Source organism: Burkholderia sp. WAC0059, assembly GCF_002870125.1.
GTDB lineage: Bacteria > Pseudomonadota > Gammaproteobacteria > Burkholderiales > Burkholderiaceae > Paraburkholderia.
The window spans coordinates 115,344-172,556 of record NZ_PNEO01000007.1; the positions used below are offsets into that span (position 1 = coordinate 115,344).

Below are 57,213 nucleotides of genomic sequence, written 5' to 3' on the forward strand. Positions count from 1 at the left end.
CCGAAGACGGCGCGCCGCCCGGGTAGCCCGCGCGCGGACCTGGCGGTCCGGGCGCGGATGCGGCGGTTCCGAAGGCGCGACCCCAGGCCGGCGCGGGCGACGGCGTGAATGCAGCGCGTGCAGCACGCGCGGAGTTTGCCCCTTGAAACCTTTCTCGCGCAGGCCACCTGAAGCGCCGCGCGTCGTCCGCCTGTTTCCCGCCTGTTTCGGATGGCGCCTTCCGGAATCCCCCGTTGGGTGCCGTGGGCCGAAAGGAAAAAACGCCGCTCGTCGCATGCGCCGCTCATGACGGCCGCTTGTAACAGCCGCCTGTAACGACCACTCGTGACAGCAAAAAAGCAGACTGGGCAAACGTATAACCATACCCGATCGGACTGAAAATCACAAGCAAGCCGCCGCGCTTCGTAGGGCAAAAACGCTTTCGCGCCAAGGATTTGGCGCCCCGTCGGAGCGCCCCCATCCAGGCAATCGGGTACGCACGGCAACACGGCATTCAGGCGATCAGCAGATCCGCGCGCCATTCGATGCGCCGCCAGCGCGCCGCGCCGGCCACCTCCGCCCGCCCGTCGTCTCCCCGGTCCGCCGCCAGGGCCGCGCGATTCAGGCCGATCCGGGGCACGAACAGCAGCGCGTCGCCGCTGAACAGCAGCGGCACGTCCCGCTCCCAGGCCGGCACGCCGAACGTCTGAAACAGATTCTTGAGCGTATGGCTTCCCCCCGCCGTCGCGTTGCGCATCCGCTCGCCGCCCGTTCGCGTCCGCGCGACGAGCGGCGCGCGCATCAGGAGCGCCTCGGGCACGGCATCGGGATCGTCGGCGTTCGACGGCGCGAACACGAACGTACCGCGCCATTGCGGCAACCGCCAGACGGCCTCCCCTCGCCAGTCGAGCGTCGCCGATTCGCGCGCGGCCGGCACATCGGCTTCGCGGTCCTCGTCGTCGCGACGCGCGCCCGCCGTCTGCCAGAACACGCGACCGCGATAGCAACGCAGCCGGCGTCCCGCATGATCGACGCGCAGCCGGTGATCGCCGTTTGCATCGCCGACGTCGCGCAACTGGCGCAGCGCATCGTTGAGCCGCGCGGCGGACGCGGCCGGCAACCCGAGCGCACGCATCCAGTAGCGCATCAGGTTCAGCGCGCGCGCCTCGTCGAGCGCGAGAAGCGCGTCGCGTTCGAGCGCCTCGCCGTCGTCGTCGCACGCCGCCTCGCGCAAATCGAGCTGCGCCAGCGCGTCGAGCAGTTGCTGCGCCGAGGCCGCGTGCGCGGCCGCGCGCGCGAGCGCGTCGCGATAGCCCGGAAAATGCGCGGCCAGCGTCGGCATCACGTTCTGCCGCAGCGCGTTGCGCGCATAGCGGGTGTCGGCGTTCGATTCGTCGTCGACCCAGTGCAGCGCGCGTGCCACCGCATAGCGTTCGAGTTGCGCGCGCAGCAGATGCAGAAACGGCCGCACGCGCAGCACGCCGCCGGGCCGGCCGTGCACCGGCGCCATGGCCGCGAGGCCGGCCATGCCCGCGCCGCGCAGCAGTTGCAGCAGCACCGTCTCGGCCTGATCGTCCGCGTGCTGCGCAAGCCACAGCGAGCGCACGCCGTATTCGGCGCACAGCGCGTCGAGCGCCCGATAACGGGCATCGCGCGCCGCCGCTTCCACGCCGAGGCCGCTGTTCTGTGCCACGGCCACGCGGCGCGCGCCGAACGACACGCCGAGCGCATCCGCCGCGGCCTCGCAATGCGCGAGCCAGCGGTCGGCGTTCGGGCTCAATCCATGGTGAACGTGCAGCACGACGCAGCGCGCGGGGCCCGCCACGCGCACGGCGGCGTCGAGCAGCACGCTCGAATCGAGTCCGCCGCTACAGGCCAGCGCGATGTGTCCGTCGGAAGGCAGCGCGAAAAGCGCAGCGGCGAGCGCATCGAGAACGATGCGCTCGCCGGTGGAATCTGCGGGGGAAGTCACGGGAGGATGGCGCGGAAAGCGCCCGGAAGAGGAAAGCGCGGCGACGCCGGATTCATGAGCCCGGCGTCGTCTCCTTGTACTTGCCGTAGGCCATCAGGCGTTCGAAGCGGCGTTGGCGCAGGTCCGCGATGCTCATGCCCTGGAACTGGCGCAGCGAGTCGGCCAGCGCCCGGCGCAGCAGCGCCGCCATGCCCTTCGGATCGCGATGCGCGCCGCCGAGCGGCTCGTTGACGATCTTGTCGATGAGCCCGAGCGCCTTCAGTCGGTGCGCGGTGAGGCCGAGCGCTTCGGCCGCTTCGGGCGCCCTGGCCGCGCTCTTCCAGAGAATCGACGCGCAGCCTTCGGGCGAGATCACCGAGTAGGTCGAGAACTGCAGCATCATCAGCGTGTCGGCCACCGCGATCGCGAGTGCGCCGCCCGAGCCGCCCTCGCCGATCACCGTCGCGATGATCGGCGTCTTCAGCTCGGCCATCACGTAGAGGTTGTGGCCGATCGCCTCGGACTGGCCGCGCTCCTCGGCGCCGATGCCCGGGTACGCGCCCGGCGTGTCGATGAACGTGAAGATCGGCAGGCCGAACTTTTCCGCGAGGCGCATCAGCCGTTCGGCCTTGCGATAGCCCTCGGGGCGCGGCATGCCGAAGTTGCGCGCCGCGCGCTCCTTCGTGTCGCGGCCCTTCTGCTGGCCGATCACCATGCAGGGCTGGCCGTTGAAACGCGCGAGCCCGCCGACGATCGAGAGGTCGTCCGCGAACGCGCGGTCGCCGTGCAACTCGTGAAAGTCGGTGAACAGCTCGTTCACGTAGTCGAGCGTGTAGGGACGCTGCGGGTGGCGCGCGATCTGCGAGACCTGCCACGGCGTCAGGTTCGCGTACAGATCCTTCGTGAGCTGCTGGCTCTTCTTCGACAGCCGCTCGATCTCTTCCGAAATGTCGACGGCCGAGTCGTCCTGAACGAAGCGCAGTTCTTCGATCTTCGCCTCCAGTTCGGCGATCGGCTGTTCGAAATCCAGAAAGGTGGTCTTCATGAGTTGGAATCCTTGCACTTACCGGCAGCGCGTATTCTAACCGCGCCGGACGGCATCAAAATCGCGTCCAAACTATCGACACCAGGAAGCGATAGGGGCGAGTCCGGATGGATCGCGGGCCGCGCGGACCGGATTGCCGGCGCGGGCGGTCCGGCCGCCGGCTCACGCCTGCGCCGGCTCGAGGCTGCGCCACATGTACCAGGTCGCCACGGTTCGCCACGGCTCCCAGTTGGCCGCCACTTCGCGCGCCTCGCTGCGCGTCACGGGCTCGCCGCTGAAGTAGTTGACGCTGATCGCGCGGATCAGGCCGAGGTCGTCGAGCGGCAGCACGTTCGGCCGCGAGAGATTGAAAATCAGGAACATTTCGGCCGTCCAGCGGCCGATGCCGCGAATCTGCGTCAGCTCGGCGATCACGTCCTCGTCGTCCATCGAGGTCCATTTGCCGACGTGCAGCGCGCCCGACACGAAATGCTGCGCGAGGTCGAGGATGTATTCGGTCTTGCGCTTCGAGAGCCCGCAGGCCATCAGCTTCTCGTGGCCGAGCTTCAGGAATTGCTGCGGCAAGAGCTTCGGGCACGTGAGCTCGACGCGCTGCCAGACCGCCTGCGCCGCCGCGACCGAAATCTGCTGGCCGACCACCGAGCGCGCGAGCGTGACGAACGGATCGCCGCGGCTCAGCAGATGGACGGGACCGAACTTCGGAATCAACTTCTTCAGGATCCGGTCGCGTTTGACGAGATCGGCGCAGGCGCGGTCCCAATAGGCCGGGCGCAGCATCTCGGGCTCGACGCCGCCGAGCTGGACCGGCACGGCCGCCTCGGCGACGGGCAGCGTCTCGACGATCCGGAGCTCGTCCGCGCGCGTCCCCGCCTCGGCCGTCGCCGCGCCGTTGCCTTTCGCCCGGGGCGCTTTCGTCCGGGTCGTTTTCGCCTTCAGCGCCGATGCGGCCGGCGCGCCGGCCGAACCGTTCGCGCCGTTGAGCCCGCGTTTCCTCGCGGGCGCGGCCGGCTTGCCGGCCTTCGCGGTTTTCGCTGCGCCTCTGCCGCGCGCCGCCTTCGCAGCCGCTGCGCCCGTCGGGGACGCAGACCGTTTCGTCTGCGCCTTCGTGGCCGTTGCCATCCTGCCTCCTGCCTCGCGAATCGATCAGTGGAAACGGGATAGCCGGCTCATATGCGCCGCCACTCGGTCAATCCGCCCGGTTTGTCCTCCAGCGCCACGCCGGCCTCGAGCAATCCGGCCCGAATCCGGTCCGCCTCGGCGTACTGCTTCGCCTCCTTGGCGGCCTTGCGCGCGGCGATCTTCGCCTCGATCGCGGCGGCATCGAGCGCGTCGGCCTGCGCCGCGCCGGCGGCTTGCTGCCGGAACGCGCGCGGCTCGCGGCCCAGCAGGCCGATCACGCGCGCGAGACGCTGCAGTTGCCGCGCGAGCGCGGGGTCGCGCGTGCGGTTCACTTCGCCGGCGAGATCGAACAGCACGGCGACCGCGACGGGCGTGTTGAAGTCGTCGTTCATCGCCGCCCGGAAACGCTGCGCATGCGCCTCGCTCCAGTCGAGCTCGCCCGCGTCGGGCGTCACGTCCTTGAGCGCCGTGTAGAGGCGCGTAAGCGCGTTGCGCGCGTCGTCGATGTGCACGTCGCTGTAGTTGAGCGGCGAACGGTAATGCGCGCGCGCGATGAAGAACCGCACCACTTCGGCATCGTAACGCGCGAGCACCTCGCGGATCGTGAAGAAGTTGCCGAGCGACTTCGACATCTTCTCGTTGTCGATCTGCACGTAGCCGTTGTGCATCCAGTAATTCACAAACGTTTTCCCGCTCGCCCCTTCGCTTTGCGCGATCTCGTTCTCGTGGTGCGGGAATTGCAGGTCCTGGCCGCCGCCGTGAATGTCGAACTGCTCGCCGAGCAGCGCGCAGCTCATCGCCGAACATTCGATGTGCCAGCCCGGACGGCCGCGTCCGTACTGCGAGTCCCAACCCGTGTCGGCGGGCTCGTCCGGCTTCGCCCGCTTCCAGAGCGCGAAGTCGAGCGGATCTTCCTTCGCGTCGTTCGCGGCCACGCGCTCGCCCGCGCGCAGGTCCCCGATCGACTTGCCCGAAAGCCGGCCGTAGCTCGCGAACTTGCGCACCGCGTAGTTCACGTCGCCGTCCGCGCCCCGATAGGCGTAACCGTTCGCTTCCAGCCGGCCGATCATGTCGAGCATCCGCGGAATGAATTCGGTGGCGCGCGGCTCGTGGTCCGGACGCTCGACGCCGAGCGCGTCCGCGTCCGCGTGCAGCGCCGCGATGAAGCGGTCAGTCAGCGCGCGGATCGTCTCGCCGTTCTCGACGGCGCGACGGATGATCTTGTCGTCGATGTCGGTGATGTTGCGTACGTAAGTCACTTCGTAGCCGAGCGTGCGCAGCCAGCGCTGCACGATGTCGAACACCACCATCACGCGCGCATGCCCGACATGACAATAGTCGTACACCGTCATGCCGCAGACGTACATCCGGACGACGCCGGATTGCAACGGCACGAAAGCTTGCTTGTCACGCGCGAGCGTGTTGTAGATACGCAGTGATTCCATAGAGAAGACGAGGCTACGTAGGCCGCGGGCGATCCGCGTGGCGTTGCCGGTGTGCCGGGACGAACGGCGCCGCCCCTCAAGCCGGCACGCATTGGGCGCTTCGGTCTGCGATCGGGACGAAAGACGGCTACGGGTGGCGAAAGACAGTCTGCGGTTCGACGAAAACGCGCAGACCTTTTGTTAGAATGGGTCGGAGTATAACACCGCGACCCTACCCTATGAAACCTACCAGCGGCCGTGCGCCTCGCGTGGCGACCCTTGCCGCAACGGCGCTCGCCTGTGTCGCGTTCACGCTCGGCACCCCTTGCGTTTCCCTCGCGGCTCCCCCCGCCGTCGCCGACAACACGCCCGACGCCGATGCCGCGATCGGGCAGCACGACTGGGCGCGCGCGCTCACCGAACTCGATGCGCGCATCGCGTCGAACCCGCGCGACGTGCAGGCCCGCTTCAAGCGCGCGACCGTGCTCGCGCGACTCGGTCGCGACAACGAGGCCATCACGGCGTTCACCGAACTCACGCAGCTCTACCCCGAACTGCCCGAGCCGTACAACAATCTCGCGGCGCTCTACGCGAAGCAGGGTCGCTACGACGACGCGCGCGTCGCGCTCGAGACGGCCGTGAAGGCCAACCCCTCGTACGGCCTCGCCTACGAAAATCTGGGCGACCTCTACCTGCATCTCGCGGACGCCTCGTACCGCCGCGCCGCCTCGCTCGGCCAGGTCGGCGCCGGCACGCGCCAGCGCCTCGCCGACCTGCAGAAGATCGTCGCGCCCGCCGCCTCCGCGCCGAAGGCCGAGGCGCCGGTCGCCGCGGCCTCGACCACGGCCCCGCTCAACCGCTCGATCGACAACCCGTCGATCCAGTTCGGCGGACCGACCGGCTCGCTCGCCATGCCGCCCTACATGGCGCCGTCGCCCACGCACTAGACGCCCGACGCGGGCCACCTTCCCGTATTCGCTTTTTTTACCCGCTCTTCTTCGAGGACTCTCATGAAATGGTTGATGTTGGCGCTCGGCAGCGCCGCCCTGATCGCGGCCGCGCCCGCCGCCTTCGCGCAAACCGCGCAGTCCGGCGCGGACCCGGTCGTGCTGCTGCACACGAGCGACGGCGACATCCGCGTCGAACTCGATCCGCAGCACGCGCCCAAGACCGTCGCGAACTTTCTCCAGTACGTTCGCGCCGGGCAGTACACCGGCACGATTTTTCACCGCGTGATTCCCGGCTTCATGATCCAGGGCGGCGGCTTCACGACGAGCTACGACGAGAAGCCGACGCGCGCGCCGATTCCGCTCGAAAGCCGCAACGGCCTGAAGAACGCCGTGGGCACGATCGCGATGGCACGCACGAGCGACCCGAACTCGGCGACGGCGCAGTTCTTCATCAACACCGTCGACAACCCCGGGCTCGACTATCCGAATCCCGACGGCAACGGCTATGCCGTGTTCGGCAAGGTCGTCTCGGGCATGGACGTCGTGCGGAAGATCGAATCGACGCCCACCACCACGCGCGGCGCGATGGCCGACGTGCCGCAGACGCCCATCGTGATCGAATCGGCCACGATCGTCAGCCAGTAAATCGCGCGGGCGGGCACGGGCGCTGCTCGCGCGCAGCCATTCATTCACCCTGCTTCCATAAAGGATTCCATCATGGTCGAACTGCATACGAATCACGGCGTCATCAAGCTCGAGCTCGACGCCGAAAAGGCCCCCAAAACGGTCGAGAACTTCCTGAACTACGTGAAGAAAGGCCACTACGACAACACGGTGTTCCATCGCGTGATCGACGGCTTCATGATCCAGGGCGGCGGCTTCGAGCCCGGCATGAAGCAGAAGCCGACCGACGAGCCCATCGAGAACGAGGCGAACAACGGCCTGAAGAACGTGGAGGGCTCGATCGCGATGGCCCGCACGGGCGACCCGCACTCGGCGACGGCGCAGTTCTTCATCAACGTGAACGACAACGACTTCCTCAACCACTCGTCGCCGTCGCCGCAGGGCTGGGGCTACGCCGTGTTCGGCAAGGTCGCCGGGGGCCTCGACGTCGTGAAGAAGATTAAGCAGGTCAAGACCGGCTCGAAGGGCTTCCATCAGGACGTGCCCGTCGACGACGTCGTGATCGAGAAAGCCGTCGTCGTCGAATAAGCGACGCGCGCCCGCACCGATGCTGCAGGACAAGGCACTGCGACACACCGCTGCGGGCGTCCCCGGCGAGGGCAAGCGCCCGCACGCGGCGCGCCCGTTCCTGTTCATCTCGGACCTGCACCTGAACGAGTCGATTCCTCGCACGGTCGAGGCATTCGAGCACTTCGTCCGCGTCACGGCCGACCAGGCCGACTCGGTGTTCATCCTCGGCGACCTGTTCGAGTACTGGATCGGCGACGACATGCTCGCCGATCCCTTCGTCGCGCGCATGACGGCGCTGCTGCGCACGCTCGCCGAGCGCGGCGTCGCGCTCTACGTCATGCACGGCAATCGCGACTTCCTGCTCGGCAAGCGGTTCATGAAGGCCGCGGGCGCGATCTGGCTGCCCGACCCCATCGCGATCACGGCGTTCGGCACGCGCATCGCGCTCGCCCACGGCGACGCGCTGTGCACCGACGACCGCGGCTATCAGTTGTTCCGCCGCTTCGCGCGCGCCCGGCCCATGCAATGGCTCTTTCTCGCCTGGCCGTACCGCTGGCGGCGCGCGCTCGCCGAGCGCATGCGGACCGCCAGCGAAGCGGGTCGCGCACGCCCGCCGCTACCGCGCTACGACGTGACGGCGAGAGGCGTCGCGGCGCTGTTCCGGCACAGCCGCGCGGCCACGATCATCCACGGACACACGCACCGCCCGGCGCAGCATCTCGAGCCCGGCGGCACGCGCTGGGTCTTGCCCGACTGGGACCTGGACCACGGCGAGGCGCGCGGCGGCTATCTGCGAATCGATTCGGAAGGGTTCAGGGCCCTGCCGCTCGATTGAGGCGCCCCGCCCCACGAAGAACGACGCGCGCGGTCTTCAGTCGGACCGCTTCGCGCCGCCGCCCTTCCCCTTGAGCAGCAGAATGTGCTTCGCGATGCCGCGCACGATGTTGACCTCCTCGTATTCGAGGCCCGAGCGCGCGAAAAGCCGGCGCAAGCGCGACATCAGTTTTTTCGGATTCGCCGGATCGAGGAATTCGAGGGCGATCAGCGCGTGCTCGAGATGCGCGAACATCCGCTCGACGTCTTCGCTCGCCGCGAGCGGCGCGCCCGTCGATCCGCCGTCGTCGGGCTGCCCGCCGCCAACCGGGACGGGCATGCCCAGATACGCAAGCCGCAACTCGTAGGACAGCACCTGCACGGCCTGCGCGAGATTGAGCGAGCTGTAGACCGGATTGGCCGGAATGTGCGCCAGCGCACTGCAGCGCTCCACGTCGTCGTTCGAGAGCCCCGTGCGTTCGTTGCCGAACACGAGCGCGACGTCGCCGTGCGGGACCTGCCGGCACGCGTCGACGACCGCCTCGCGCGGCGCGCGCGGCGGCGGCCCGTATTCGCGCGTGCGCGCCGTCAGCGCGAGCGACCAGCGAACGCCGGCCAGCGCGTCGGCCAGCGTCGGCACGATCTGCGCACTCGCCAGCACGTCGTCCGCGCCGCTCGCCATCGCGATCGCCTCCGGATCGTCCTGCACCTGCGCGACGCGCGGCGCGACGAGCACCAACCGCGAGAAGCCCATCGTCTTCAACGCCCGGGCGGCAGCGCCGACGTTGCCCGGATGACTGGGTTCGACGAGCACGAAGCGCGTCGACGCGAAGCCGCCGCGCAGCGGCTCGCGCGCAGCGGCAGGGGAAACGGAAACGGCGGGAACGGCGGAAGCGGCAGGTTCGACCACGGCGAATCTCGATAGACAGCGAAGGAAAACGAGGGGGCAATCCGCTATGGTAGCGCGCCGGCCACCCGCCCCGCGCGGCGCGGGCGCTCGCGCCTGCAAGGGCTGCCCGGACTCGGGTAAAATGACGCCGTTCGCGCGGCCTGCCCGAGCACGCCGGTTTCGGCGAGCTTACGGGGCCGCGCCCTGCTCTTGCCCAATTCGCCTTCCGTGGGCTGGACCGGTGCGCCGACGCACCGCCCAGTCGTCGATCGCGCTTACCGCTTACTGCTGACATGCCCGGCAGGCCGCCCGCGCGGCGCCGGCACAAGGACCCGGACTCATGCATCCCATGCTCAACATCGCTGTCAAGGCCGCCCGCCGCGCCGGACAGATCATCAACCGCGCCTCGCTCGACCTCGATCTCGTGCAGGTCTCGAAGAAGCAGCACAACGATTTCGTCACGGAAGTCGACAAGGCTGCGGAAGCCGCCATCATCGACGCGCTGAAGACGGCCTACCCCGACCACGCCATCCTCGCCGAGGAATCGGGCCGCTCGGAGAACGAATCCGAATACCAGTGGGTCATCGACCCGCTCGACGGCACCACGAACTTCATCCACGGCTTCCAGTATTACTGCGTGTCGATCGCGCTCGTTCACAAGGGCATCGTCACGCAGGCCGTCGTCTACGACCCGACGCGCAACGACCTCTTCACGGCATCGCGCGGCCGCGGCGCGTTCCTGAACGACCGGCGCATCCGCGTCGGCCGGCGCGACCGCCTCGCCGATGGCCTCATCGGCACCGGCTTTCCGTTCCGCGAAAAGGACGGCATCGAAAGCTACCAGTCGCTCTTCGCCGAGATGACCAACGCCTGCGCCGGCCTGCGCCGGCCCGGCGCCGCCGCGCTCGACCTCGCGAACGTCGCCGCGGGCCGCATGGACGGCTTCTTCGAGCAGGGTCTCCATCCGTGGGACGTCGCCGCCGGCGGCCTGCTCGTCACCGAGGCCGGCGGGCTCGTCGGCAACTACACGGGCGACTCCGACTTCCTCCACGTCGGCGAAATCGTCGCGGGCAACCCGAAGCTCTATGCGCAGATGGTGCCGATCCTCACGAAGTACAGCCACGTCAAGCGCGCCTGAACGCCCCGCCGGGCTCTCGCCCATGGACGCCACGCGATCGTCCCGCCACCGACAAAGCGGCTTCGGCCGCTTTTTTGTTAGTGCGCAGGCCCAGCCGTTCCGGATGGTGCGGATCGCGCGAGTTTCGCGGGTCGAGTGGGTTGCATGCCCGGGGCGCCGTCTGCCATGAAAAAAGGTTTCTACACGATCATCGCCGCGCAGTTCGTGTCGTCGCTCGCCGACAACGCGCTCCTCATCGCGGCGATCGCGCAGCTCTCGGCGATCGGCTCGGCCGCCTGGATCACGCCGATGCTGCAGATCTTCTTCACCATCTCGTACGTGGTGCTCGCGCCGTTCGTCGGCGCCTTCGCCGACGCGCTGCAAAAGCGCCACGTCATGTTCGTCTCGAACGCGTTGAAGGCGGTCGGCTGCCTCATGATGATCGCGGGCGTCCATCCGATGATCGCCTACGGCGTGGTCGGCTTCGGCGCCGCCGCCTACTCGCCGGCCAAGTATGGCATCCTGACCGAGCTGCTGCCGGCCGAGCGGCTGATCGCCGCGAACGCCTGGCTCGAATCGGCGACGGTGATCTCGACGATCGCGGGCACGATGCTCGGCGGCGCGCTGATCAGCGCCTACGCGAGCCGCTTCGTCGCGCACGCACACCTGCCGTTGATCCGCTCGTCGGCCGGCCTCGCGATGTTCGCGGTAATGACCACCTACGGCATAGCGGCGGCCATCAACGTCGGCATTCCCGACACGGGCGCGCGCTACGCGAACCGGCTCAGGAAGCCCGGCGTGCTCGTCAGCGATTTCGTCTATTGCTTCAAGGTGCTCTGGACCGACCGGCTGGCGCAGATCGCGCTCTGGGTCACGACGCTGATGTGGGGCGCGGCCGTGACGCTGCAGTTGCTCGTGCTCAAGTGGGCCGACGCGAACCTCGGGCTGTCGCTCTCGAAGGCCGCCGTGATGCAGGGCGTGACCGGCCTCGGCATCGCGCTCGGCGCGAGCGCCGCGGCCACGCGCGTGTCGTTGCGCGCATCGCTGCGCGTGCTGCCCGTCGGCGTCCTCGCCGGCGTGGTCGCGATCGCGATGGCGTTCTACAACCGGAACCTTTTCCCCGCGGGCATGGGCCTCAGGATCGGCGCGTACACGCTGCCGCTCTACCTGCTGCTCGCCTATCCGATGATGGTGCTGCTCGGCACGCTGGCCGGCTTCTTCATCGTGCCGATGAACGCGCTGCTCCAGCATCGCGGCGCGACGCTGCTGTCCGCCGGTCACTCGATCGCCGTGCAGAACTTCAACCAGAACGTCGCCGTGCTGCTGATGCTGGGCGCCTACGCGCTGCTGCTGACCGCCGCGATGCCCGTGCAATGGATCATCGTCGTGTTCGGCACCTTCATCGCCGCGATGATCGCGCTGGCCATGCGCCGCCACGCCACCAACGCGCGCGAAGTCGACCTGCGCGCGATGGTGGACGAATGAGCCCGCGCGCGCCGGCCGTCCGGCCGGCTTTACAGGCGCGCCGCGCGGGTTAAACTCTCGCCCTGAACAACCTGGCTCACGCACCGAGGATGGCTACATACACCGCCGGCGACATCGCGCAGCACACGCCCATGATGCAGCAATACCTGCGCATCAAGGCCGACCACCCGGGCACGCTCGTGTTCTACCGGATGGGCGACTTCTACGAGCTCTTCTTCGAAGACGCCGAGAAGGCCGCGCGCCTGATCGATCTGACACTCACGCAACGCGGCGCGTCGGCGGGCACGCCGATCCGGATGGCGGGCGTGCCGCACCATGCCGTCGAACAGTATCTGGCGAAGCTCGTGAAGCTCGGCGAATCGGTGGCGATCTGCGAGCAGATCGGCGACCCGGCCAGCTCGAAAGGGCCCGTCGAACGCAAGGTGGTGCGCGTCGTCACGCCCGGCACGCTGACCGACGCGGCCCTGCTCGCCGACAAGAACGACGTCTACCTGATGGCCGTCTGCGTCGGGCACAACCGGCGCGGCGTCGCAGTCGACGTGGGCCTCGCCTGGCTGAACCTCGCCAGCGGCGCGCTGCGGCTCGCGCAGGTCGCGCCCGGGCAGGTCGCGGCCACGCTCGAGCGCATTCGCCCGGCCGAGATTCTCGTCGCCGACCGGCCCGCCGGGGAGGAGAACCCGTCGGGCTGGAGCCTGCCCGCCAGCGACGGCGCACTGACCCGCGTGCCCGGCTGGCATTTCGACACCGCCTCGGGCGCCGCGCGGCTCTGCGAGCAGCTAGGCGTGGCCAGTCTCGGCGGCTTCGGCGCGCAGACGCTGCCGAGCGCCTGCGGCGCGGCCGGCGCGCTGCTGCTCTACGCGGCCGCCACCCAAGGCCAGCAGTTGCGCCACGTGCGCAGCCTCAAGGTCGAATCCGAATCCGAATACATCGGCCTCGATCCGGCCACGCGACGCAACCTCGAACTGACCGAGACGCTGCGCGGCACCGAGGCGCCGACGCTGTGCTCGCTGCTCGACACCTGCAGCACCACGATGGGCAGCCGCCTGCTGCGGCACTGGCTCCACCATCCGCCGCGCGACGCCGCCGTCGCGCAAACGCGCCAGCAGGCGATCGGCGCGCTCCTCGACGCGCCGCCGCCCGCGAGCGTCGACACGTTGCGCGGCGCGCTGCGGCAGATCGCCGACATCGAGCGCATCACCGGCCGGCTCGCGCTGCTCTCCGCGCGGCCGCGCGACCTGTCGAGCCTGCGCGACACCTTCGTCGCGCTGCCGGCGCTGCGCGACCAGGTGAGCGCGATGAACGGCGCCTCCGCCTCGCTCGCCCGAATCGGCGACGCGCTCGAACCGCCGGCGGCCTGCGTCGAGTTGCTTCAGCGCGCCGTCGCGCCCGAGCCAGCCGCGATGGTGCGCGACGGCGGCGTAATCGCGCGCGGCTACGACGCCGAGCTCGACGAGCTGCGCGACCTGTCGGAGAACTGCGGCCAGTTCCTGCTCGACCTCGAAACGCGCGAGCGCGCGCGGACCGGGATCGGCAATCTACGCGTCGAGTACAACAAGGTGCACGGCTTCTACATCGAGGTCACGCGCGGCCAGACCGACAAGGTGCCGGACGACTACCGGCGGCGCCAGACGCTGAAGAACGCGGAGCGCTACATCACGCCCGAGCTCAAGACTTTCGAGGACAAGGCGCTGTCCGCCCAGGAGCGCGCGCTCGCGCGCGAACGCGCGCTCTACGAGGCGCTGCTGCAGGCGCTGCTGCCGTTCATCCCGGACTGCCAGCGCGTCGCCGCGGCGCTTGCCGAGCTCGACCTGCTCGCGGCGTTCGCCGAGCGGGCCCGCGCGCTCGACTGGAGCGCGCCGGAATTTTCCGATGCGGCAGGCATCGAAATCGAACAAGGGCGGCACCCCGTCGTCGAAGCCCAGGTCGAACAGTTCATCGCGAACGACTGCATGCTGAATGCCGACCGCAAGCTGCTGCTGATCACCGGGCCGAACATGGGCGGCAAGTCCACGTTCATGCGTCAGACCGCGCTGATCGCCCTGCTCGCCTACGTCGGCAGCTACGTGCCGGCGAGGCGCGCGCGCTTCGGCCCGATCGACCGCATCTTCACGCGCATCGGCGCGGCCGACGATCTCGCGGGCGGCCGTTCCACGTTCATGGTCGAGATGACCGAAGCCGCCGCGATTCTCAACGACGCCACGCCGCAAAGCCTCGTACTGATGGACGAAATCGGCCGCGGCACGTCCACGTTCGACGGCCTCGCGCTCGCCTGGGCCATTGCCCGGCACATGCTTGCGAGCAACGGCTGCCATACGCTGTTCGCCACGCATTACTTCGAGCTCACACAACTGCCGGCGGAGTTCCCGCAGGCCGCCAACGTGCATCTGTCCGCGGTCGAGCACGATCACGGCATCGTGTTCCTGCACGCGGTCGAAGAAGGACCGGCGAACCAGAGCTACGGCCTGCAGGTCGCGCAGCTCGCCGGCGTGCCGGCAACCGTCATCCGCGCGGCACGCAAGCATCTCGCGCATCTCGAACAGCAGTCGGCAGGACAGAACGCGCCGCAGCTCGACCTGTTCGCGGCGCCTCGCGCCGAAACGACGACGGACGAATTCGAAGTCAACGACGCGCAGCCGGACCCGGCTGCCACGGCGCTCGCCGAGCGCCTGCGCGCACTGGACCCCAACGAGTTGCGTCCGCGCGACGCGCTCGATCTGCTCTATGAACTGCACGAGCTGGCCACCGCGCCGGACGGGAAACGCTGAGCCCCGTCCCCACGCTTCCCGGGCGCCGCTGCAGGACAGCGGCCGCGCAACGCTGCCTATCGCCCGTTGCGCGCGTTACCTGTATGCCGCGCTGGCCGGCCTCGGCCTCCTGTTCGCCGTTCACGCCGATGCGCATACCGTGGGATCGCGTTATGCCTTCGCCGTCGTCGCCGACGTCATGCGGCAACCGGCCGACGAAGCCGCCGCGCAACGGCTGGTCGACGCGCTGAGCCGCGATCCCTCGCTCTCGTTCGTCGTCTATGACGGCAACATCAAGGGCGTCGACGAGCCCTGCAACGACACGCTCTATGCTCGGCGCCAAACCTTGCTGGACGCCGCCCGTCCCGCGCTGATCTTCGTGCCGGGCGAATACGACTGGGTCAGCTGCGGATCGACGCCGGACGGCAGTTACGACCCGGACGAGCGGCTCGATCTGCTGCGCCAGACGATCTTCGCCGACACGTCGTCGCTGGGCCAGAATCCGCTGCCGTTCATGCGCGAAAGCGAAGTGCCACGCTTCCGGCCGTACCGGGAAAACGTGCGCTGGCAGCTCGGCGACACCCTCTTCATTGCGCTGAATCTGCCGGGCGGCAACAATCATTATCTGGACGCCGGCGGACGCAACGGCGAATTCGACGACCGCACGATCGCCAATGCGTTCTGGCTCGAACACGCGGCCGAGTATGCGAAGCGGCGCAACGCGCGGGCCATCGTGATCTTCGTCCAGGCCGATCCGTTCGTCGAGCGCAATGCGCGCCGCGACCGCTTCGACTGGCTGCATTTCGGCCGCCGGCCGCCGCGCGACGGATACGAGGAATTCCGGCGCAGCCTCGTCACGCTGGCCCAGATATTCCACGGGCCCGTCCTCATCGTCCACGGCGACGGCGGCCGGCTCGCGCACGGCGTCCTGATCGACCAGCCGTTGCGCAACGAACGGGGCGCGAAGGTTGGAAACGTCACGGGCATCGCCATTGCGCTGCGCGATCCGTCCGCGCAATGGCTGCAAGTCGACGTCGATCCGGGACGGCGCCCGCAGTTGCAGGTCAGCGTGCGCGACGTGCCGAAGAACCTGCCGCCGCTGCCGCCGCCCCCGCCGAAGCCGATACCGCCGTACGATGCCGAAGCCACCGAGGTGCCCGAGATCACCTCGGCATCCGGCGCCTCCGCCGTCCCGGAGGCGCAGCCGGGCACGCCGGACGTGCCGCAGAATGCGTCGGCCGCCCAGCCGTCGGGACAGGCGTCGTCCCCGGCAGGTCAGATGTCGTCGGAATTGGCGCCTGACACGGCGCCGGGAATATTGCAAATGCCGCAGCCTGCGGCGGGCAGCCCGAGCACGCTGCCGCGGCCGACGCTCATCGAGCCGCCGGCCAGCGGCGCCGCGCGGAACTCAATGCAGCGTGGGTTTTGAATCTTCCTCGTCGTCGTCATCTTCGTCGACGACTTCGATGCCATCGGCACCGTGCGCGTGTTCGTGCTCGATCTCGTCCTCGGTGGCGTGACGCACTTCCTTGACGGTCAGCGCGAAGCGCAGCGCCATGCCGGCCAGCGGATGGTTGCCGTCCAGCACGACCTTGTCTTCCGCGACGTCGGTCACCGTATAGACGAGCGCGTCGAGATCCTCGTCGCCCTCCTCCGGCGTCCCCTCGAACTGCATGCCGACTTCGAGCGGTTCGGGAAAACGGTCGCGCGGCTCGACCTTCACGAGTTCGGGATCGTACTCGCCGAACGCATCCTGCGGCTCGAGTTGAACCTGGGTTTCGAAACCCGGCTCCTGGCCGTCCAGCACTTCCTCGATCTTGGGGAACGTGCCATCATAGCCGCCGTGCAGATAGATCATCGGCTCGTCGCTTTCCTCGATCAGATTGCCCTGCGCATCCGACAGCCTGTAAGCGACCGACACGACCGTGTCTTTTGCAATCTTCATTCGTTCCTCCAGAATACAGACCTCATTATACGATGCCCGGACGGTCCCCTAACCAACCGTCGAGGTTGCACGCAGACCGCCGGCGCAAGCCGGCAGGCACGGCACCGCAAGCCGTTTCGAAACCGGTTTCGCCGCTATCCGCGTGCCCGGCGCCGGACGTGCCGACGCCGCTACTCGGCAATCTCAGCCCGGCGCAATTCATGCGCCGCTACTGGCAGAAAAAACCGCTGCTGATCCGCAACGCCATTCCCGGCATCGTCGCGCCACTTTCGCGCGACGAACTGTTCGCACTGGCCGACGACGACGAGGTCGAATCGCGCCTCGTCACGCATTTCCGCCAGCGCTGGACGCTCGAGCACGGACCGTTTTCGGGCGACGCTCTGCCGTCCACGCGCCGGCGCGCCTGGACGCTGCTCGTTCAGGGCGTGGACTTGCACAACGACAACGCACGGGCCTTGCTGGAGCGTTTTCGTTTCGTTCCCGACGCGCGGCTCGACGACCTGATGATCTCGTACGCGACCGATGGCGGCGGCGTCGGCCCGCATTTCGACTCCTACGACGTGTTTTTGCTGCAGGTGCACGGCAAGCGGCGCTGGCGGTTCGGTGCCCAGCGCGACCTGACGCTGCGCGGGGGACTGCCGCTCAAGGTGCTCGAACATTTCGAGCCCGAGGAGGAATGGGTGCTCGAGCCGGGCGACATGCTGTACCTGCCGCCGCACATCGCGCACGACGGCGTGGCCGAAGGCGAATGCATGACCTGTTCGATCGGCTTTCGCGCGCCGTCGGCTTCCGAATTGACCCGGCAATTCCTCTATTACCTGGCCGAGCGCGGCACCGAAGGCGCCCCCGCGGACGACACGCGCTATCGCGATCCGCAGCAGCCCGCGGTCGCCCACCCCGCGGCGCTGCCGCCGGCGCTCGTGGAACGCGTCGCCGGCATGCTCTCGAAGATGCGCTGGCGCGAAGCCGACGTCGCCTCGTTCCTGGGCACGTATCTGAGCGAACCGAAGCCCGCGGTCGTGTTCGATCCGCCGGCGCGTCCGCTCGACGAGGCCCGTTTTGCGGCACGCGCGGCACGCGCCGGCTTGCGGCTCGATCGCAAAACCATCCTGCTTTACGATGCGTGCCGATATTTCCTGAATGGGGAACAGTATGTGCTGGCGAAAGCAAAAAAATGGCTGCCGTCGTTCGCCGATCAGCGCCGTTTGAGTGGGAAACGCTTTGTAACACTCTCACACGATTCGTCGGTGACAGCATTGCTGCACGAGTGGTATTGTGCGGGCTGGATACGGTTGGGGGAGCTTGCCTAAGGCCTCCAGGCTGCTATACCGTACTAATATGGTTGTTGTATGAGAAAGACAACGTATTGGCCCCGGATTTATCGACGGTCGATGCGAAAGTGCCTATAATTTCCGCCCAGGCCGTAGGGAAGATCCGCGCTGTTGCAGTGCATTTCCACCAGCGGCCCAGGTCGGTGTTGGAGCACATTACCGGTATTATTTGCGCTGTTGCTTACCTTTAACCATAAAAGGACGTGATCATGAAGAAATCCCTCCTCGTAGCATCCCTGTTGGCAGCCGTGGCCCTGGCGGCGTGCAGCAAGAGCAGCGATCAAGCCGCTGCGCCGGCTAGCGACGCAACCGCCGCCTCGGCTCCGGCTGCGGCTGCTTCGGACGCCACGACTGCTGCGAGCGACGCCACGGCTGCGGCTTCGGACGCTACGGCCGCGAGCGACTCCTCGGCCGCTTCGGACAGCGCCGCTGCTTCGGACGCTTCCGCTTCGGACGCCGCTCCGGCTTCGGGCGCCAGCCAGTAAGCTGCCGACACGCGGCGCCTGCCACCGCGCAGACGCCGCGACGGAGCATCGGGTTGCCGCCCGGCAACCCGGCAGGAAAGCAAAAAAGCCACGAATATCGAGTTCGTGGCTTTTTTGTTACCGATCCTGCATTTTTCTTTCCCGGCGCGGCGTCCTGTCGCCCTCTCGTCCGGGCACCGGCAATTATGAAGCCGCGTCGGTGCCGAAGAACGCCTGCACCGCGCCAATTTCGCGCGTCCGCCTGAACGGCGGCAGGCTTTGCCAGATGCGACGGCCGTACGGCTTGTCGACGATACGCGTATCGCAGATCATCAGCACGCCGCGATCGGTCTCCGCACGGATCAACCGACCCGCGCCCTGCTTGAGCGTGATGACGGCCTGCGGCAACTGGTGAACCGCGAACGGGCTCAAACCTTTCTTCGTCAGCGCGTCGAGCCGTGCAGACAACACCGGGTCGTCGGGCGGCGCGAACGGCAGTTTGTCGATAACGACCAGCGACAAAGCGTCGCCGCGCACGTCGACGCCCTCCCAGAAGCTCTGGCTCCCGACCAGGATCGCGTTCCCGTACGAACGGAACCGCTCCAGCAACTCGGTGCGGCTCGCATCGCCCTGCACGAGAAGCGGCATGTTCCAGCCGCGCGCGGCGATCGTGTCGCGCAACTTCGTCGCAATACGGTCGACGGCACGCAGCGTCGTGCACAGCATGAATACGCCGCCACCCGATGCCTCGATGGCCGGCAGCGCGGCGTCGAATACCGCATCGGTAAACTGCGGCGAGGACGGCTGCGGCAAATTGCGCGGAACGTAAAGCAGTCCTTGAGACGGATAGTCGAACGGGCTCGGCAGGCTCATCGAGCGCCGCGCGTTCAATCCCATCTGCGCAGCATAGTGCGTGAAATCGCCGCGCACCGAAAGCGTCGCCGACGTGAAAATCCAGGTGCGCGGCACCCCCGCGCGCTGCTTCGCGAAGATCGGCGCGACCGAGAGCGGGGTTTCGTGCAGTTGGACCGTGTGCGAGAACACCTCGACCCAGCGCACTTTTTCGTTCGGATCGCCGGCCTCGCCCGCTTCCCCATTCGCCGGTCGCTGCTCGTCCGCACCCGACCCGGCAACCGCAGGCGCAGTCCAGCCCGCAAGCGCGCCCTGCAACTCCCGGGCTCGGCGCAGGCATGCCCCGAGCGACTCCGCGCGCTCGGCCTGGCCGGCCAGCGCCGTCGCGAGCGTGCCGAGTTCAGCATCGAGCGCATCGAGCGCATCGAACAGCGGATGATCGCCGGGCAACTGCGCGACCGAAAGACGCAACGTGTCCTCGCGGAACGCGAGCCGGACGTCGCGTGCCGCGCGTTCGAGCGCCGCACCCAGCTTGACCCACTCCACTGCATCGCGCGCATGCCCCAGCCCTTCGGCTACGCTGTCGCGCGCCAGTTCGAGAAACTGCGTGGTCGACAGCGTCTCGCCGAAGAACAGCGTCGCCGTTTCGGGCAGTTGGTGCGCCTCGTCGAAGATGATCGTGTTCGCGCTCGGCAGCAGTTCCGCCATGCCGGTATCGCGCAGCATGATGTCCGCGAAGAACAGGTGGTGATTGACGACCACGATGTCGGCCTGCTGCGCCTCGCGGCGCGCCTGCATCACGAAACAGTCCTTGTAGTGCGGGCATTCCTGACCGAGGCAGTTGTCGCGCGTCGACGTCACCATCGGCCACACGGCCGCCGTTTCGGGCACGCTCGCCAACTCGGCCTTGTCGCCCGAGCGCGTGATCTTCGAGAAGCGGACGATCTCCTGAAGCCAGGCCGTCTCCTGCCGCGACGGCAGCCGGCCGTTGTCGGCGGCCCGCTGCAGATAGTAGTGGCAGAGATAATTCGCGCGCCCCTTGAGCATCGCGACGGTCACGGGCACGGCCAGCGCGTCGCGCACGGTCGGGAGGTCGCGCTGAAAGAGCTGGTCCTGGAGATGCTTCGTGCCCGTGGAAACGATGACCTTGCCGCCCCAGAGCATGGCGGGCACGAGATACGCGTAGGTCTTGCCGGTGCCCGTGCCGGCCTCGACGATCAGGGTGTTGCCGCCGTCACCGGTGGAGGCGTCGGCACCTGCATCGCGCGGCGGCTCGCCGGCCTGCCCCGCCGCGGTCTGCAAACGCCGCGCGGGACGCGCATGGGCCTCGAACATGACGGGCTCGGGCAACGCGCGCGCCGCGGCTTCCATGGCGGCCGCGACGGCCCGGGCCATCTCGATCTGCGCGGCCCGCGGGCGATAGCCGTCGATCTGACGGGCCAACAGGCCATCGGCCGAGAAAATGTCGTCGAGTTCGGCGGCATGCCGTGCACTGGGCATCGGCACGCCCTCGCCGGCATGATCGGGCGGCGTGACGCCTCCGGATGCGCTTCGGGAAAGCGAGTCTGTCAGTGAATTCAAGGCAAGCGGTTCCTGCTGGGTCCGGAGGGCACGCGGCCTCGCCGTGCCCCGACGCCTGCCAGGGCGGGCCCGTCAGGCGCGCCGGTCCGATGTGTTCATTGAATCGGGGTCCAGTTGCAATTGCAACAGGATGATATTGTCCTTGACCTTGAGCTTGCGCTTTTTCAGCCGCTGCAGTTCGAGATCGTCCGTGCCGGGCACGCCGGCCATCCGCTCGATCAGGCGATCGAGGTCGCCGTGCTCCGCTTCGAGTTGCAGAATGCGGTCGCGAAGGACCTCGGACTTGATTTCACGATGCTCGTGCATGCTCGCCTCCTCGACTATACGGCCCAGGCCCGTTCCGGGCGCTGCGCCTGAGGTTGCTCTCTGTCCGGCAAAAACCTACTGATCCTGCTCCTGCTGCTCTCGCTGCTGCTCCTGCCGTTGCTGCTGCTCCTGCTGTTGCTGTTGTTGCTGCTGGGCAGCCTTTTCGGCCGCCTGCTTCTGGCGCGCCTCGACGTCGGCCTTGTGCTGCGCGGCGTCCGTCTGCTTCTGTTGATAATGCTGGACCCGTTCGACGCGCTCCTGGGCCTGCTGCTGCCCCTGGCGACGCGCCGCCTCGAGCTGCGCCTGGAAGGCCGACTGACTCTCGCCATAGGCCGTCGCCCCCGATACACCCTGCGGTACGCTGACGCCGCGGTTCGCCTCGTCGAGCGCGTGCTGACGCTGCTTTTCCTCGTACGTCGCCACGTTCACGGCACGCTGCGGCGCCTCCGCGGCGCGCTGGGCCTGGTCGAGCGCGTTCTGGCGCTGCTTGTCCTCGTATGCCTGCACGTTGCGCGCCTCGTTGGCGGCACGCTGCGGCGCGTCGGCCTCGTCCTGCGCGCGCTGCAACGCCGCCTGCCGGTCGCGCTGCTGCGCATGCGCGGCGCGCTGCTCGACGTCGAGCGCAAGCTGCTTCTGCCGGATGTCCGCCTGCACGACGCGCATCTGGTCCCGCGCCTTGCCGAGGCAATGATTGACGAAGAACCCGCTGTAGCAGTTGTGCTCAGCCACCGCATAGCGATAGTTGTTCTCCGCCGCGCGACGGTCCAGCACCGCCTGCCGCGTATCGAAATCTTTGGCCTGCGCGGCCGCCTTCGCCGCCGCATCCGACGCATCGTTCGGCGGCACGGCGGCCACGCCCGACGCCGCAGAGGCCGGCAGCGCCTCCGAAGGCATCGGAGACGTCGCCGAGGCCGTCGACGTCGAGACCGCCTCTTGACTCGCGGCTTCGGACTGGGCCCATACGGGAGTGTGCGCCTGCACCGCCCAGATCGCCGCGCAGACCGCTGCACGGGCAACGGACGACGGCACCAAACCGGGTTGCGTGCCGAACCGGACGCGAGGCAAGCGGGGAATCGTCAACGTCATGACAAAGCTGCGGAACATGGGCGAAATTCTAACACCCGGCCTGGACGCCCGGGCATTTATGGCAAAATGCCCGGCTCGATCGGCCTGCCGGCGCCCGCCCGCATGGCTTTCGGACCGCAACAGCTCTAGCAGGAATCCCCCATCCCATGACGGAAACCGTAGCCCTCAAGATCGTCCAGCGCATTGCCACCGAACTGTCGGTCCAGCCGCGCCAGGTCGCCGCCGCCGTGCAACTGCTCGACGAAGGATCGACCGTTCCGTTCATCGCCCGCTACCGCAAGGAAGTGACCGGCAATCTCGACGACACGCAATTGCGCACGCTCGAGGAACGGCTGCTTTACCTGCGCGAGCTCGAAGAACGGCGCGCCACGATCCTCGCGAGCATCGACGAGCAGGGCAAGCTCACCGACGAGCTGCGCGGCGCCATCGAGACCGCGGACAGCAAGCAGGTGCTCGAGGATCTCTATCTGCCGTACAAGCCGAAGCGCCGCACGCGCGCGCAGAGCGCCCGCGAAGCCGGACTCGAACCGCTCGCGCGCGCGCTCCTCGCCGATCCGCGGCTCGATCCGCAGAGCGAAGCCGCGCAATACGTGGACGCCGAAAAGGGCGTGGCCGACGTGAAGGCCGCGCTCGACGGCGCGCGCGACATCCTCTCCGAACAATTCGGCGAAACCGCCGAGCTGCTCGGCAAGCTGCGCCAGTATCTGCACGACCAGGGCGTCGTGACATCGAACGTGGCCGAAGGCAAGGAAGGCGAGGAAGGCGAGAAATTCCGCGACTACTACGAGTATTCGGAAACCTTCCGGACCATCCCCTCGCACCGCGCGCTCGCGCTCTTCCGCGGCCGCAACGCGGGCGTGCTGCTCGTGAAGCTCGGCCTCGGCGCGGAACTCGACGCGCGGACGCCGCACCCGGGCGAAGCGATGATCGCCCGTCATTTCGGCATCGCGAACCAGGGGCGTCCCGCCGACAAGTGGCTCGCCGACGCGTGCCGCTGGTGCTGGCGCGTGAAGGTGCAGCCGCACATCGAGAACGAGCTGCTCACGCAGTTGCGCGAACAGGCCGAGGCCGAAGCGATCCGCGTCTTCGCGCGCAATCTGAAGGATCTGCTGCTGGCCGCGCCGGCCGGACCGAAGGCCGTCGTCGGGCTCGATCCCGGCCTGCGTACGGGCGTCAAGGTCGCCGTCGTGGACCGCACGGGCAAGCTCCTCGCGACGGATACCCTCTATCCGCACGAACCGCGCCGCGACTGGGACGGCTCGATCGCGAAACTCGCGCGTATCGTCGCGCAGACCGGCGCGGAACTCGCCAGCATCGGCAACGGCACCGCCTCGCGCGAAACCGACCGGCTCGCGGGCGAGCTGATCGCGCGCCACCCCGAGCTCAAGCTGCAGAAAATCGTCGTCTCCGAAGCGGGCGCTTCCGTGTATTCCGCGTCCGAACTGGCGGCGAAGGAGTTCCCGGACCTCGACGTGTCGCTGCGCGGAGCGGTCTCGATTGCGCGCCGGCTGCAGGACCCGCTCGCTGAACTGGTCAAGATCGAGCCGAAGGCAATCGGCGTCGGCCAGTACCAGCACGACGTCAACCAGCGCGAGCTCGCGCGGTCGCTGGACGCCGTGGTCGAGGACTGCGTGAACGCGGTCGGCGTGGATGCGAACACCGCGTCGGTCGCGCTGCTCGCGCGCGTGTCGGGGCTAAACGCGACGCTCGCGCGCAACATCGTCGAATACCGCGACTCGAACGGCGCCTTTCCGTCGCGCGAGCATCTGCGCAAAGTCCCACGACTCGGCGACAAGACCTTCGAGCAGGCCGCGGGCTTCCTGCGCATCAACGGCGGCGAGAATCCGCTCGACCGCTCGTCGGTGCACCCCGAGGCCTACCCCGTCGTCGAACGGATCCTCGCGAAGATCAGTCGCCCGATCGGCGACGTGCTCGGCAATCGCGATGCGCTCACGGGCCTGTCGCCGGCCGAGTTCGTCGACGAGCGCTTCGGTCTTCCGACCGTACGCGACATCCTCTCCGAACTCGAGAAGCCGGGCCGCGATCCGCGCCCCGAGTTCAAGACCGCAACGTTCCGCGAAGGCGTCGAGAAGGTGTCGGACCTCGTCCCCGACATGGTGCTCGAAGGCGTCGTGACGAACGTCGCGGCGTTCGGTGCGTTCGTCGACATCGGCGTCCACCAGGACGGGCTCGTGCACGTGTCGGCGATGTCGACGAAATTCGTCAAGGATCCTCACGAAGTCGTGAAGGCCGGCCAGGTGGTGAAAGTCAAGGTGCTCGACGTCGACGTGAAACGCCAGCGCATCGCGCTCACGATGCGGCTCGACGACGATCCGGCCAGCGCGGCGGCGCGCAGCGGCCAGTCCGGCGGTCCGGCGTCCCGTGGCGGCAACGGGGGCGGCGCGCGGCCACAGCAGCGCTCGCGCGATGCCGAACCCGCCGGCGCGATGGCCGCGGCGTTCGCGAAGCTGAAGCAACGCTAGATCCGGCTGGCTCATGAAAAAAACCGGCGCACAGAACTGCGCGCCGGTTTTTTCGTTTCAAGCCCGCCCCGATCGACGGGCCTGCCTAGATTTCGATCTTCGTGCCGAGCTCGACCACGCGATTGGCCGGAATACTGAAGAAGTCGGTCGGCTTGGCGGCGTTCTGGTGCATCCATGCGAAGACGCGCTCGCGCCAGATCGACATGCCCGGCAACTGGGTCGGCACGACCGTCTCGCGGGCGAGGAAGAACGAGGTGTCCATCAGCTCGAAGGTCATGTCCTCCATGCGCCCCACCTCGAGCAGCACCGCCTTCACGTCCGGCGTTTCGTTGAAGCCGTAGGTGGCCTTCACGAGATAGAGGCCACCGCCGATGTCCTTCACGTACAGGCGTTCGGTATGGTCGACGTAGGGCACGTCGAGGATCGTAAAGGTCAGGAAGATGGTGCGCTCGTGCAGCACCTTGTTGTGCTTGAGGTTGTGCAGCAGGCCGACCGGAACCAGCGCGTCGCTGCCGGTCAGGTAGATCGCCGTGCCCGACACGCGATGCGGCGGATGAGCCAGCAGCCCCTGCAGGAACGGCATGAGCGGGATGCCGTCGGCGGCGGTGCGTTCCTTGACGATCATGCGTCCCTTGTACCAGGTCGTCAGCAGGAAGAACAGCAGCCCGCCGATGCCGAGCGGCAGCCAGCCGCCGTCCGCGACCTTGAGCAGGTTCGAGCCGAAGAAGCCGAGGTCCACGGTCATGAAACCGGCGATGATGAGCGCGACGAGAAACTTGTTCCAGTTCCACACCCTGACCATCACGACGCAGGCGAGCACGGTGGTGATCACCATCGTCGCGGTGACGGCGATGCCGTAGGCGGCCGCCAGGTTGTCCGAGCTCTTGAAGCCGACCACGATGCACAGAATGATGACGAGCAGGACCCAGTTCACGATCGGCACGTAGATCTGCCCGATCGCGAGGTCCGACGTGTGCAGCACCTTCATGCGCGGCACGTAGCCGAGCAGGATGGCCTGGCTCGTCAGCGAATACGCGCCCGAAATCACCGCCTGCGAGGCGATGACCGTCGCGACCGTCGAGAGCACGACGAGCGGCAACAGCGCCCAGTTCGGCGCGAGCAGGAAAAACGGATTGATGATCGCGTGATGGTCGCGTATCAGCAGCGCGCCCTGGCCGAAGTAGTTGAGCACGAGCGACGGCATCACGAGCACGTACCAGGCGACGCGGATCGGCTTCGGGCCGAAGTGGCCCATGTCCGCGTAGAGCGCTTCCGCGCCCGTCAGCACCAGCACGACCGAGCCCAGCACGACATAGGCCTGCAGCACGTGCGCGGACATGAACGTGAAGGCGTAGTACGGATTGAGCGCCGAGATGATGATGGGCGCCGCGACGATGTGCACGAGACCGAGCACCGCCAGCACGATGAACCAGATCACCATGATCGGCCCGAACAGGCGGCCGACGAGCGCCGTGCCGTGACGCTGGATCCAGAAAAGCGCGATCAGGATCACCATCGTCAGCGGCAGCACCAGGTGCGAGAACTCCGGCGCCGCGATCTCGAGGCCCTCGACGGCCGAGATCACCGAGATGGCCGGCGTGATGACCGCGTCGCCGTAGAACATGCACGCGCCGAAGATGCCGAGCAGCGTCAGGACTGCGGCCGTGCGGCTCGCGCGCGAAAACGAGCGCAGCGCGAGCGCCATCAGCGCGAGCACGCCGCCCTCGCCGTCGTTGTCCGCGCGCATCACGAACAGGACATACTTGACGCTGACCACGACCATGATGGCCCAGAACAGCAGCGAGGTGACGCCGAGGATCGACGCATTGTTGAGCGGTATGCCGTGATCGGGGCTGAACGCCTCCTTCAACGAATACAGCGGACTCGTGCCGATGTCGCCGAAAACCACGCCGATCGCCGCGACGGCGAGAGACGACTGGGACTGCTGCCTGGCCACATGGTTGCTAATTGTCATAGACGCTGAAATCCGTTTCGAGGCGCAAAAAACGAGCGCTATTCTAAACCGGGCTCCCCAGCCTGCCACGGCCGCCGTTGTGACCGTGCCACGCGGGCGTACCTGGGCCAGTTTAGCATCGGCCCCCCCTTCCGTCTGCCCGACGGCAGTCACGCGCCTGTCATCGAGGACGGCCGCCCCGACATAAAAAACGGAGCGCACGGCTCCGTTTTTCTACCTGCTGCCCGAACGGACAAACTCGCGAACCGCTCGCTATGCGCCGCCGCTCGCCTCGCGAAACCCGGACGGCATGTCGCCCGCGATCCGCTCGCGAAGCTGTTGCGGACGCACCGTATCCCATGCTTCGAACGGCTGATGAATCCAGGGGCTCGCCGGCAGATGCTGCGCGAAGTAGTCGGGCTTCACCGACGAGCACCCCTTGTACCAAAGTACTGCCGTGCGTACGCCGGTCACGGCGGGATAACGTTCTTTCAGATGCTGCTGCACGCGGGAAAGGGTTACGCCCGAATCGACGAGATCGTCGACGAGCAATACGTTGCCGGCCAATTCGCCGTGCGTCGTCGTGATGTAGCGCGCAATGTCGAGCTCGCCCTGCCGCATGCCGGCCTCCTCGCGATAGGAACTCGTGGCGAGAATCGCGAGCGGCAGGTCGTAGATGCGCGAGAGCAGATCGCCGACGCGCAGTCCGCCGCGGGCAAGACACAGAATCCGGTCGAACCGCCAGCCCGACTCGTGCACGGCAAGTGCGAGCTGCTCGATCAGCCGGTGATACGCGTCCCAGCCGACCCAGAGGTTCCTGTCGTCGTTGCGCGAATCGGACAGGCCGGTCATGGTCGCGCCCGCCTTCGTTCAGACCTTGAACGGGTGACGCAGCAGAATGGTCTCGTCGCGGTCCGGGCCGGTCGACACCATGTCGATCGGCACGCCCGCGACTTCCTGGACGCGCGAAAGATAGGCCTGGGCGTTGGGCGGCAGCGCGCTCCACTGCGTGATGCCGATCGTGCTTTCCTTCCAGCCGCCGAACGTTTCGTAGACCGGTTCGCAGCGCGCCACCTCCGACGCCCCGCGCGGCAGGATGTCTGCGTCCTTGCCGTCGATGCGATAGCCGACGCAGAGCCGCACCTCGTCGAAGCCGTCGAGCACGTCGAGCTTCGTGATGCACAGGCCCGACACGCCGTTGATCTGGATCGAGCGACGCAGCGCCGCCGCGTCGAGCCAGCCGGTCCGGCGCGGACGGCCCGTGACCGAACCGAACTCCTTGCCGACGTTTGCGAGCGTGACGCCGATCGCTTCCTGGCGCGCCGGATTCCCGGCGTCGTATAGCTCGCTCGGGAACGGGCCGGCGCCCACGCGCGTGCAGTACGCCTTCGTGATGCCGAGGATGTAGTTCAGACGCTGCGGCCCGACGCCCGCGCCCGCGGTCGCCGCGCCGGCGACGCAGTTGCTCGACGTGACGAACGGATAGGTGCCGTGATCGATGTCGAGCAGCGTGCCCTGCGCACCCTCGAACAGCAGATTGCCGCCCGCCTGATTCACGTCGTGGAGCCGGCGCGACACGTCGGTCACCATCGGCGCGAGCCGGTCGGCATAGCTCAGCATCGTGTCGAGCGTCTGCTGGAAATCCACGGCGGAAGCGCCCAGATACTGGGTCAGCACGAAATTGTGAAAGTCGAGGTTGTCGCGCAGACGCTCGGCGAAGACCTTCGGCTCGAACAGATCCTGCACCCGCAGGCCGCGGCGGCCCACCTTGTCCTCGTAGGCGGGCCCGATGCCGCGCCCCGTGGTACCGATCTTGTCCGCGCCGCGACGCGCTTCGCGCGCCTGGTCGATTGCGATGTGATACGGAAGAATGAGCGTGGTCGCTTCGGAAATGAACAGGCGCCGCCGCACGTCGATGCCGGCGCTCTCCAGCTCGTCGATTTCCTTGAACAGCGCCTCGGGCGACAGCACCACGCCGTTGCCGATGTAGCAGGCGACGCCGGCCCGCATGATGCCCGACGGAATCAGGCGCAGGATGGTTTTCTTGCCGCCGATGATGAGCGTGTGCCCGGCGTTGTGACCGCCCTGGAAACGCACGACGCCCTCGGCGTGGTCCGTCAGCCAGTCGACGATCTTGCCCTTGCCCTCATCCCCCCACTGCGTACCCACGACGACGACGTTACGCCCGGGAGTCACATTCACTGCACTGGCAGACATGGTGTTTCGTTAGCTGGTTAAAAACGTATTCTACCTGGGTTCACGCCGGGTTCCGCATTTTTCGCGATTTTTTCCGCGTTTTTTCCGGCCTTCTCCCCGCATTTTTCCCTTTGCACTCAATGGCATGGGCGTTTCGGGCTGGCAGGGTGCGCCGGGTCGCCGGGCGGTTCCGCCCGCGGCCCGACGTCGATTCCGGAGGAAAACGAGCCGGAGAACCCGGGCTCAGGCGCGGGCTTCGACCACCCAGGCGCCGTCGCGCTCGACCAGCACGCGATCGAACTCGAACTCGTCCAGATCACCCTCGTGGCCCGGCAGCGCCTGGATGACGACCTCGCCCGCATCGCGCAGCGCGGCAACGCTCGCGCGCAGCGCATCGTCGTGCCGCCACGGCGCGAGAATCGCGCTGCTGCGCGCCGCGACAGGCGAAATGCGGGCCACCTCGCGCAGATCGAGCGAGAAGCCCGTCGCCGCCCGCGCGCGGCCGTAGGCCTGGCCGACGTGGTCGTACCGCCCGCCGCGCGCGACCGCGTTCGGCACGCCGTCCACGTAGGCCGAGAACATCACGCCGCTGTGATAGGCATAGCCGCCGAGATCGGCCAGATCGATCAGCACCTCGGCACCGTCGATCTCCTCGACGAGGAACGCGAGATCGTCGAGCGCGCGCGCGATGCCGGGCAGCGCCGGCAGCCGGCGGCGCGCCTCGTCGAGCACGCCGGCGTCGCCGTAGAGCGTCGGCAGCGCGCGCAGCGCGTCGCGCGCAACCGGCGCGAGTCCGTCCGTCAATTCGGCAAGGCGCGGCACGTCCTTGCCGGCCAGCGCCTCGTAAAGCGCATCGCCAAGCGCGGCGGCGGCCGGATCGGCCTCGATCAGCGCGGCCAGCACGCCCGCGTGGCACAGGTCGAGCCGCGTCTTCGCGAGACCCGCGAGACGCAGCGCGTCGAGCATCAGTTGCTGGATCTCGAGGTCCGCCTCGAGCCCCGCGTGACCGTAGATTTCCGCGCCGATCTGGATCTGCTCGCGCGTCGCGTGCAGCCCGCGCGGCCGCGTGTGCAGCACGTTGCCCGCATAGCAGAGCCGCGTCACGCCCTGACGGTTCAGCAGATGCGCGTCGATGCGCGCGACCTGCGGCGTGATGTCGGCGCGCAGGCCGAGCGTGCGGCCCGATAGCTGATCGACGAGCTTGAACGTGCGCAGGTTCAGGTCGCGGCCGCTGCCCGTCAGCAGCGACTCGAGGTACTCGAGCAGCGGCGGCATGACCATTTCGTAGCCGTAGGCGCGAAAGCGATCCAGCAGGCGGCGGCGCAATTCTTCGATCTTGCGCGCCTCGGACGGCAGCACATCGGCAATGTTCTCGGGAAGCAGCCAGGTCGACATCGGTTCAATCCTACGACGTTGAAAACGGCGCGCGGGCCCGCCAGGCCGCGACGCCAGGAAAAACGGAGCGACGGCCGCTCAGGTCGCGAGCAGCAACAGGACGAGACCCAACCCCATCAGGATCAGCCCGCCGATCCGGATCTGATGCGGCGGCCGCTCTGCGATTTTACGAAACGTGTCGCGCCATACGGTCGGGAGCACGAACGGAAACATGCCCTCGATAATCAGCATCAGCGCGACCGCGAGCAACAGGGAAGCAGCTATGTTCATGCGCGGAAGACGCGCCTAGGTCCTGCGCGACGCGTCCGTCTCGTCTCTAGTGTCTGCGGGACGCCGGCGCGGCAGCCGGCGGCGCCTCGCCGGTGGGGCTGCGCATGAAGCGGAAGAAGTCGTTGGACGAGTCCACGACGATCACGTCGTTCGGCTTGAAGCTCTCCCGGTACGCCCGCATGCTCTGATAGAACTGATAGAACTGCGGATCGCGATTGAATGCCTGCGCCGCGATCGCCGCCGCCTTCGCGTCGCCGTCGCCCTTGATCTGCTGCGCTTCGTCGTAGGCGCTCGCGAGCACGGCCTGCTGGCGCCGCGCGGCATCGTCGCGAATCTGCTGCGCCTCAGCCGTACCCCGTTCGCGCTCGTCGGCGGCGGCCTGCTCCCGCGCCGCGCTCATGCGCTTGTAGACGGCATCGGCGAGCTCGGCCGGATAGTCGACGCGCGTGAACTCCACGTCGAGCACCTCGATGCCGAGCGGCGCGGCACTCGCCTTCAGCGAGGCTCGCGCAACGCCGGCCAGGTTCTGCTGCTGCGCGAGCGCATCGCTCAACGTGTATTTCGAAAACGCGTCGGAAAGCGCGTCGCGCGAAAGCACGGCGAGCCGGTCCGAAAGCGTCTGCAGGTCGCCGCGCGTGGCTGCGAACAATTCGAGCGGCTCGGTCACGCGGTAGCGAATCACGGGCTCGACCAGCAACTCGGTCTTGTCGGCCGTCGTATAGCGGTCCGTGTCCAGCGTGTCGAACGCCTGCACGCGCGTGTCGATCAGGGTCGCGGTCTGCAGCGGCGCCGGCAGCTTCAGGTGCAGGCCCGGCCCGTCGAGCGTCGGCGCCGAGTCGCCCGAGCCCGTGACGACCGCCACGTGGCGGGGATCGACGACGAACACGGTCGAGGACGCGACGAGCAGCGCGACTACGATGACGACGACGAACGCGATGATGCGGTTCATAAACGCGCTCCTATTCCGTGTCGTCTTCGCGTTCGCGATTGCGGAACGCTTCGCGCGAGCGCAGCGGATCACCCCCGACCGACGAAGCATCGCTGCTCGCCGACGGCGCCGCCGACGAAGTGTCGGGACTCGACGCCGGAAGCGCCGCGCCGTCGCTGGCATCGGTATTGCCGCTGTCGTCGGCGCCTGTCGACGACGACAGCCCCGGCACGTCGGCTGCGGACGCCGCGCCGGAGGCCGGCGCCGCCGCCCCGCTGGCGGCCGGCGACGAATGCGCCGCCGCGGCGGCAAGCTTGTCGAGCGGCAGATAGATCACGTTGTTGCCCGACTTGCTGTCGACGAACACCTTGGTCGTATTGGCGTAGATGTGCTGCATGGTGTCCAGATACATGCGCTCGCGGATCACGTCCGGCGCTTTCGAATACTGCTCGTAGACCTGCGTGAAACGCGCCGCGTCGCCCTGCGCCTGCGCGACGACGCGGTCGCGATAGGCCTTCGCGTCGTCGATCGTGCGCGCGGCGTCAGCCTGCGCGCGCGGCACGAGTTCGTTGGCGTAGGTCTGCGCGTCGCGCTTCGCGCGCGCAACGTCCTGATGCGCCTTGTCGGCATCGTCGAACGCGCTCTGGACCTGGTCCGGCGCCTCGACGCCCTGGATCGTCACGCCCGTCACGGCAAGCCCCGTCTGCCAGGCGTCGAGCGAATGCTGGATCGCGTCCGCCAGTTGCGCGCGCAACGGCTCGCGGTCCGCGTAGAGGATGTCGTTCGTGCTCATCGTACCGACGATCGAGCGCACGGCCGCCTGGGCCGCCTGGGTCACGCTCAGGTCCGGGTTGGCGCTGCGGAACAGATAGTCGGTCGGCTGCTTGACCTGGTATTGCACGGTGAAGCGGATGTCGAGAATGTCGCCGTCCTCGGTGAGCACCGAGGCGTCCGTGGCGTTCGCGTCGCGCATCACGTTGCTGCGTCCGATCTCGACCGTGCGGATCTGCCCGACGTTGACGGTTTCCTGCGCCTGGAACGGCCAGGGCAGGCGCCAGTGCACGCCCTCGCCGACCGTGTAGCGATACTGTCCGAACTGGAGGACGACGCCCGCCTGGCCTTCCTGCACGACGAACACGCCGCTGCCCAGATAGATCGCGATCAGCACGCCGATGACGATCCCGACGCCGATCCGCGCGCTGCGTCCGTTGTCCGGGCGCGGCCCCAGACCGCCGCCCTTGCGCCCGAACAGCTTCGCCAGGCGCCGGTTGAAGTCGCGCCACATTTCGTCGAGATCGGGCGGACCGTCGCCGTTGCCGCCGCCCGACGGGCGACGCGACCCGTCGGATCGCTGGCCGTCGGCATCGCCCCGACCCCAGCGCGGGTCGTTCAGCGCAAAGAGGGCGCGCGCGCGCCGCCAGCCAGTCCGCGTGTTGTGATCGTTCACCTGAGTTCGTTTACCAGAGTAGACAGCGGGTCATTCGTGTTCGCGCGGCCCCGGGCAGGTCAGTGCCCATGCTCCGGCACCTTGCGGTAGTCGTATGATGCCGCCGGCGAAGCGCCGTCCGGCAGCAGCGGCGCAATGGCCGTGTCGGCGAGCGGCCCGGCGGTTGCGATTTCGGCGATGGCGGCGCGCAGCGCGTCAAGCCCCACGCCCGTGCGCGCACTCAAAAAGACGCGCGAAATATTACCATACTCGTCCCGCTCGACCGTGCCGCCGCGGGCCGCCAGCTCGGGCACCGCGTCGATCTTGTTGAACACGAGCACCTGGCGTACCGCGTCGGCGCCGATGTCATGCAGCACTTCATTCACCTGCTCGATCTGGTCGAGCCGCACCGCGCTCGACGCGTCCACCACGTGCAGCAGCAGGTCCGCCTGGATGGTTTCCTCGAGCGTGGCGCGGAACGCGGCCACGAGCTGGTGCGGCAATTCGCGGATGAAGCCGACCGTGTCCGACATCACGATCTGGCCGACCTCGTCGCCGAGGTAGACGCGACGCGATGTCGTATCGAGCGTCGCGAATAGCTGATCGGCCGCATACGCCTGGGCTTTTGTCAGCGCATTGAAGAGCGTGGACTTGCCCGCGTTCGTATAGCCGACGAGCGAAACCGAGATCGTGCGGTTGCGTTGCCGCTGGCGGCGCTGCGTACCGTGCTGCCGACGCAGCTTCGCGAGCCGGCCCTGCAGCATCTTGATGCGCTCGCCGATGAGCCGGCGGTCGGTTTCGAGCTGCGTTTCCCCCGGGCCGCGCAGGCCGATACCGCCTTTTTGCCGCTCGAGGTGGGTCCATGCACGCACGAGCCGCGTGGCCAGGTACTGCAGTTGCGCGAGTTCGACCTGCAACTTGCCTTCGTGGCTGCGGGCGCGCTGCGCGAAAATGTCGAGGATGAGGCTCGTGCGGTCCACCACGCGACGGTCCAGCGTCCGCTCCAGATTGCGTTGCTGGGCCGGCGAGAGCGCGTGGTTGAAAATGACGATTTCGACGTCGTTCGCCTCGCAGGCAAGGCGCAGTTCTTCGGCCTTGCCGCTGCCGACGAACATCGCGGCATCGGGACTCGAGCGGCGGCCCGTGAGGGTAACGACGGGATGGGCGCCCGCGCTTTGCGCGAGCAGGCTGAGTTCTTCGAGGCTGGCTTCGAAATCGGTCTTGCCGAAGTCGATGCCGACAAGCGCAGCGTGGGTCAAATTAGCGGATATCAAAATGAAAACGGCCGGTTCGGGCCGCCTCCGCGCCGCGCAATCGCGCAAAAAAGGATTGGCGGAGACAGCGCCGGCACCGGCCGCGCCGGGATCAGGACGGTTCGGAATCCGGGTGGAAATTCACCGGGCGGGCGGGGACGACGGTAGAAATGGCATGCTTGTACACCATCTGGGTAACCGTATTCCGGAGCAACACGACGTACTGGTCGAACGATTCAATGTTCCCTTGAAGCTTGATGCCGTTGACCAGATAGATCGACACAGGCACATGCTCCTTGCGCAGTGCGTTCAAAAACGGGTCTTGTAACAATTGCCCTTTGTTGCTCATAGCAAACTCCGTATTTTTTTGCAGGTTTAACTTGGATTGACAGCAAAGAAAAAGAAATTCGCCGCCAATCGCTACACTATAGCCGATTTTGATTTTGTCGCACGGCCCCCGCCCGGATGGCGGAGCCTCCGTGCGCGAGCTCAGCTTTTATCGGCATAGGGATTCGTCGAGGAACGAAACTCTATGCGCAATGGAGTCCCCGTCAGCGAGAAAGTTTCGCGAAAGCGGTTCTCAAGGTAGCGTTTATACGTGTCGGTGACGGCGTCGAGCGCATTGCCGTGAATGACGATGATCGGCGGGTTCTGCCCCCCCTGGTGCGCATAGCGCAGCTTCGGCCGCACGGGTCCGCGGCGGCGCGGCTGCTGGAACTCCACGGCCTCGATCAGCGCGCGCGTGAGACGCGGCGTCGGCAGCTTCGACATCGCGGCGCCATAGGCATTGTCCACCGAGCGCATGAGCGCGCCGACGCCGAAATTCTCGGTCGCCGAAATAAAATGAAATTTAGCGAAGTCGAGGAATTTCAGCTTGCGTTCGAGATGATGGCGCGTGCGTTCGCGCACATGCTCGTCGAGGCCGTCCCACTTGTTCACGCCGACCACGAGCGCCCGCCCCTGCTCGACCACGAAGCCCGCGATGTGCGCGTCCTGGTCCGAAACCTCCTGACGCGCGTCGAGCAGCAGAATCACCACGTTCGCGTCGGCGATCGACTGCAGCGTCTTCACGACGGAAAACTTCTCGATCGCCTCGAACACCTTGCCGCGACGGCGCAAGCCCGCGGTGTCGATCAGCGTGTATGGCTTGCCCTGGCGCTCGAAGTCGACGTAGATCGAGTCGCGCGTCGTGCCGGGCATGTCGAACGCGATCACGCGGTCCTCGCCGATCAGCGTGTTGACGAGCGTCGACTTGCCGACGTTGGGCCGCCCGACGATCGCGATCTTGACGCCCCGCGTCGCACGCTCCTCCTCGCCCTCCTCTGGCTCGCCCGCGTAGGCGACGCCGAGCGCCTCGTCGATCATCTCGGTGACGCCGTCGCCGTGCGCGGCCGAAATCGCGCGTGGGTCGCCGAGGCCGAGCTCGTAGAAGTCCGCCGCCACGGCGCTGTACTTCATGCCCTCGGCCTTGTTGACGACGAGGAAAATGGGGCGCCCGGTCTTGCGCAGATAGTCGGCGATGGCCTTGTCCTGCGGCGCGAGCCCGTTACGCCCGTCAACGATGAACACGACGACGTCCGACTCTTCCACCGCCTGGCGGGTCTGCCGCGCCATCTCGTGCAGGATGCCGTCCTTCGCGACGGGCTCGAAGCCGCCGGTATCGACCACGAGATACGGTCGTTCGCCCACCCGCCCCTCGCCATAATGGCGATCGCGCGTGAGGCCCGGCAGATCGGCCACCAGCGCATCGCGCGAGCGCGTGAGCCGGTTGAACAGCGTGGATTTCCCCACATTGGGGCGCCCGACGAGGGCGATTACGGGTTTCATCTGTTTTTTCTACGGTAAGGCGCCGCGCAAACGCATTCCGCGCGGCACGCGGCTCTGCCGCGTGGGCATGCGGCAAACGGGTAAAGTGCAAATTATCACGAATCGGCTGCCGCACGCGCATGTCCGGCACGGCACGCGACAGCCGGAAAATATGGGACGGCCCCGACGATGCAGGCGATACGGTCGCCCGAAAAAACGGCTGGCCGGCGCGAAGCCGGCCCGGAAAACGCTGGAAAGCCCCGAAGGCGCCGGAGCGCCTTTCACGCCGGGCGCCCGTCGAGCGCCCGGCACGCGCTCATCTTGTCCCTGACGCCTAGCGCCGCGGGCGCAATCCGTACAGATTGCCGTCGTGGGTCTGCACGACGAGCGTGTTGCCGGCCAGCACCGGCGCAGCCGTGATCGGGCTGCCGTCGGTCTTCACGCGGGCGACGAACGTGCCGTCGTCGAGCGAGAGGAAGTGCACGTAGCCCTGGTAATCGCCGAGCACCACGGCGTGGCCCAGTATCATCGGCACGCTGACGGCGCGGTTCTTCAACTGGCTGTTGGTCCAGGTCGGCGCGCCGTCGGTCACGTTGTAGGCATGCACGACCGACCAGTCGTCGCCGCCCACCACGGTGCTGTCGCTCTCCGCAACGCCGCTCGTGCTCGAGAACGGCAGTTCCCAGAGCGGGTGCCCCGAGTTCGCGTCGAAGCAGCCCAACTGCCCCTGGAACGTGACGGCGCAGGTCACGGAGCCGACGAGCATCGGCGGCCCGCTCACGTCGTTGATCCGCTCGACTTCGGTCACGCCCTTCGGATACGAAACCGGCGTCTCCCAGAACGCATCCCCGGTCTGCAGGTTGATCGCCGCGAACGTACCGCCCGCGAAGCCGGCCAGCACGCCGTCGTCGCCGGCGAACGTCATGCCGGCGGACACGCGCAGGTTCAGCGGCACCTCGCTGCTGCGGTAATCCCATTTCTGCTCGCCCGTCTGCTCGTTGAACGCCACGACCTGGCCGTCGATCGTGCGCACGATGATGAGGCCATTGCCGACGAGCGGCGGCGAAATGATCTCGCCCGGCGCCGTGACGTGCCACAGCACCTTGCCGCTGTCGTCGATCACGTAGACCGTGCCCTTGAGGCTGCCGACCACGGTCGCCGTGCCGTCGCTGCCGACGCCGGCCGACAGGTCGTCGTGAACGCGTGTGTGCCAGACTTCCTTGCCGGTGCTCGCGTCGATCTTCACGACGGTGCCGTTCGCGCCGGCCGCATATACCGAATCGCCGACCACGACGGGTGAGAACAGATAGTGACCGGCCTTGCCGACGCTGGCCTTCCAGACCTGCTGCACGTCGAGAACCGGCTTGAACGCGGTCAACGGCGTCGGCGCACGACGCGGGTCGGGCGTCGAGCAGGCCGCCATGGCAAGAACCGTCATCGCGCAGGCAACGGGCACAACGTATCGTTTCAGCAGATTCATCGGTGAACGAAACACGAATGGAGATTGAATAAATAAGCGGAGCAGCCCGGCCGGACGGCGACGGTCAGCCGCCCAGCGCATCGAGCTTGAACTGGATCAGTTGACGTTCGGACGCACTGCCTTGCGGCAGGTTCTCGAGCGCCAGTTGGTAGGCGGCGCGCGCCTCGTCGCGCCGGCCCGCGGCCGCGAGCAGATCGCCCCGCCCGTCGGCCACCACGCCCTTGAACGGACCCGACGCAGGCTGCACGAGCAGCGCGAGCCCTGCGTCGTAGGCTTTTTCGTCGAGCAGCAGCGAAGCGAGACGCAGCTTCGCGATCTGACGGAATTCATCGTCCTTCGCGTGATCGATGTCCCACTGGAGCTGGGCCTTGGCGCCGGCGGCGTCGCCGGCCAGGTAGAGCGTCTTCGCCGCCGCGAGCGCGCTCATCTGCGCGTAGGCGGTACTGCTGAACCGGCTTTCCATGTCCGTGGCCGCGCGCGTCATGAGCGCCTGGTCGCCGGCCGTGGCGGCCTGCTGCACCTGGTCGTAGAGCACGGCGGCTCCGGCCGCCTGGTGACGCTGCCAGTAATTCCAGCCGTTCCACGCGGCAAGGGCGAGCAGCACGACCAGTGCGACCCACGTGGAGACGTTACCCCATTGCCCCCACCAGGCCTTGAAGCTCTCGATCGATTCCTGTTCGTCGTGGTAACTCATCGCGAAGCGATTCCTTCCTGTCCTTAAGCTGTTGTTGCCGGCCGCGCCAGCCGTCGAACATCGTGCAATCGTCGCAATCAGTCGTCGCCGTCTTCGGCGGTTGCAACCATCGCATTGATTAGATATTCGGTCAAGTCTTCGAGTTTTACCGTTTGCTGCGCGTTCTTCGCGTCGGCGGCGCCGGCGCGCAGCGGCTTCACGCCGGCCGCGCCGCTGGCCACCTCGTCCTCGCCGAGCACCACGGCGAAGGCCGCGCCGCTCGCGTCGGCGCGCTTCATCTGCGACTTGAAGCTCGCGGCCTGGCCGTCGGCGCTGCAATGGAGGATCACGTCGAGCCCCGTGTCGCGCAGACGCTCCGCGACGATGAACGCCTGCTCCCGCGCGGCGTCGCCCTGATGGACGACGTACACGTCGCAGCCCTCGACCTCGGGCGCGAGTTCTTCTTCCTTCAGCAGTTCGAGAATCCGTTCGACGCCCATCGCCCAGCCGCACGCGGCCGTCGGCTTGCCGCCGAGCTGCTCGATGAGCGGATCGTAGCGGCCGCCCGCGGCCACCGTGCCCTGCGCGCCGAGCTTATCGGTAATCCACTCGAACACGGTCAGGTTGTAGTAGTCGAGCCCGCGCACGAGCCGCGGGTTGATCGTGAACGGAATGTTGTTCGCCTTCAGGATGCGCTGCAGCCCTTCGAAGTGCGCGCGCGATTCGTCGCCGAGGAAGGCGATCAGCTTCGGCGCGTTCGCGGCGATCTCCTGCAGCGCGGGGTTCTTCGTGTCGAGCACGCGCAGCGGATTCGTATGAAGACGGCGCTTCGCGTCCTCGTCGAGCGCGTCGACGTGCTTTTCCAGGTAGGCGATCAGCTCGACGCGGTGCGCCGCGCGCTCGTGCGCGAGGCCGAGCGAGTTGATCTCGAGGCGGATGCCGGCAAGCCCCAGATCGTCCCACAACCGCTGGCACATCAGGATGATTTCGGCGTCCGCGTCGGGACCGGCGAAGCCGAGCGCCTCGATGCCGACCTGATGGAACTGGCGATAGCGGCCGCGCTGCGGACGCTCGTGGCGGAACATCGGGCCGATGTACCAGAGCCGCTTCGGGCCGTCGTAGAGCAGATTGTGCTCGATCGCGGCGCGCACGACGGCGGCCGTGTTCTCGGGCCGCAGCGTCAGGTTCTCGCCGTTCAGCGAGTCGGTGAAGCTGTACATCTCCTTCTCGACGATGTCGGTCACCTCGCCGATGCCGCGCGTGAAGAGCTGCGTATGCTCGACGATCGGCGTGCGGATGTTCTGGTATCCGTACGAACGGAGCATCGACTTCACCGTCGATTCGAAGAAGTCCCACAATCCCGCCTCCTGCGGCAGGATGTCGTTCATGCCTTTCACGCCGGAGAGCTTCTCCGGCTTTTTCTTCTGTTCAGTCATTATTCGATCGGGTGATGCCCAGTTCTCAGTTGAGCGTGGCCGCCTGGCCATACTTGCGTTCGACGTAATCGCTCACGATCTGCTGGAATTCCTCGGCGATGCGTTCGCCGCGCAGCGTCTTCACTTTCTCGCCGTCGATGAAAACCGGGGCCGCCGGGTTTTCGCCCGAGCCCGGCAGGCTAATGCCGATATTCGCCTGCTTCGATTCGCCGGGACCGTTGACGATGCAGCCCATCACGGCGACATGCATCTTCTCGACGCCGGGATACTGGCCGCGCCAGGTCGGCATCTGCGTGCGCAGATAGGTCTGGATCTGCGAGGCGAGTTCCTGGAACAGCGTGCTCGTCGTGCGCCCGCAGCCCGGGCACGCAATCACCATCGGCGTGAACGAACGCAGCCCCATCGTCTGCAGGATTTCCTGGCCGACGATCACTTCTCCGGTCCGCGACGCGCCCGGCTCCGGCGTGAGCGAGATGCGAATCGTGTCGCCGATACCCTGCTGCAACAGCACGGCCAGCGCGGCCGTCGAGGCGACGATGCCCTTCGAGCCCATGCCCGCCTCGGTCAGCCCGAGGTGCAGCGCGTAATCGCAGCGCTTCGCGAGCGCCTGGTACACGGCAATCAGGTCCTGCACGCCGCTCACCTTGCACGACAGGATGATCTTGTCGCGGCCGAGGCCCAATTCCACGGCGCGTTCGGCCGAGCCGACCGCCGACTGGATCAGCGCCTCGTACATCACGCTCTGCGCTTCCCACGGCACGGCGCGCGCGCCGTTTTCGTCCATCATCTTCGCGAGCAGGTCCTGGTCGAGGCTGCCCCAGTTCACGCCGATGCGCACGGGCTTGTCGTACCTGATCGCCGCCTCGATCATCTGCGCGAACTGCGTGTCGCGCTTCGCGCCCTGCCCAACATTGCCCGGGTTGATCCGGTACTTCGAAAGCGCCTCCGCGCAGCCCGGATAATCGCGCAGCAGCAGGTGGCCGTTGTAGTGGAAATCGCCGACGAGCGGGACCGTCACGCCCATCCGGTCGAGCTGCTCGCGAATCGCCGGCACGGCCGCCGCCGCTTCGGGCGTGTTGACCGTGATGCGCACGAGCTCGGAGCCGGCCTGCGCGAGCTCTTTGACCTGGATGGCGGTACCGATCGCGTCGGCCGTATCGGTGTTGGTCATCGACTGCACGCGCACCGGCGCCTCGCCGCCGACGGTCACCAACTGGCCGCCCCAGCGCACGTCCACCGCGTGCGACTTGCGGCGCGGCGCATGGCCGCCGGGAATCGGCTCGGACGAGCTGACCTGACTGCTGGATTGGGATTGCGAATCGGATAGCATCGATAAACCCATTGATCGCCGCGCGTGCGCCGCGACTGCCGCGCACGCGAAATTGAAAAAGCGTCGCGGCCCCCCGGAGGGCGGCCGCGACGCATACGATACCCGAATCAGGGCAGCGTGAAACGCGCCACGTTACCTCGCGCCGAAGCGTATTTCGACGGGCTCACGGGCTGGCCGTCGAACGTCATCGACCCGATGCCGGTCTTGTTGCCCACCGTGACCTTCAACGGCGGCGCGCCACTCACGTCGTGCGAGTCGCCGTTGTGCAGCAATCCGGAAAAGACTTCCTTGCCGTTCGCCTGCCGCACGCTGATCCACGTGTCCTGCGTCGCGCTGATCGAGAACGTCGACGCGCCCGAGGCCGCCTCTGCACCGGCTGCCGAGGCGGGCGCCTCCGTCGCCGACGCCGACGCCGCCAATGTCGCTACGGCAGCGACGGCCGGCTCGCTGGCCGCGGGCTGGGCCTGCCCGGGCGCTGCCGCGACGTCGCTTGCGTCGTCGTCGGCGGACGCGCTCGCTTCGGTGTCCGGCGCCGACAGCTGCGGCTGCACGGTCGCCGTCTCGCTCGCCGCCGGTGCCGCCGCCGTCGCGTCGGAAGCCGCGGGTGCGCTCGCGGAGGTATCCGGCGTCGCGGCATCGCTGGCGCCGGCCGACGGCGCGGACGCATTGCTGGCACCGGCCGCCGTGCCCGGCGTCGTCTGTCCCTCGACGACGGTCGATGACGCCGCCGCTTCGTGTCGGGCCGCCGAAGTCGCGTCGGCAGCCGTCGCCTTCAGGCGCGCGAACCATGCCGCCGAGTCGATGCTGTTCGTGCGCCACATCGCCAGCGCGATGACGGCGATGACGATCACCGCGATGCCCCACAGCCACGAATGGCGCTTCGGCGAATTGCCGCCGAGCGACAGAGAAACCCTGCCGCGCGGCAGGTCGGCGCCGGCCGAGGCCGGCATCGACAGATCCGGCTGCGGAATGCCGCGCTCGCGGCGCAGCAACTGGATGAACGGCGCCGGATCGGCGTCGAGCATCTTCGCGTAGCTGCGCACGATGCCGAGCACGAACGTCGTGTCGGGCAACTGGCTGAGGTCGCCCGTCTCGAGCGAGCGCAGCTTCGAGACCGAGACCTTCAGGCGCGCCGAGACGTCGTCGATCGACCAGCCCTTCGCCTCGCGCAACTGCGTGAAGCGCGCGCCCATGGCAGCAAGCGAATCCACGGGCTGCGCCTGCGAAGGCGCAGCGCCCTGCGCCGGACGGCCTGCGTTCGTGTCTGTCCCGTAAGGCTGCTGCGGCTCGCTCATCCCAAAATCCTTGCGTCGATTCTTTTATCAATCCCGGAACCGGCTGACGTCTTGCTTCACGCCCCGATTCGCAGACCGTTTATAACAAAATGTACGACTTCCGTGCCGTCTGCGACTACCGTCGCCATGTTTTCCCGTGCGGCCGCCCCCCGGCGCAACCGCCCTCTTTGCTACGCATCCACGGACTGTACTGCGTCCTTACCGCCCATTCACCAATTAATTACCGGCCGCCGGCGGCTCCCTCGCGCCCGTCGCGTCGCGTCCGGTCGTGCCCGGTTACGCCGGGCGCACTTCGATCACCCGTTTCGCGCCCGCCTTGCCGCTCCGCGCGGCGAGCCGCGTGCGATCCTGGACCGCGCCGGCAAGCTGCCCGCACGCCGCGTCGATGTCGTCGCCGCGCGTCTTGCGCACGGTCGTCACCACGCCGGCGTCCATGAGCACCTGCGCGAAGCGCCGGATCTGCTCCGGCTTCGAGCGCAGCAGCCCCGACTCCGGAAACGGATTGAAAGGAATCAGGTTGAACTTGCACGGCACGTCGCGCGTCACCGCGAGCAGTTCGCGGGCATGCGCCTCGGTATCGTTCACGCCGTCGAGCATGCAGTATTCGAACGTGATGAAATCGCGCGGCGCGACCTCGAGGTAGCGCTCGCAGGCCGCCATCAGCTCGACCAGCGGATATTTGCGGTTCAGCGGCACGAGCTCGTCGCGCAATACGTCGTTCGGCGCATGCAGGGAGACCGCCAGCGCCACCGGCAGTTCCGCGCCGAGCCGGTCCATCATCGGCACGACGCCCGAGGTGGACAGCGTCACGCGCCGACGCGACAGCCCGTAGGCGTTGTCGTCGAGCATCAGGCGCATGGCCGGCACCACGGCATCGTAGTTGAGAAGCGGCTCGCCCATGCCCATCATCACGACGTTCGTGACCACGCGCTCGCCCTTGCCTTCGCCCTGCGGCGCGCCCGACGACGCGCGCAGCGTGAACTCCGCCATGCGAAGCTGGCCGATGATTTCGGCTGTCGTCAGATTGCGGGAGAAGCCCTGCTTGCCGGTCGAGCAGAACCGGCAGTTGACCGCGCACCCGGCCTGCGACGACACGCAGAGCGTCCCGCGCCCCTCCTCGGGGATGAACACGGTTTCGACCGCGTTGCCGTTGCCGACGTCGATGAGCCACTTGCGCGTGCCGTCGGCGGAAACGTGATCGCTCGCGATGCCGGGCATGCCGATCGCGGCACGCCCCTTGAGCTTTTCGCGCAACGACTTCGCGAGGTCGGTCATGCCGTCGAAATCGGCGGCGTTGTACTGGTGAATCCAGCGCTGTAGTTGCCTGGCGCGAAACGGCTTCTCCCCGAGGCTCTCGCAGTACGCGACGAGCGCCTCGGCGTCGAAATCGAGAAGGTTGACGGTTGTGCTCGTCATGCCGAATCCTGTCATTCCTGCCGTTTCAGCGCGAACGCGCATTTGCCCGGTTTCGCTCGTGCCGGGAAAACGCACTGCCGTTCGCGACCACCATGCTGCAAAAACGCCGGCTCGCGCTTAACGCGAGTAGACGTTGACTTCCGGGAAGAAGAACGCAATCTCGACGCGCGCCGTTTCCGCCGCGTCCGAGCCGTGCACCGCGTTCGCGTCGATGCTGTCCGCGAAATCAGCGCGGATCGTGCCCTTCTCCGCCTTCTTCGGATCGGTCGCGCCCATCAGCTCGCGGTTCTTCAGGATCGCGTTCTCGCCTTCGAGAGCCTGCACCATCACCGGGCCCGAGATCATGAATTCGACGAGATCCTTGAAGAACGGGCGCGCGGCGTGCACGGCATAGAACTTCTCGGCGTCGGCGCGCGAGAGGTGGACCATGCGGGCGGCAATGACCTTCAGGCCAGCGTTTTCGAAGCGGCTGTAGATCTGGCCGATCACGTTCTTGGCCACGGCGTCCGGCTTGATAATCGACAGGGTGCGTTCGATCGCCATAAAAACTCCAAAAAATTAAGAGGTTACAGATTCAAATGAATCCGCAATTGTAGCATGTTCCCGTGTATCATTGCGATTGCTCCCTGTTAGCAGAGCCCCGTCGCGGTCAGTGGGCCAGCGGCGCGAGCGCTCCGCGCGAACGAGTCCTGCGCGACACGAACGGGAAGTGCGCGGCGAAACATTGAAACTCCCGGCCTTCGAGCTTATCTTACGTAGACAGAGGTCCTGCGGCACCAGCCGAAAACGGCGGCCCGCAATCGCTGCTACAACGATACAACTCGCGCTACACTCATCTTTCACGCAAGGAGAAAGCATGAACTATCCCTATCGCTTCGGCCGCAGCGGCGTCGTTTCGGCCGAAACCCGCAACCGCGTGCTGCGCAATACCTATTGGCTGCTCGCGCTTTCGATGGTGCCGACGGTGCTCGGCGCCTGGATCGGCGTGACCACCGGCTTCTCGCTGTTCGCCGCCAGCAGCCCGGCCATGAGCCTGCTCGCGTTCTTCGCGATCGCGTTCGGCTTCATGTTCGCCATCGAGCGCACCAAGAACAGTTCGGTCGGCGTCTTCGTGCTGCTCGGCTTCACGTTCTTCATGGGGCTGATGCTGTCGCGCCTGCTCAGCTTCATCCTCGGCTTCTCGAACGGCCCGTCGCTCATCATGCTCGCTTTTGGCGGCACGGGGATCATTTTCGCCGCGATGGCCACGATCGCCACGGTCAGCAAGCGCGATTTCTCGGGCCTCGGCCGCTGGCTGTTCGTCGGCGTGATCGTCATCCTGCTCGCCGGCATCGCGAACATGTTCCTGCATCTGCCCGCGCTGATGCTCACCGTTTCGGTGCTCGCCATCGCGATCTTCTCGGCATACATGCTGTTCGACGTGCAGCGCGTCGTGAACGGCGGCGAGACGAACTACATCTCGGCGACGCTCGCGATCTACCTCGATCTCTACAACGTGTTCACGAATCTGCTCGCGCTGCTCGGCATTTTCGGCGGCAACCGCAACTAAGGTTGCCGTCTGGCGCGGTGCGGCACGACGCCGCATCCGCCGCCGCGTAATATCCGGCAAAAAGCCCGCGATCGACGATCGCGGGCTTTTTTATTTTACCGATATCAGAGATCGATCCAGCCGAAACCCTCGTCCTGCGACGCGACCCCGATTTCGGTCGGCGCGTTGCCGAGTACGGCGGCCAGCGCGGCCGACGCCAGTTCGGGCGTGTTGTTCTGCTGGCTCAGATGCGCCGCGATCAGATGGCGCAGCCGCGCCCGGTCGAGCCCGGCCAGGATGGCGGCCGCCGCGACGTTGCTCAGATGGCCGTGCGAGCCGCCGATGCGTGCCTTCAGCGACGCCGGATAGCGACTCGCCTCGAGCATCTGCAGGTCGTGATTGCATTCCAGCACGAGCGCGTCGCAGCCGGCGAGCACGGCGCCGATGCGCGGCGTCGATTCGCCGACGTCGGTCAGCACGCCCAGCCGGCTCGCGCCATCGGAAAACACGAACTGGAGCGGCTCCCGCGCGTCGTGCGGCACCGTATACGGCTGCACAGCCAACTCGCCGATCGCGACCGTTTCGTCGCCCCAAAGCACGCGCAGATCGAAACCGGCCTCGTCGGCACCGACCGCGCGGGCCGTGCCCCAGCTCATGTAAAGCGGCAGCGACCAGCGGCGCGCGCACGTCAATGCGCTGCCGATATGGTCGCTGTGTTCGTGAGTGATCAGAATCGCGTCGAGCGATTCGGCGTCGATGCCGGCACGCGCCAGCCGCCGCTCCATTTCGCGCGCGGAAAAACCGCAGTCGAGCAGAACGCGCGTCGCGCCCGCTCCGCGGCTCGCCTCGACAACCAGCGCATTGCCCTCGCTGCCGCTGCCGAGGCTCGCGAACCGCACGGCGTCAGTTCAGTTGGGCATGCAGCGCCGATACGATGCGCAGCGCCTGCTGCGACGCATCCACCTGCCCGTTCGCGTCGACGACGGCAACCTGGGTCAGGCCGTCGCCCTCGGGACGCACGTTCACCATGAATTCCGGTCCCGGCTTCCGATCTGCCGAGCTGTAGAACAGCTTGCCGAGCAGGCCGTTGCTTTTCAGCTCCTGCGTGGAATCGACGTAGCGGACGTAGTAGATGCCCTTGTCGCGATCCTGGTTGTCGACCGCGAAGTTGGTGCGGTCGAGCGCGATGCCGACACGCAACCAGGCGCGATCGAACGGCTCGGACAGATCGAGGGTCGGCGCCCCGTCGTTGGCGACGATCTGGGCCGGCACAGAAGCCGGGTGCGCGTCCGTCAGCAGTTGCTTCGACTGCGCATCGGTCAGACCGAACTTCTGCATCAGCTTCGCGAGAAACAGCGCCTCGAGCGTCGGATTGCGCGGCGTTTCCACCCAGCGCGTCGTGTCCTTGTCCTGTCCCGCCAGCACTTCTTCCAGCCCGCTGTGCGTGATCGAGATGTCGACCGTGCCGTTCGGCCCGCGCGAGACGAGCGTCCGGAAACGGTCGCGGGTGCCCGACGAATAGGCGAAGTCGATCACGTGGCCGATCGTCCGGCGGAACCAGTCGTCGGGAATGTTCGCGCGGTTCTCCGCCCAACTGGTCAGCATGATGCCCGTGCCCGGCGAATTCGTCGTCAGCGCAAAGCCGTTTTCCTGCCAGAAATCCTGCAGCGGCTGCCAGAGGTCGTCCGGCGAACGCCCGTCGACGACGAGCCAGCGGCGGTCGCCGTCGTGCTCGACGTGCATGCCGAACGGGTCCTGCGCGCTCGGCACGCCGAGCACGCTGTTGCCGGCCGCCGTGACGTCGCGCTGCGGCGCGCCGCCCAGCGTGAGATTCTGCGACGGCGCCACGTATTGCTGGTTGGTCGGCCCGGCGGTCAGATCCTGCGGCACCCTGAGCGGCGGCGCGCTCGCCGTGTCCTTGTAGTCGACGTGATCGGAGGCGAACCACTCGTTCAGCGACTCGCAGCCCGCGAGCGGGCCAAGCGCAAGCGCCAACACCGCCAGGCGGGTTGCGTGGAGGGAAAAAGCGGAACGTTTCATGGGGTCCTTCGTGATGCTGGAACGCGGGCCTTGTCCCGTCAGGGAGTCGGCCGATGTCGACGTCGGTTAAAGGAAAATCGCTAACGCAAAGGCGCCTGCGCTATCGGTCACGCCAGCACGCCCGCCTCGCGCATGGCGCCGCGCACGGCGTCGTGAAAACGCGCGTCGAGCGGCGTGAGCGGCAGGCGGATACCGCCCTCGATGCGGCCCAGCGCCTGCAACGCCCATTTCGCGGGAATCGGGTTCGATTCGACGAACAGGTTCTTGTGCAGCGAGAGCAGCTTCAGGTGGATTTCGCGCGCCGTCTTCGCGTCGCCGGCGAGCGCCGCCTTGCATAGCTGGCTCATCGCGCGCGGCGCCACGTTCGCCGTCACCGAGATGTTGCCCTGACCGCCGAGCAGCATCAGCGCAATGGCGGTCGGATCGTCGCCGCTGAACACCGAGAAGCCGGCCGGCGCGGCCTTGATGAGATGCGCGGCGCGGTCGATGTTGCCCGTCGCTTCCTTCACGCCGACGATGCCCGGCACCTGCGCGAGACGCAGGATCGTCTCGTTCGTCATGTCGGCGACGGTGCGACCCGGCACGTTGTAAAGCACGACCGGCAGATCGACCGTTTCGGCGATCTTCGAGAAGTGCCGGTACATGCCTTCCTGCGTCGGCTTGTTGTAATAGGGCACGACCTGCAGCGACGCATTCGCGCCGATGGCCTTCGCGCGCTGGGTCAGCTCGATCGCCTCGGCGGTCGAGTTGCCGCCCGAGCCGGCGATGATCGGCAGACGGCCGGCCGCATGTTCGACGGCCGTTTTCACCGTCAGGATGTGCTCCTCGACCGTCAGCGTGGCCGACTCGCCGCTCGTCCCGACGACGACGAGCGCGTCGGTCCCTTCGGCGATATGCCAGTCGATCAGTTTGCACAGCGCCGGCAGGTCGAGACTGCCGTCCTCGTGCATGGGAGTGACGATCGCGGGAATACTGCCGCGCAGCGTAATGCCATCCTGGGTGCCGTTAGCCATGAAACGTCAGTCAATGTAATCGGTTAAAGCGGGATTGTAGCGGATTAGCCGGTCAGGTCGTAACGCGATGGGGGAAGTCCCTGACTGGCGGCGTCCGCGCGAGGCGGCTCGCGCACCGCGCAGATGCGCTGGACGAACGCGGGACGCGGTTCGCCGAGAAAACCGTCCTGATAGGCCACGACGCGCAGGCGCGGCCCGAAGGCGGCCAGCAACTCGCCCGGCGCGAGCAGAAAAGCGGGATTCGACGGCTTGCCGACGGTCTCGTTGCCCTGCGCGAACGTCTCGTAGATCAGCACGCCGCCGGGTGCCAGCGCGTCGGCCAGATGCGCAAACAGCGGCCGGTGCAGGTAGTTCGTCACGACCACGGCCGCGAAGCGCGTGTCGGCGGCAAGCGGCCAGGGCGCGCCTTCGAGGTCCGCCTCGACGGCCTCGACGCCGGGCGTCGCGCGCAGCAGCGCGAGCGATGCCGCGTCGCGCTCGAGTGCCGTGACCCGCTGGCCGCGCCCGGCGAACCAGCGCGCATGGCGCCCCGAACCGGCGGCGACGTCGAGCACCGGGCCGCCCGCCGCCACCAGATGCGCCCAGTGGCACACCCAGCGCGACGGCTCGGCCAGTGCCGCCTGGGCGCCGACCGGCTCAGTGGTCCGACCCTGCGGCTCGTCCGTCATCGCCCGCTCATTGTCCGCGCCTCGCCCGGAAAAGGCCCGTCTCCGCTCAGGTGTAGGACAGGCCCATCGCCTCGCGCACGTCGCGCATCGTCTCTGTCGCGAACTTGCGCGCCTTGTCGCAACCGTCGGCGACGATCGCGCGCAGCAGCGACGGATCGTCGACGTACTTCTGCGCGCGCTCCAGCATCGGCTGCTGCTCGCGCAGAATGCCCTGGATCACGGGCTGCTTGCAATCGAGGCAACCGATGCCCGCCGAGCGGCAACCCTTCTGCACCCATTCGTGCGTAGCCTCGTCGGTATAGACCTGATGCAGTTGCCAGACGGGGCATTTGTCGGGATCGCCCGGATCGCTGCGGCGCACGCGGGCCGGATCGGTCGGCATCGTGCGGACCTTCTTCCCGATCGTTTCGGCGTCCTCGCGCAGGCCGATCGTGTTGCCGTACGACTTCGACATCTTCTGCCCGTCGAGGCCCGGCATGCGCGAGGCCTCGGTCAGCAGCGCCTGCGGCTCGACGAGGATGATCTTGCGCGCGCCTTCGAGATAGCCGAAGAGCCGCTCGCGGTCGTTCATCGAGAGGCTCTGCGATTCCTGCAGCAGCGCGCGCGCCTGTTCGAGCGCCTCCTCGTTGCCCTCCTGCTGGAACGCGTTGCGCAACTCATGATAGAGCTTCGCGCGCTTGCCGCCGAGCTTCTTCGCCGCCTCGAGCGACTTCTCCTCGAAATCCGTCTCGCGACCGTACAGATGGTTGAAGCGCCGCGCGATATCGCGCGTCATCTCGACGTGCGGAATCTGGTCCTCGCCGACCGGCACGAGCGAGGCGCGATACAGCAGGATGTCGGCCGCCATCAGCACCGGGTAGCCGAGAAAGCCGTAGGTGGAGAGGTCCTTGTCCTTGAGCTTTTCCATCTGCTCCTTGTAGGTCGGCACGCGTTCGAGCCAGCCGAGCGGCGTGCTCATGCCGATGAGGAGCGCCAGTTCCGCGTGCTCGGGCACGCGGCTCTGGATGAAGAGCGTCGACTGGTTCGGGTCGATGCCCGAGGCCAGCCAATCGATCAGCACGTCCCAGACGTTCTTCTCGATCGCCTCGGGCGTTTCGTAGTGCGTCGTGAGCGCGTGCCAGTCGGCCACGCCGAAAAAGCACGGGTACTCGGACTGCAGCCGCACCCAGTTTTTCAGCACGCCGTGATAGTGGCCGAGGTGCAGCGACCCGGTGGGCCGCATGGCGGAAAAGATACGGTCAGGGAACATGATGTTATGAAAAGAGCGCCACAAGAGGGCCAAGAATGAAGATCACGGCGTCGTAACCGAGGTTCACCAGCGGGCGCAGCCAGAATTTCGTCAACAGGCCGGTCAACACCAGCGCCATCACGATGACGAAACCGTAGGGCTCGATCCGCGCGAGCGCCATGGCGGCCCGGCGCGGCAGCAGCGCCGTCAGGACGCGCCCGCCGTCGAGCGGCGGCAGCGGAAACAGGTTCAGCACGCCGAGCGCCAGGTTCACACCGATGCCCGCCACAGCCATGCGCGTGAAGAACGGCTCTTCGACGCCGAGCACGGCCAGCGCGATGCGGAACACGCCCCAGACGAGCGCCTGCACGAAATTGCAGAGCGGCCCGGCGGCCGAGACCCACATGCTGCCCCAGCGCGGATTGCGCAGGTTGTCGAACGCGATCGGCACCGGCTTCGCGTAGCCGAACACGAACGCGCCGTGCGTGGCAACGTACAGGATCAGCGGCATCACGAGCGTGCCCATCGGATCGATGTGGCGCATCGGATTGAACGACACGCGGCCGAGCATCCGGGCCGTGTTGTCGCCGAGTTTGCTCGCGACGAAACCGTGCGCGGCCTCGTGCAGCGTGATCGCGAAAATAACCGGCAGAACGTAGACGACGAGCGTCTGAATCAACGAAGCATCCATAGCGGGCTATTGTATCAATGCGGTCAGGGCGCACGCCCCGGGGCATTTCCGGCGAGCGCTCACGCGGCAGCCTCGATGCCGAACGGCGCGAGGCTGCCGCGCCCGGCGCGCACGAGCACGGGCGCCTCACCGGTCAGGTCGACGACGGTGGACGGCTCGCGCGAACAGGCGCCGCCGTCGATCACGAGATCGAGTTGTTTTTCGAGGCGCGCGCGAATTTCCCCGGGATCGTTGAGCGGCGCCTCGCCGGACGGCAGGATCAGCGTGGAGCCGATCAGCGGCTCGCCGAGCGCCTCGAGAATCGCGAGCGGCACCGGATGGTCGGGCACGCGCAGGCCGATCGTCTTGCGCGACGGATGCGAGAGGCGCCGCGGCACCTCTTTCGTCGCCTGCAGCACGAACACGTAAGGCCCTGGCGTGACCGCGCGGATCAGCCGGTACTGGCGATTGTCGACCATCGCGAAATTGGCCAGCTCCGAGAGGTCGCGAACCATCAGCGAAAGCAGCTGGCGCTCGTCGAGCCCGCGGATGCGGCGCAGCCGCTCGACCGCGCTCTTGTCGTCGAGCTGGCACGCGAGCGCATAGCTCGAATCGGTCGGCAGCGCGATCACGCCGCCGTCGCGGAGAATCTGCACGGCCTGCCTGACGAGACGCGGCTGGGGATTCTCGGGATGAATCCGGAAGTACTGGGACATGTCGGGATCAGCGGACGACGGACGGCGCGCCGCGGCGGCACGCCACGACAGGGAATCGCCGCGCGATGCGCGGCATCAGAGCCATCGTTCCCAGACGGGCTTCAGATCGGCGGGCAGCGGCGGCAGGCTGCCGGGCTCGACGGCGTCCACGCCCGGCGCGTGAAAGTCCGAGCCGCGCGACGCCTCGAAGCCGTGGCGGCGCGCGACGTTCGCATACTCGACATATTGATCGGGCGTGTGGCTGCCGGTGACGACCTCGATCGCCTTGCCGCCGAGATCGATGAACTCGCCGAAAAACGCGTCGAATTCGAGCGGCGAATAGTGATAGCGGCCCGGATGGGCGACGACGGCCTCGCCGCCCGCGGCCCGGATCCACGCGAGCGCGTCGGAGAGCTTCGCCCAGCGATGCGCCACGTAGCCGGGCTTGCCCTCGCCGAGATAGCGCGCGAAGGCGTCCTGGGTCGAGGCCGCGCGGCCGCTCTCGACGAGATAGCGGGCGAAATGGGTACGGGAAATCAGATCGGGATTGGAGACGTAGCGCATCGCCCCCTCGCAGGCGCCGTCGATCCCGATCGCGGCCAACTGCTCGCCCATGGCCTCGGCGCGCGCGGCACGGCCGTTGCGCGTGCGCGCGAGCCCTTCGGCCAGTACGGCGCAGTCCGGATCGACATTCAACCCGACGATGTGCACCGTCCGCGACGCCCACGTCACCGAAATCTCGACGCCGGGCAGGTACTGCATGCCCAGCCCGGCCGCCGCGTCGCGGGCCTCGTGCTGACCGCCCAGCTCGTCGTGGTCGGTGAGCGCCCAGAGCGTCACGCCGCCCGCATGCGCGCGGTGCGCAACGACGGCGGGGGCCAGTTGGCCATCCGAAACCGTGGAGTGACAGTGCAGGTCGGCGTTCATCGCGATCCAGAAAGGGTTTCCGGCCATTCTACTGCAATGCCGCAAAGCGGTTGGGGCGCCCGATACGGCGCGGGCGAACGTGCTACGCGCCGTCCGATCCGGCATCCACGTTCGCGGCCAGCGCCGCCAGCTCGACCTCGTCGAAACCGGCGGCGCGGCGCGCGTCGAAGTTGAACGGGCCGCGCAGCCTCGGCGCGTGATAGGCCTCGGCCAGCCGCCGCCACGCCACGTGCGGATCGAGCCCCCGCTCTGCGCACAGATGGCGGAACCAGCGATTGCCGATCCGCACGTGGCCGACCTCGTCGCGCAGAATGACGTCGAGAACCGCGGCCGACGCGTCGTCGCCGGCCTGCTTCAGGCGCGCCCGGATCGGCGGCGACGCGTCGAGGCCGCGCGCCTCCAGCGTGCGCGGCACGAGAGCCATGCGCGCCAGCACGTCGTCGCGGGTGCGCTCGCACATGTCCCAGAGCCCGTCGTGGGCCGGAAAGTCGCCGTAGGCGTAGCCGTAATCGGCAAGACGCGCCTGCAGCAGCGAGAAATGATGCGCCTCCTCCACGGCCACCTTCAGCCAGTCGCCGTAGAACGACTCGGGCATGTCGGGAAACCGCCAGAGCGCGTCGAGCGCGAGATTGATCGCGTTGAACTCGATGTGAGCCAGCGCGTGCAGCAGCACGGCCCGCCCCTCGGCCGTCCCCATGCCGCGCCGCTCGAGACGGCGCGGCTCGACCAGCGCCGGGCGAGCGGGACGGCCGGGCAAATCCGGCACCGCGTCGAGCGTCCATTGCGGCTGCCAGCCGGACGCGTCGCCCGCCGTCGCCCGCGCATGCAGCGCGCGCACGGCCTCGACCTTGGCGAGCGGCTGGCGCTGGCACAACGCGTAGAGCGCCGCGCGGCGCCAGCCGCCGGCCGCGCCCGACGCATCGGCTGCAATCGAACTCGCCGGATGCCCGGTGGACGAAGAAACAGCATTCATGGAAAAAGGGGGGAGATCGCTGCCGGCATGCCCTGCCGGCCGGGTTCGCGGGGGTACTCATCCGCGGTACCGGCGTGCGGCCCCGCCGGGCCACGCGCGTAACCGTCTACAATACGCCATTCCATTGCACCGCGTCCGCGAACCGCTTCGTGCGGCCGCGCTGCCCCAGGACGCCCAGGACGAAAAGGAGACACGACACCGTGGCAATCTACAAACTTGGCGACGTCGCCCCGACCATTCACGAAAGCGCGTTCGTGGCCGACAACGCAGCCATCATCGGCAAGGTGCAGATCGCGGAAAACGCGAGCGTCTGGTTCGGCGCCGCGCTGCGCGGCGACAACGAGCTGATTTCGGTAGGCACCGGCAGCAACGTCCAGGAAGGCGCGGTGCTGCACACCGACCCCGGCTACCCGCTCACGATCGAGGCGAACGTGACCATTGGCCATCAGGTCATGCTGCACGGCTGCACGATCGGGGAAGGTTCGCTGATCGGCATTCAGGCCGTGGTGATGAACGGCGCCGTGATCGGCCGTCATTCGATCGTCGGCGCGGGCGCCGTCGTCACCGAAGGCAAGACGTTTCCCGAACGCTCGCTGATTCTCGGCGCGCCGGCCAAGGTGGTGCGCGCGCTCACCGACGAGGACGTCGAAAAGCTGCGTCGCGCAGCGGAAGGCTACGTCGGGAAACGCGAACATTTCAAGGCGCAGCTCGTGCGGATCGGCTGACGCCCCCGGCGCCCGCGGGCGCCGGACAGGTTCAACGAAGGAAGGATTGTGAACGACCAGTTGCAAAAATTCATGTTCAACGCGGCCCCGGTGCGCGGCGAGATCGTCTCGCTGCGCAGCACCTGGCAGGAAGTGCTCCGGCGCCGCGCGTATCCGGCCCCCGTGCGCGCCGTGCTCGGCGAGATGATGGCGGCCTGCGCGCTGCTGTCGGCCAACCTGAAGTTCGACGGCACGATGATCATGCAGATTTTCGGCGACGGCCCGGTCAGGATGCTCGTCGTCCAGTGCAGTTCGGACCTCTCGCTGCGCACGACCGCGCGGCTCTCCGACGAAGCCGCCGCGACGCTCGGCGAAAATCTCACGTTCGCCGAACTGGTCAACGCGGGCGGCCACGGCCGCTGCGTCATCACGCTCGACCCCGCGAACCGGCAGCCCGGCCAGCAGCCGTATCAGGGCATCGTCCCGCTGAACGGCGACGACGGCCCGCTGCCTTCGATCGCCTCGGTGCTCGAGCACTACATGCGCCACTCCGAGCAGCTCGACACGCGGCTATGGCTCGCTGCGAGCGACGAGCGCGCCGTCGGCATGCTGCTGCAGAAACTGCCCGGCGACGGCGGCATCGTCCCCCATCCGGCCGAGCTCGACAGCGACACCTGGGAGCGCGTCTGCACGCTCGGCGGCACGCTCTCGCGCGACGAACTGCTCGGCGAGGAACCCGAAACGCTGTTCCGCCGCCTTTTCTGGCAGGAAAGCGTGCGCCATTTCGAGCCGGCGCCGGCCCGCTTCCATTGCTCGTGCTCGCGCGAGAAGGTCGGCGCGATGCTGCGGATGCTCGGCCGTGCCGAAGTGGACAGCGTGATCGAGGAACGCGGCCACGTCGAGATTCACTGCGAGTACTGCAACCAGCGCTACGAGTTCGACCCGGTCGACGTGGCCCAGCTTTTCGTCGTAAACGGGCTTTCCGAAGGCGTGGCGCGCGCGACCGACCAGCGCCACTGAGAAGCGGGCCTGCGCCGGACGCGCCCGGCGAGAATCCACCGCCGAAACGAAACAGGGCGCAGCCCGCCGCTGCGCCCTGCTCCTGTCCAATCTTTGTCCGCCCTTTTCTGCCGCGCCGCCCGCGATCAGCCGGCGGCGCGTTTCTTCGCATCCCGTCCGGCTTCCCGCTTCGCGTCCCTTTTCACGTCTCTTTTCGGGTTGCCGGCGCGCGCGCGCTCGCGCCTCTGCGGCACGCGCGACACCGGATTCGGCACGATGCTGACAGGCGCCGCCGACACGTCGCCGTGCGACGACATCTCCGAAACGGCCGAGCTCGGCACGGGCGGCGGCGCGTTGGGCGAAACGAACTGCACGAACACCTCGCCGTCCTTCATCATGCCCATCTCGTAGCGCGCGCGCTCTTCGACCGCCGCCGTGCCGCCCTGCAGATCCTGAACCTCGCCCTCGATACGGTTGTTGCGCTCCGTTTCCTTCGCGTTCTGCTGCTGTTGCTGCGCGAGCTGCTGCTGCAGCTCGTGCACGCGCAGCCAGCCGCCGTGTCCCCACCAGAGCGGGTACTGGATCAGTACGAGCAGAACGACCAGAACGACAGTGACGAGCCGCATGAGAGGTGCCGGATAAACACGCGCCGCCCCGCGCGAAACACGGGGCGGCGACGGGAATCGAAGGACGGGCCAGGGACGGCGGAAGCGGCCCGCCGCGTGTTAGCGCAGATTGTAGAACGCCGACTTGCCCGGGTAGCTGGCGATGTCGCCGAGATCTTCCTCGATGCGGAGCAACTGGTTGTACTTCGAGATGCGGTCGCTGCGCGAAAGCGAGCCGGTCTTGATCTGGCCCGCGTTCAGGCCGACCGCGATGTCGGCGATCGTCGAATCCTCGGTTTCGCCCGAGCGGTGCGAGATCACGGCCGTGTAGCCCGCGCGCTTGGCCATTTCGATGGCGGCGAACGTCTCGGTCAGCGTGCCGATCTGGTTGATCTTGATGAGGATCGAGTTCGCGATGCCCTTCTCGATGCCTTCCTTCAGGATGCGCGTGTTGGTCACGAACAGATCGTCGCCGACCAGTTGCACCTTGTTGCCGAGCCGCTCGGTCAACAGCTTCCAGCCGGCCCAGTCGCCCTCGTGCATGCCGTCCTCGATCGAGACGATCGGGAACTTGTCGGCGAGCGTCGCGAGGTAGTCGGTGAACTCGCCCGACGAAAGCTGCAGACCTTCGCCCGCGAGCTGATACTTGCCGTCGTGGTAGAACTCGCTCGCCGCGCAGTCGAGCGCGAGTAGCACGTCCTCGCCGGCGCGATAGCCGGCCTTCTCGATAGCCTGGAGGATCGTCGAGAGGCACTCGTCGTTGCTGCCGAAATTCGGCGCGAAGCCGCCCTCGTCGCCCACGGCCGTGCTCATGCCGCGATCGGCCAAAATCTTCTTGAGCGCGTGGAACACTTCCGCGCCGCAACGCAGCGCCTCGCGGAAGGTCGGCTGGCTCACCGGCACGATCATGAATTCCTGGATGTCGAGGCTGTTGTTCGCGTGCGCGCCGCCGTTGACGATGTTCATCATCGGCACCGGCAGCTGCATCGCACCCGAGCCGCCGAAATAGCGGTAGAGCGGCAGGCCGGCCTCTTCGGCCGCGGCCTTCGCGACGGCCATCGAGACGGCGAGCAGCGCGTTCGCACCGAGACGCGATTTGTTGTCGGTGCCGTCGAGCTCGAGCAGCGTCTTGTCGAGGAACGCCTGCTCGGACGCGTCGAGGCCCATGATCGCCTCGGAGATTTCGGTGTTGATATGCTCGACCGCCTTCAGCACGCCCTTGCCGCCGTAGCGGCCGGCTTCGCCGTCGCGCAGCTCGATGGCCTCGCGCGAGCCCGTCGAGGCGCCCGAGGGCACCGCCGCGCGGCCCATCGTGCCCGATTCGAGCAGGACGTCGCATTCGACAGTGGGGTTGCCTCGCGAATCCAGAATCTCGCGACCGATGATATCTACGATTGCACTCATGGTTTCCTCAGGAAATGACGTTGAATTCTTGCGCGACGACTGCGTCAGCCGTATGACCGGCTATCCCCGCGCAGCCCCCGTGCAGCGGCGGGATTTGCCGATGACGGGGGTATCCGGCGACCGGCAGCCCGCGTGCTCCTCCA

At 67.4% G+C, this 57,213-nt stretch carries 51 protein-coding genes; 14 read left to right on the top strand and 37 right to left on the bottom strand.

The genetic code is table 11. The annotated features are described in order from the left end of the window. Positions 1–493: 493 nt before the first annotated feature. The 4 genes from tilS to cysS form a co-directional block, all read right to left on the bottom strand. Complete coding sequence (tilS, locus tag CY652_RS09240) at positions 494–1,951, bottom strand: tRNA lysidine(34) synthetase TilS (protein WP_102130410.1); 1,458 nt, start codon at positions 1,949–1,951, stop codon at positions 494–496. Positions 1,952–2,003: 52 nt separating this feature from the next. After that, positions 2,004–2,975, bottom strand: coding sequence for an acetyl-CoA carboxylase carboxyltransferase subunit alpha (locus CY652_RS09245; RefSeq protein WP_102130411.1), 972 nt, complete (start codon positions 2,973–2,975; stop codon positions 2,004–2,006). 162 nt (positions 2,976–3,137) lie between these two features. Continuing rightward, on the bottom strand, positions 3,138–4,094 hold the full coding sequence (locus tag CY652_RS09250; protein ID WP_102130412.1) for a DNA-3-methyladenine glycosylase family protein: 957 nt from the start codon (positions 4,092–4,094) through the stop codon (positions 3,138–3,140). A gap of 47 nt (positions 4,095–4,141) precedes the next feature. Beyond that, positions 4,142–5,539 carry a cysteine--tRNA ligase gene (cysS, locus tag CY652_RS09255; RefSeq protein WP_102130413.1) on the bottom strand — a complete coding sequence of 466 codons (1,398 nt, stop codon included), beginning with the start codon at positions 5,537–5,539 and terminating at the stop codon, positions 4,142–4,144. Between the two features lie 218 nt (positions 5,540–5,757). Here cysS and CY652_RS09260 point away from each other — a divergent pair, with 218 nt between their 5' ends. From CY652_RS09260 to CY652_RS09275, 4 genes are all read left to right on the top strand, one after another. Next, positions 5,758–6,465, top strand: a complete 708-nt coding sequence (locus CY652_RS09260) for a tetratricopeptide repeat protein (RefSeq protein ID WP_102130414.1) — start codon at positions 5,758–5,760, stop codon at positions 6,463–6,465. Positions 6,466–6,528: 63 nt separating this feature from the next. Then, entirely contained in the window at positions 6,529–7,113 is a 585-nt protein-coding gene (locus tag CY652_RS09265; protein ID WP_102130415.1) for a peptidylprolyl isomerase, read from the top strand. A 72-nt stretch (positions 7,114–7,185) separates the two neighbouring features. Further along, a complete protein-coding gene (locus CY652_RS09270) occupies positions 7,186–7,680 on the top strand; it encodes a peptidylprolyl isomerase (protein ID WP_102130416.1) in 495 nt (164 codons plus the stop codon). A gap of 19 nt (positions 7,681–7,699) precedes the next feature. Beyond that, entirely contained in the window at positions 7,700–8,497 is a 798-nt protein-coding gene (locus tag CY652_RS09275; protein WP_102130417.1) for a UDP-2,3-diacylglucosamine diphosphatase, read from the top strand. Positions 8,498–8,533: 36 nt separating this feature from the next. Here CY652_RS09275 and CY652_RS09280 read toward each other — a convergent pair whose 3' ends face one another. Next, positions 8,534–9,385, bottom strand: coding sequence for an RNA methyltransferase (locus tag CY652_RS09280; RefSeq protein WP_374703641.1), 852 nt, complete (start codon positions 9,383–9,385; stop codon positions 8,534–8,536). A gap of 319 nt (positions 9,386–9,704) precedes the next feature. On the opposite strand from CY652_RS09280, the gene CY652_RS09285 reads away from it, so the two are divergent. The 4 genes from CY652_RS09285 (at position 9,705) to CY652_RS09300 (ending at position 16,139) form a co-directional block, all read left to right on the top strand. Then, positions 9,705–10,502, top strand: coding sequence for an inositol monophosphatase family protein (locus CY652_RS09285; protein WP_102130418.1), 798 nt, complete (start codon positions 9,705–9,707; stop codon positions 10,500–10,502). Positions 10,503–10,667: 165 nt separating this feature from the next. Beyond that, positions 10,668–11,966 (top strand): lysophospholipid transporter LplT, encoded by a 1,299-nt coding sequence (gene lplT, locus CY652_RS09290; RefSeq protein ID WP_102130419.1) that lies wholly within the window; start codon positions 10,668–10,670, stop codon positions 11,964–11,966. Positions 11,967–12,055: 89 nt separating this feature from the next. After that, entirely contained in the window at positions 12,056–14,731 is a 2,676-nt protein-coding gene (gene mutS / locus CY652_RS09295) for a DNA mismatch repair protein MutS (protein WP_102130420.1), read from the top strand. Between the two features lie 139 nt (positions 14,732–14,870). Then, entirely contained in the window at positions 14,871–16,139 is a 1,269-nt protein-coding gene (locus CY652_RS09300; RefSeq protein ID WP_180970495.1) for a hypothetical protein, read from the top strand. On the opposite strand, the gene CY652_RS09305 is transcribed toward CY652_RS09300, so the two are convergent. Further along, positions 16,119–16,655, bottom strand: a complete 537-nt coding sequence (locus CY652_RS09305; protein WP_102130421.1) for an FKBP-type peptidyl-prolyl cis-trans isomerase — start codon at positions 16,653–16,655, stop codon at positions 16,119–16,121. The genes CY652_RS09300 and CY652_RS09305 overlap by 21 nt on opposite strands. Before the next feature lie 32 nt (positions 16,656–16,687). Between CY652_RS09305 and CY652_RS09310 the strand changes: the two genes are divergently transcribed. Next, positions 16,688–17,965: a cupin domain-containing protein gene (locus CY652_RS09310; RefSeq protein ID WP_102130422.1), complete on the top strand. Its 1,278-nt coding sequence runs from the start codon at positions 16,688–16,690 to the stop codon at positions 17,963–17,965. 230 nt (positions 17,966–18,195) lie between these two features. Continuing rightward, a complete protein-coding gene (locus CY652_RS25095) occupies positions 18,196–18,471 on the top strand; it encodes a hypothetical protein (protein ID WP_374703642.1) in 276 nt (91 codons plus the stop codon). A 183-nt stretch (positions 18,472–18,654) separates the two neighbouring features. Here CY652_RS25095 and CY652_RS09325 read toward each other — a convergent pair whose 3' ends face one another. The 3 genes from CY652_RS09325 to CY652_RS09335 all read right to left on the bottom strand — a co-directional run bounded on the left by CY652_RS09325 (position 18,655) and on the right by CY652_RS09335 (position 22,293). Further along, a complete protein-coding gene (locus CY652_RS09325; RefSeq protein ID WP_258002251.1) occupies positions 18,655–20,883 on the bottom strand; it encodes an ATP-dependent DNA helicase in 2,229 nt (742 codons plus the stop codon). A 72-nt stretch (positions 20,884–20,955) separates the two neighbouring features. Beyond that, positions 20,956–21,189: a DUF465 domain-containing protein gene (locus CY652_RS09330; RefSeq protein WP_102130425.1), complete on the bottom strand. Its 234-nt coding sequence runs from the start codon at positions 21,187–21,189 to the stop codon at positions 20,956–20,958. Positions 21,190–21,264: 75 nt separating this feature from the next. After that, the gene (locus CY652_RS09335) at positions 21,265–22,293 is read right to left on the bottom strand and encodes a hypothetical protein (protein ID WP_374703644.1); all 1,029 of its coding nucleotides are present in this window, start codon (positions 22,291–22,293) and stop codon (positions 21,265–21,267) included. Between the two features lie 128 nt (positions 22,294–22,421). On the opposite strand from CY652_RS09335, the gene CY652_RS09340 reads away from it, so the two are divergent. Next, the gene (locus CY652_RS09340) at positions 22,422–24,758 is read left to right on the top strand and encodes a Tex family protein (RefSeq protein ID WP_102130426.1); all 2,337 of its coding nucleotides are present in this window, start codon (positions 22,422–22,424) and stop codon (positions 24,756–24,758) included. 85 nt (positions 24,759–24,843) lie between these two features. Here CY652_RS09340 and CY652_RS09345 read toward each other — a convergent pair whose 3' ends face one another. The 17 genes from CY652_RS09345 to ndk all read right to left on the bottom strand — a co-directional run bounded on the left by CY652_RS09345 (position 24,844) and on the right by ndk (position 44,159). Beyond that, entirely contained in the window at positions 24,844–26,733 is a 1,890-nt protein-coding gene (locus CY652_RS09345) for a potassium transporter Kup (protein WP_102130427.1), read from the bottom strand. A 252-nt stretch (positions 26,734–26,985) separates the two neighbouring features. Further along, positions 26,986–27,564: a phosphoribosyltransferase gene (locus CY652_RS09350; protein WP_180970497.1), complete on the bottom strand. Its 579-nt coding sequence runs from the start codon at positions 27,562–27,564 to the stop codon at positions 26,986–26,988. A gap of 18 nt (positions 27,565–27,582) precedes the next feature. Then, positions 27,583–28,929, bottom strand: a complete 1,347-nt coding sequence (locus CY652_RS09355; RefSeq protein WP_102130428.1) for an adenylosuccinate synthase — start codon at positions 28,927–28,929, stop codon at positions 27,583–27,585. Between the two features lie 222 nt (positions 28,930–29,151). Then, positions 29,152–30,303: an ATP phosphoribosyltransferase regulatory subunit gene (locus CY652_RS09360; RefSeq protein WP_102130429.1), complete on the bottom strand. Its 1,152-nt coding sequence runs from the start codon at positions 30,301–30,303 to the stop codon at positions 29,152–29,154. 78 nt (positions 30,304–30,381) lie between these two features. After that, positions 30,382–30,573, bottom strand: coding sequence for a DUF2065 domain-containing protein (locus CY652_RS09365; RefSeq protein WP_102130430.1), 192 nt, complete (start codon positions 30,571–30,573; stop codon positions 30,382–30,384). 46 nt (positions 30,574–30,619) lie between these two features. Continuing rightward, positions 30,620–31,522 carry a protease modulator HflC gene (hflC, locus tag CY652_RS09370; protein ID WP_102130431.1) on the bottom strand — a complete coding sequence of 301 codons (903 nt, stop codon included), beginning with the start codon at positions 31,520–31,522 and terminating at the stop codon, positions 30,620–30,622. A gap of 10 nt (positions 31,523–31,532) precedes the next feature. Continuing rightward, positions 31,533–32,948, bottom strand: coding sequence for an FtsH protease activity modulator HflK (gene hflK / locus CY652_RS09375; RefSeq protein ID WP_102130432.1), 1,416 nt, complete (start codon positions 32,946–32,948; stop codon positions 31,533–31,535). 59 nt (positions 32,949–33,007) lie between these two features. Beyond that, positions 33,008–34,186 (bottom strand): GTPase HflX, encoded by a 1,179-nt coding sequence (gene hflX / locus CY652_RS09380; protein WP_180970499.1) that lies wholly within the window; start codon positions 34,184–34,186, stop codon positions 33,008–33,010. A 106-nt stretch (positions 34,187–34,292) separates the two neighbouring features. After that, positions 34,293–34,529, bottom strand: a complete 237-nt coding sequence (gene hfq, locus CY652_RS09385) for an RNA chaperone Hfq (protein ID WP_102130434.1) — start codon at positions 34,527–34,529, stop codon at positions 34,293–34,295. Between the two features lie 140 nt (positions 34,530–34,669). After that, entirely contained in the window at positions 34,670–36,007 is a 1,338-nt protein-coding gene (der, locus tag CY652_RS09390; protein WP_102130435.1) for a ribosome biogenesis GTPase Der, read from the bottom strand. A gap of 313 nt (positions 36,008–36,320) precedes the next feature. Then, positions 36,321–37,466 (bottom strand): outer membrane protein assembly factor BamB, encoded by a 1,146-nt coding sequence (gene bamB / locus CY652_RS09395; RefSeq protein WP_102130436.1) that lies wholly within the window; start codon positions 37,464–37,466, stop codon positions 36,321–36,323. A gap of 64 nt (positions 37,467–37,530) precedes the next feature. After that, entirely contained in the window at positions 37,531–38,160 is a 630-nt protein-coding gene (locus tag CY652_RS09400; RefSeq protein WP_102130437.1) for a tetratricopeptide repeat protein, read from the bottom strand. Positions 38,161–38,237: 77 nt separating this feature from the next. Then, positions 38,238–39,575: a histidine--tRNA ligase gene (gene hisS, locus CY652_RS09405; protein ID WP_102130438.1), complete on the bottom strand. Its 1,338-nt coding sequence runs from the start codon at positions 39,573–39,575 to the stop codon at positions 38,238–38,240. Positions 39,576–39,600: 25 nt separating this feature from the next. Next, positions 39,601–40,917, bottom strand: a complete 1,317-nt coding sequence (gene ispG / locus CY652_RS09410) for a flavodoxin-dependent (E)-4-hydroxy-3-methylbut-2-enyl-diphosphate synthase (RefSeq protein WP_102130439.1) — start codon at positions 40,915–40,917, stop codon at positions 39,601–39,603. Positions 40,918–41,012: 95 nt separating this feature from the next. After that, the gene (locus CY652_RS09415) at positions 41,013–42,200 is read right to left on the bottom strand and encodes a helix-turn-helix domain-containing protein (protein WP_102130440.1); all 1,188 of its coding nucleotides are present in this window, start codon (positions 42,198–42,200) and stop codon (positions 41,013–41,015) included. A 276-nt stretch (positions 42,201–42,476) separates the two neighbouring features. Further along, positions 42,477–43,616: a 23S rRNA (adenine(2503)-C(2))-methyltransferase RlmN gene (gene rlmN / locus CY652_RS09420; RefSeq protein ID WP_102130441.1), complete on the bottom strand. Its 1,140-nt coding sequence runs from the start codon at positions 43,614–43,616 to the stop codon at positions 42,477–42,479. 117 nt (positions 43,617–43,733) lie between these two features. Beyond that, complete coding sequence (ndk, locus tag CY652_RS09425) at positions 43,734–44,159, bottom strand: nucleoside-diphosphate kinase (protein ID WP_102130442.1); 426 nt, start codon at positions 44,157–44,159, stop codon at positions 43,734–43,736. Positions 44,160–44,472: 313 nt separating this feature from the next. On the opposite strand from ndk, the gene CY652_RS09430 reads away from it, so the two are divergent. Beyond that, positions 44,473–45,165 carry a Bax inhibitor-1/YccA family protein gene (locus CY652_RS09430; RefSeq protein ID WP_102130443.1) on the top strand — a complete coding sequence of 231 codons (693 nt, stop codon included), beginning with the start codon at positions 44,473–44,475 and terminating at the stop codon, positions 45,163–45,165. 104 nt (positions 45,166–45,269) lie between these two features. On the opposite strand, the gene CY652_RS09435 is transcribed toward CY652_RS09430, so the two are convergent. The 9 genes from CY652_RS09435 to CY652_RS09475 form a co-directional block, all read right to left on the bottom strand. Beyond that, complete coding sequence (locus CY652_RS09435) at positions 45,270–46,043, bottom strand: MBL fold metallo-hydrolase (RefSeq protein WP_102130444.1); 774 nt, start codon at positions 46,041–46,043, stop codon at positions 45,270–45,272. Between the two features lie 4 nt (positions 46,044–46,047). Further along, positions 46,048–47,184, bottom strand: coding sequence for an outer membrane protein assembly factor BamC (gene bamC / locus CY652_RS09440; RefSeq protein WP_102130445.1), 1,137 nt, complete (start codon positions 47,182–47,184; stop codon positions 46,048–46,050). Between the two features lie 107 nt (positions 47,185–47,291). After that, positions 47,292–48,197, bottom strand: coding sequence for a 4-hydroxy-tetrahydrodipicolinate synthase (dapA, locus tag CY652_RS09445; RefSeq protein WP_102130446.1), 906 nt, complete (start codon positions 48,195–48,197; stop codon positions 47,292–47,294). Between the two features lie 44 nt (positions 48,198–48,241). Further along, positions 48,242–48,865 (bottom strand): class I SAM-dependent methyltransferase, encoded by a 624-nt coding sequence (locus tag CY652_RS09450; RefSeq protein WP_102130447.1) that lies wholly within the window; start codon positions 48,863–48,865, stop codon positions 48,242–48,244. Between the two features lie 46 nt (positions 48,866–48,911). After that, positions 48,912–50,114, bottom strand: coding sequence for a tryptophan--tRNA ligase (locus tag CY652_RS09455; RefSeq protein WP_102130448.1), 1,203 nt, complete (start codon positions 50,112–50,114; stop codon positions 48,912–48,914). A gap of 4 nt (positions 50,115–50,118) precedes the next feature. Further along, on the bottom strand, positions 50,119–50,784 hold the full coding sequence (locus CY652_RS09460) for a site-2 protease family protein (protein WP_102130449.1): 666 nt from the start codon (positions 50,782–50,784) through the stop codon (positions 50,119–50,121). A gap of 59 nt (positions 50,785–50,843) precedes the next feature. After that, positions 50,844–51,479 carry an L-threonylcarbamoyladenylate synthase gene (locus CY652_RS09465; protein ID WP_102130450.1) on the bottom strand — a complete coding sequence of 212 codons (636 nt, stop codon included), beginning with the start codon at positions 51,477–51,479 and terminating at the stop codon, positions 50,844–50,846. Positions 51,480–51,554: 75 nt separating this feature from the next. After that, the gene (locus CY652_RS09470) at positions 51,555–52,385 is read right to left on the bottom strand and encodes a 3',5'-nucleoside bisphosphate phosphatase (protein ID WP_102130516.1); all 831 of its coding nucleotides are present in this window, start codon (positions 52,383–52,385) and stop codon (positions 51,555–51,557) included. 82 nt (positions 52,386–52,467) lie between these two features. Beyond that, positions 52,468–53,358, bottom strand: a complete 891-nt coding sequence (locus tag CY652_RS09475; RefSeq protein ID WP_102130451.1) for a ferritin-like domain-containing protein — start codon at positions 53,356–53,358, stop codon at positions 52,468–52,470. Positions 53,359–53,558: 200 nt separating this feature from the next. On the opposite strand from CY652_RS09475, the gene CY652_RS09480 reads away from it, so the two are divergent. Further along, positions 53,559–54,083, top strand: a complete 525-nt coding sequence (locus tag CY652_RS09480) for a gamma carbonic anhydrase family protein (protein WP_102130452.1) — start codon at positions 53,559–53,561, stop codon at positions 54,081–54,083. A 48-nt stretch (positions 54,084–54,131) separates the two neighbouring features. Further along, the gene (gene hslO / locus CY652_RS09485) at positions 54,132–55,082 is read left to right on the top strand and encodes an Hsp33 family molecular chaperone HslO (RefSeq protein WP_102130453.1); all 951 of its coding nucleotides are present in this window, start codon (positions 54,132–54,134) and stop codon (positions 55,080–55,082) included. 125 nt (positions 55,083–55,207) lie between these two features. Here the strand turns inward: hslO and ftsB are convergent, their stop codons facing one another. Continuing rightward, positions 55,208–55,687 (bottom strand): cell division protein FtsB, encoded by a 480-nt coding sequence (gene ftsB, locus CY652_RS09490; RefSeq protein ID WP_102130454.1) that lies wholly within the window; start codon positions 55,685–55,687, stop codon positions 55,208–55,210. A 99-nt stretch (positions 55,688–55,786) separates the two neighbouring features. Then, a complete protein-coding gene (gene eno / locus CY652_RS09495; RefSeq protein ID WP_102130455.1) occupies positions 55,787–57,070 on the bottom strand; it encodes a phosphopyruvate hydratase in 1,284 nt (427 codons plus the stop codon). Between the last annotated feature and the right edge of the window lie 143 nt (positions 57,071–57,213).

What these genes read in the sequence shown, in the direction of transcription:
- CY652_RS09310 (WP_102130422.1), top strand. Translation starts at nt 16,688, where the DNA reads ATGCCCGGACGGTCCCCTAACCAACCGTCGAGGTTGCACGCAGACCGC.
- CY652_RS09270 (WP_102130416.1), top strand. Translation starts at nt 7,186, where the DNA reads ATGGTCGAACTGCATACGAATCACGGCGTCATCAAGCTCGAGCTCGAC.
- CY652_RS09355 (WP_102130428.1), bottom strand. Translation starts at nt 28,929, where the DNA reads ATGTCTGCCAGTGCAGTGAATGTGACTCCCGGGCGTAACGTCGTCGTC.
- CY652_RS09340 (WP_102130426.1), top strand. Translation starts at nt 22,422, where the DNA reads ATGACGGAAACCGTAGCCCTCAAGATCGTCCAGCGCATTGCCACCGAA.
- CY652_RS09415 (WP_102130440.1), bottom strand. Translation starts at nt 42,200, where the DNA reads ATGAGCGAGCCGCAGCAGCCTTACGGGACAGACACGAACGCAGGCCGT.
- ftsB (WP_102130454.1), bottom strand. Translation starts at nt 55,687, where the DNA reads ATGCGGCTCGTCACTGTCGTTCTGGTCGTTCTGCTCGTACTGATCCAG.
- CY652_RS09285 (WP_102130418.1), top strand. Translation starts at nt 9,705, where the DNA reads ATGCATCCCATGCTCAACATCGCTGTCAAGGCCGCCCGCCGCGCCGGA.
- CY652_RS09330 (WP_102130425.1), bottom strand. Translation starts at nt 21,189, where the DNA reads ATGCACGAGCATCGTGAAATCAAGTCCGAGGTCCTTCGCGACCGCATT.
- hisS (WP_102130438.1), bottom strand. Translation starts at nt 39,575, where the DNA reads ATGACTGAACAGAAGAAAAAGCCGGAGAAGCTCTCCGGCGTGAAAGGC.
- mutS (WP_102130420.1), top strand. Translation starts at nt 12,056, where the DNA reads ATGGCTACATACACCGCCGGCGACATCGCGCAGCACACGCCCATGATG.
- bamC (WP_102130445.1), bottom strand. Translation starts at nt 47,184, where the DNA reads ATGAAACGTTCCGCTTTTTCCCTCCACGCAACCCGCCTGGCGGTGTTG.
- CY652_RS09250 (WP_102130412.1), bottom strand. Translation starts at nt 4,094, where the DNA reads ATGGCAACGGCCACGAAGGCGCAGACGAAACGGTCTGCGTCCCCGACG.
- CY652_RS09465 (WP_102130450.1), bottom strand. Translation starts at nt 51,479, where the DNA reads ATGTCCCAGTACTTCCGGATTCATCCCGAGAATCCCCAGCCGCGTCTC.
- CY652_RS09470 (WP_102130516.1), bottom strand. Translation starts at nt 52,385, where the DNA reads ATGAACGCCGACCTGCACTGTCACTCCACGGTTTCGGATGGCCAACTG.
- CY652_RS09265 (WP_102130415.1), top strand. Translation starts at nt 6,529, where the DNA reads ATGAAATGGTTGATGTTGGCGCTCGGCAGCGCCGCCCTGATCGCGGCC.
- CY652_RS09335 (WP_374703644.1), bottom strand. Translation starts at nt 22,293, where the DNA reads ATGTTCCGCAGCTTTGTCATGACGTTGACGATTCCCCGCTTGCCTCGC.
- cysS (WP_102130413.1), bottom strand. Translation starts at nt 5,539, where the DNA reads ATGGAATCACTGCGTATCTACAACACGCTCGCGCGTGACAAGCAAGCT.
- CY652_RS09455 (WP_102130448.1), bottom strand. Translation starts at nt 50,114, where the DNA reads ATGTTCCCTGACCGTATCTTTTCCGCCATGCGGCCCACCGGGTCGCTG.
- eno (WP_102130455.1), bottom strand. Translation starts at nt 57,070, where the DNA reads ATGAGTGCAATCGTAGATATCATCGGTCGCGAGATTCTGGATTCGCGA.
- CY652_RS09475 (WP_102130451.1), bottom strand. Translation starts at nt 53,358, where the DNA reads ATGAATGCTGTTTCTTCGTCCACCGGGCATCCGGCGAGTTCGATTGCA.
- hflC (WP_102130431.1), bottom strand. Translation starts at nt 31,522, where the DNA reads ATGAACCGCATCATCGCGTTCGTCGTCGTCATCGTAGTCGCGCTGCTC.
- hfq (WP_102130434.1), bottom strand. Translation starts at nt 34,529, where the DNA reads ATGAGCAACAAAGGGCAATTGTTACAAGACCCGTTTTTGAACGCACTG.
- ispG (WP_102130439.1), bottom strand. Translation starts at nt 40,917, where the DNA reads ATGGGTTTATCGATGCTATCCGATTCGCAATCCCAATCCAGCAGTCAG.
- CY652_RS09365 (WP_102130430.1), bottom strand. Translation starts at nt 30,573, where the DNA reads ATGAACATAGCTGCTTCCCTGTTGCTCGCGGTCGCGCTGATGCTGATT.
- rlmN (WP_102130441.1), bottom strand. Translation starts at nt 43,616, where the DNA reads ATGACGAGCACAACCGTCAACCTTCTCGATTTCGACGCCGAGGCGCTC.
- CY652_RS09460 (WP_102130449.1), bottom strand. Translation starts at nt 50,784, where the DNA reads ATGGATGCTTCGTTGATTCAGACGCTCGTCGTCTACGTTCTGCCGGTT.
- CY652_RS09260 (WP_102130414.1), top strand. Translation starts at nt 5,758, where the DNA reads ATGAAACCTACCAGCGGCCGTGCGCCTCGCGTGGCGACCCTTGCCGCA.
- CY652_RS25095 (WP_374703642.1), top strand. Translation starts at nt 18,196, where the DNA reads ATGAAGAAATCCCTCCTCGTAGCATCCCTGTTGGCAGCCGTGGCCCTG.
- CY652_RS09430 (WP_102130443.1), top strand. Translation starts at nt 44,473, where the DNA reads ATGAACTATCCCTATCGCTTCGGCCGCAGCGGCGTCGTTTCGGCCGAA.
- CY652_RS09450 (WP_102130447.1), bottom strand. Translation starts at nt 48,865, where the DNA reads ATGACGGACGAGCCGCAGGGTCGGACCACTGAGCCGGTCGGCGCCCAG.
- CY652_RS09400 (WP_102130437.1), bottom strand. Translation starts at nt 38,160, where the DNA reads ATGAGTTACCACGACGAACAGGAATCGATCGAGAGCTTCAAGGCCTGG.
- dapA (WP_102130446.1), bottom strand. Translation starts at nt 48,197, where the DNA reads ATGGCTAACGGCACCCAGGATGGCATTACGCTGCGCGGCAGTATTCCC.
- ndk (WP_102130442.1), bottom strand. Translation starts at nt 44,159, where the DNA reads ATGGCGATCGAACGCACCCTGTCGATTATCAAGCCGGACGCCGTGGCC.
- bamB (WP_102130436.1), bottom strand. Translation starts at nt 37,466, where the DNA reads ATGAATCTGCTGAAACGATACGTTGTGCCCGTTGCCTGCGCGATGACG.
- CY652_RS09350 (WP_180970497.1), bottom strand. Translation starts at nt 27,564, where the DNA reads ATGACCGGCCTGTCCGATTCGCGCAACGACGACAGGAACCTCTGGGTC.
- CY652_RS09245 (WP_102130411.1), bottom strand. Translation starts at nt 2,975, where the DNA reads ATGAAGACCACCTTTCTGGATTTCGAACAGCCGATCGCCGAACTGGAG.
- CY652_RS09360 (WP_102130429.1), bottom strand. Translation starts at nt 30,303, where the DNA reads ATGTCGACCTGGCTGCTTCCCGAGAACATTGCCGATGTGCTGCCGTCC.
- der (WP_102130435.1), bottom strand. Translation starts at nt 36,007, where the DNA reads ATGAAACCCGTAATCGCCCTCGTCGGGCGCCCCAATGTGGGGAAATCC.
- lplT (WP_102130419.1), top strand. Translation starts at nt 10,668, where the DNA reads ATGAAAAAAGGTTTCTACACGATCATCGCCGCGCAGTTCGTGTCGTCG.
- CY652_RS09305 (WP_102130421.1), bottom strand. Translation starts at nt 16,655, where the DNA reads ATGAAGATTGCAAAAGACACGGTCGTGTCGGTCGCTTACAGGCTGTCG.
- CY652_RS09275 (WP_102130417.1), top strand. Translation starts at nt 7,700, where the DNA reads ATGCTGCAGGACAAGGCACTGCGACACACCGCTGCGGGCGTCCCCGGC.
- CY652_RS09345 (WP_102130427.1), bottom strand. Translation starts at nt 26,733, where the DNA reads ATGACAATTAGCAACCATGTGGCCAGGCAGCAGTCCCAGTCGTCTCTC.